Genomic DNA, 57,671 nt, shown 5'->3' with positions numbered 1-57,671 from the left:
AGAATTAAAGTGCTTGAGCTGCTGTAATTAAAGCTAACTTGTACACTTCTTCTTCGTTACATCCACGAGACAGATCATTTACAGGCATATTTAAACCTTGTAAGATTGGTCCTACTGCTTCGAAGTTACCTAAGCGTTGAGCGATTTTGTAGCCGATATTACCAGCTTCTAAGCTTGGGAATACGAATACGTTAGCATCACCTTTAATTGTAGAACCTGGAGCTTTCTTCTCAGCTACAGATGGTACGAATGCAGCATCGAATTGGAATTCTCCATCTAAAGTTAATTCAGGAGCCATTTCTTTTGCAATGCGAGTTGCTTCTACAACTTTTTCTGTTTCTGGAGATTTCGCAGAACCTTTTGTAGAGAAGCTTAACATAGCAACGCGTGGGTCAATACCGAATAGTTCAGCAGTTTTCGCACTTTCGATACCAATTTCAGCTAAATCTTGGCTGTTTGGTGCAATGTTAATTGCGCAATCAGCGAATACATACTTCTCTTCTTCACGTACCATGATGAATACGCCTGAAGTTTTTGTAACGCCTGGTTTTGTTTTAATAATTTGAAGTGCTGGACGAACTGTATCAGCTGTAGAGTGAGCTGCACCACTTACTAAACCTTGTGCTTTGCCCATGTATACAAGCATCGTACCGAAGTAGTTTTCGTCTTTAAGGATTTTGCGAGCATCTTCTTCTGTTGCTTTACCTTTACGGCGTTCAACGAAAGATGCTACCATTGCATCCATTTCTTCGTATGTAGCTGGGTCATAAATATCAACGCCTGCTAATGTTAAGTTCATGCTAGCTGCTTTTGCGCTAATTTCTTCTTTATTACCAACTAAGATTGGTTTTACTAACTCTTCTTTTGCTAAACGCTCTGCAGCGCCTAAAATTCTTTCATCAGTTCCTTCAGGAAGTACGATAGAAATGCCTTTTCCTTGAACTTTTTCTTTTACTGTTGTAAATAAGTTGCTCACGAATAAACCCTCCTACATATGTTAAAAAACTCTATCTTTAAGAATACTGCTTTTCCTCTATATTTTAAACTTATAGCTCCCAAAAAATAGATAAAATGAAAATGATTATATTTTCATAAAATTCAGCATAGAAATAAAGCCCCTTTAAGCCTTATCTCCTCCTATTTTCAAGTAAATTTAAATGTGACAATTTTATGCGCTGAAACTTTATGTAGATGTTTTTAATCCTATATATGCTATAGTTAACGTGTAAAATATCATTAACTGAGGTGAATAGAATGAGTGAAGCAACAACAACGTTAGATGGCTGGTATTGTTTACATGATTTACGTTCTATTGATTGGGCAGCATGGAAAACATTATCTAGTGACGAACGCGGACAAGCAGTGTCTGAATTTTTAAATGTCGTTGAAAAATGGAACGAAGTAGCTACTTCAAAAAAAGGCAGTCATGCAATGTATACAGTTGTTGGTCAAAAAGCAGATATTATGCTTATGATCTTACGTCCAACAATGGAAGAGTTAAATGAAATCGAAACAGAATTAAATAAAACAACATTAGCTGAATATTTAGTTCCTGCATATTCTTACGTATCTGTTGTTGAACTAAGCAACTACCTTCCAGCTGATGAAGATCCATACCAAAACCCACAAATCTTAGCTCGCTTATATCCTGAGTTACCAAAAGCAAATCATATTTGCTTCTATCCAATGGACAAGCGTCGCCAAGGTGATGACAACTGGTACATGCTTCCTATGGAAGAACGTAAAAAAATGATGTACAGTCACAGTAAAATCGGTCGCCAATACGCAGGGAAAGTACGCCAAGTAATTTCCGGATCAGTCGGATTCGACGATTTCGAGTGGGGCGTAACATTATTCGCTGACGATGTTCTTCAATTTAAGAAGCTTATATATGAAATGCGCTTCGATGAAGTAAGTGCCCGTTACGGTGAATTCGGTACATTCTTCGTTGGGAACATTTTACCAGACGAAAAAGTAGAGAAATTTTTACACATATAATAATGAAAAAGGAACGAATGTCGTTCCTTTTTTTATTATCCTCTATATTTACCCACAAAAAACTTCTTTTCTCTGCAAATTTGAACAAAAATCGACAAATTCTTTTCAATTTCCTTACAAAATTGTAACCTTTCTATATCCAAATTTATGCTAAAATGGTACGAGCTATATGCTAATAACGATGCGAAGGTGATAATGTATATGAAGAAAATCTTGTCTATTTTACTAGTGTCTCTATTGTCAATTTCTTCCTTAGGAGTAACAACATCCCATGCAGAAGAAAAAATACATATAGAGGCAGCTGCTGCACTGCTATTTGATGCGGATACAGGAAAAATACTGCATGAACAAAATCCAGATGAATTACTAGCTATCGCTAGTATGTCAAAATTAATTGTTATTTATGCCGTATTAGAAGCAATTAAAGAAGGAAAAATCACTTGGGATACGAAAGTAACTATTTCTGATTACGCTTATGAAGTTTCACGTAATAATGAATTCTCTAACGTGCCGTTCGAAAAAGGACGTCAATATACTGTAAGAGAGTTATACCATTCTATCGTTATCTTCTCTGCAAATGGATCTAGTATTGCTTTAGCAGAATTACTTGCAGGAAGTGAAAAGAACTTCTTAAATCTCGCAAATGAACATGCGAAAAAACTAGGGTTAAAGAAATATAAATTTGTAAACGCTACTGGGTTAAATAACGCTGATTTAAAAGGAAAACATCCTGAAGGAACTGATCCGAATGGAGAAAACTCCATGTCAGCTCGCGATATGGGTATTCTTTCAAAAACAATTATTACAAAGTATCCAGAAATGCTAGAGGATACAAAACAAAGATTTAGAAACTTCCCAGATAATCATCCAAAACCAATTCGTATGGAAAATTGGAACTGGATGTTACCAGGTGCTGCTTTCTCTTATGAAGGAGCAGATGGTTTAAAAACAGGAAGTTCCGATACAGCTGGGTATGGTTTTACCATTACAGCAAAACGCGGTGATTTACGTCTTATATCTGTTATTATTAAAACGAAATCAATGGACGAACGTTTCACAGAATCTCGCGCATTAATTGAATATGGATTTAATAACTTCGAAAAACAGAAATTAAAAATAGATAAAAACAACAAAATTTCTGTAGTAAAAGGAAAAGAAGACTACGTAACAGTTGCACCAGAAAAAGAAGTGACAGTAGTTACTACAAAAGGTAGCAAATCACCTTACAAAATTTCTACTGAAGCAGATAAATCACTTGCTGAAGATGGGCATTTAGTTGCTCCTATTAAGAAAGATGCAAAGGTAGGTTCAATCATCTTAGAACCAACTGATAAATATGGTTTCTTAGACGGAAATAAAAGTATAAAAGTTACTGCAAAAGCGACTGAAGAAGTAGAAAAAGCAAATTGGTTCGTATTAACAATGCGTTCAATTGGCGATTTCTTCTCAAACTTATGGTCTAAAGTATTTTAATGATGAAAAGCTAGCTCACGCTAGCTTTTTTTATTTTCCCCTCTAGATGTAAAACTTCGTTTGGTTGTCATATCTGCGTCCTTTTTCTCATACGTATGAACTAGTAATTGTTCCACACTTCATCTAGAAATGAACCTCTTTCTACAAGGCATTCCAAAAAGAGAGGTGACACATAATGGGTGTTATCGCGTATAACGAAGAAGATGTTAAGTTATTAGCTAGACTGATGCGTGCTGAAGCCGAAGGAGAAGGCCAACAAGGGATGTTAATGGTCGGAAACGTTGGGGTAAATCGTGTCCGCGGAAATTGTTTAGATTTCAAAAAAATACGTAATTTACGTCAAATGGTTTATCAAAATCCTGGTGGTTTTGAAGCAACTCAAAAAGGGTATTTTTATCAACGAGCGAGAGAACAAGATATTGCCTTAGCCCGCCGGACAATTCAGGGACAACGTTTTTGGCCCGCCAACTTCGCCTTATGGTTCTTTAGACCTGAAGGTCCCTGCCCACCAACTTGGTATGACCAACAAAATTCTGGTCGCTTTAAAAAACACTGCTTCTTCCAACCATCTGGTGGAGATTGTCCAGGCGTATATTAAGGAATGAAAATGAGGAGGGATTTTTGAATGACACAGCAACAAAACCCGTACTACGGAACAGGTTTTTATCAACCATCTGGAACTTATGTGCAACCGCAACAAATGACCCCACAGCAGCAGCAACAGCAACAACAACAGCAAGCGATGCAACAACAAGCTGCTCAAGCTCAACTTGCAGTTTCTCAAGGTATGTTACCACTAGAGCAATCGTATATTGAAAACATCCTTCGTTTAAATAAGGGTAAGCCAGCTACAGTTGTAATGACTTATGAACGCGGTAGTTCGCTTGGTACACAATCTTATACAGGGATCATCGAGGCAGCTGGCCGTGATCATATCGTAATTAGTGAGCCGAAATCTGGAAAACGCTTTTTACTACTAATGATTTATTTAGATTATGTAGAATTCCCAGGAGAAATTACGTATTTACCTGGTCAACAAGCAACTTATGCTCCAAGACCATAAAAAAAAGCTGGCGAATGCCAGCTTTTGTTTTTTATAACCCTTTTACAACTGCAGTTCCGACTAAAATCCACGCCACAATAAACGCTACACCACCAAGGGGTGTAATTGGGCCAAAGAATTTAATACCTGTTGTACTTAATGCATAAAGACTGCCTGAGAACATAATAATCCCAGCTACCATAAGCCAACCCGCAGTGCTTAAAAGTGATGATTGCATTTTGTCCATTAATAGAGCAACTACGAATAAGCCACCTGCATGAAACATTTGATATGTAACGCCCGTCTTCCACACTTCTAACATTTTTGCAGAAATTTTATTTTCTAAACCATGTGCTCCAAAAGCCCCTAATGCAACAGATAGCCCCGCTGCAATACAACCTAGTAAAAAGAAAATTTTCATCTTAATTCCCCTTTTTATTTTTATCATAAGCAATTTTCACATATAATCCAAACGATTTAATCCCTAAAAATCAAATAAAGAATTACCATTTGCACCTTCTTCTTTTATATACACAGGTTCTCCAGAAACTGGCATAACTGGTTGAACTGTTGTTATAGGCTGAGATCCGATTATTTGTGATTGAACTTGTGGTTCTCTATACGTAGAAGGCTCAACTTGTTCATCTAATAATAAATCACATAATGCACGCACAACTAATAAATGCTCTTTTGATTTTTGTCCTTCACTACTTTTTGCCTTTGCAATTTCACTCGCCATTTTATTTAAAACCTTATCGCTAGATACTTGCATTCCTTGTCACCTCTTACTTTGTAGTTCTTTCTCAAATTGCCTCAGTTTCTCCACTGAACCAAATACTATTATCATATCATGTTCTTGCAGTTTTTCCTGCCCTGTTGGATTATGGATAATATCCCCATCTCTTAAAATCGCTAAAATTGTTACACCAAATTGATTTCTCACATTACTCTCTAATAACGATTTACTAGCTAAGTTAGAACCTTTACCAACTTGAATTTCTTCAATTACAAATGATTGCTCTATTCCATACAATACTGTATCAATATAATGCACTGTTAACGGATTCGCAATATCCAACCGTTAATACAGTAATCATCGTCATCCAAAATGCTTGAAACAAGCTAATCTCTTCAATTGTCATAAATCATAGCATTCCTAGAATTACAACAAAAGTCATACATATAACCGCTATCCATAATTGCTTCCGTACATTCATATTATGTTTCAACTCTTTTCTCTATCTACAATCTTTGCCAGAGGAAATGAAATACGTATATACTAGAAAACGGAATCTATGAAAGAGGTTGATATAATGAAGCTATTTCTTTCTGCCTTACAATGGGCACTATTTATTTTAGCTGGAAGTCTTATTGTACCAATTAGTGTCGCAACTAGTTACGGCCTTGATGGCACTGAAGCTATCGCGTTTGTACAAAGAACATTATTTGTTCTCGGTTTTGCCGGCCTACTGCAAGCTATATTTGGGCATAAACTTCCTATTCAAGAAGGTCCCGCAGGCCTTTGGTGGGGAATTTTCTCCCTGTATGCAAGTTTAGGCGTCGTATTATTTGGATCAAGTAATGAAACACTTAAGGTCCTTCAGTACGCTTTCCTACTAAGCGGAGTTATTTGTATTATTCTTAGTGTTTTTGGACTTATCGATAAACTAGTTCGCTACTTTACACCTACAGTAATTGGAACGTATTTATTCCTTTTGGTCGCACAACTTAGTGGCTCCTTCTTAAAAGGCATGTTTGGCCTTGATGGACAACATACAGAAGTACAGCCAAAGGTATTTATTCTTTCACTCATTGTTATTTTACTATCTTTTTTCATTATGAAGCTACCTATTATTGGACGATATTCCGTTCTTTTCAGTATCGTCTGCGGCTGGATATTATTTGCGTGCTTCGGATTATCTAATCCAGTAACACCTGTGACAGATATAATTCGTCTTCCATCTCTATTTGTTTTCGGAATGCCTCGCATTGAATGGAACATGGCAATTACGGTAGTTTTCGTCACACTACTACTTCTAACAAATATGTTAGCAAGTATTCGCGTTGTACAAAAGGTTGTTTCTAAGTATGAAGAAGGTGCTGCTCCAGATCGCTTCAAACAAGCTGGCATTATAACAGGAATAAATCAATTGCTAGGCGGTCTATTTTCAGCCATTGGTCCTGTTGCCATTTCTGGATCCGCAGGATTTATTGCAACGACAAATATTTATAAACGCCTCCCATTTATGTTAGGGTCAAGCTTTATCATTCTTGTTAGTATATTCCCAAAGATTACTTCATTCTTTGCAGCAATCCCCGTCGCAGTTGGGTATGCTGCGATTTACCCTGTATTTGCAAGCATGATTGGTCTCGCCTTTCGCGAATATGACACTGTACAAAATAAAGAAAAATTATTTAAAGTAGCAGGTCTTTCAATCTTTACGGGAATCGGAGTTATGTTCGTTCCAGCCGGAGCATTTTCTACGCTGCCGCCATTTTTAGCATCTTTTTTAAGTAACGGTCTTGTTCTTGGATCTGTAATGGCTATCTTGCTGGAAATACTATTTTCTCGTTCGCACGAAAAACAACTATCGTAAATTGGAAAACTTCCATTATTGCACTCTATCTTTAGAGTTGTTACGATAATGATAAAGTGAAACTTTAATCAGTGGGGGGGGGTTCATCCCCACTGATTATTAGTTGAACCAATCGGGCATTTACGGGCAGTGGATCCCCCATCTAACTTCGTTGCTCCAGCTAAATTTTGAGTTGGGAGTCTTACTGCCCGGCAAATAGCGGGATAAATTATCATGGGCAACACGCTCATGATAATTTATACTAACAATGCAGAACTTCTCCTAGTTTCATGTAAAGAAGTTCGATGTCTTACTATATATTCCCCACTATCTTCATAAAAATTTATTTCTATTTCAACAAAGAAAGGAATTTTCTATATGACTTATAAAATGATTGTTTTAGATTTAGATGATACTTTATTACGCGACGACCATACAATTTCACCTCGTACGAAAGAGGCTTTAATGACAGCACAAGAGCAAGGAGTTAAAGTTGTACTTGCTTCTGGGCGCCCAACGTTTGGTATGCGCAATGTTGCAAAAGAACTTCGTTTAGAGGAATACGGTAGCTTCATTCTATCTTTTAACGGCGCAAAAATTATTAACTGTAAAACAAATGAAGAAATCTTCAGTAGCACGCTATCTCCTGAAATCGTTCACAACCTATTTGAAATTAGTAAAACTGAAGACGTATGGATTCATACTTATATTGGCGATGATATCGTAACGGAAGAAAATAATCCGTATACTGAAATTGAGGGCGACATTACTGGTATGCCAATCGTTGTAGTAGATGATTTTAAAGCCGCTGTAACAGAGCCTGTAGTAAAAGTATTAATGAACAAAGAAGCTGAACGTCTTGTTGAAGTAGAAAAGAAACTACAAAAACAACTAGAAGGCCAATTAAGCGTTATGCGTTCTAAACCATTCTTCTTAGAATTTACTGAATATGGTGTTACAAAAGGAACAAGCCTAAACCAACTAATCCAAAAACTTGGTATTAAACGCGAAGAAGTTATCGCAATGGGCGATAGCTATAACGATCAAGCGATGATTGAATTTGCTGGTCTTGGCGTTGCGATGGGCAATGCACCCGATGATATTAAAGAAATCGCAAACTACGTGACAGATACAAATATGAACGATGGTGTTGCTAAAGTTGTAGAGAAATTTGTACTAAAAAGAGAAGCGCTTGTTTAATATTTTCATTCATAAAACCTATTTGAAGTCAAATACTTCAAATAGGTTTTTATTTAAATTGCAATGCTTTTGTGACTATATTTTGAACTTTGCACTATTCTCGTAGTGTAAACTTTCTTTTTGTATATAATTAAACAAAATAGACTATTTCATTTTGAAAAAGAATACAAATTTACTATATACAAGCATACATTAAAGGAGGCTACTTCATGTTATCTACACCAATCGGAAGATTAAGAGCAATCGGCTTAATTGAGGGGATTTCTTTCCTATTACTATTATTTGTAGCAATGCCATTAAAATATTTTGCAGGGTTTGCAACAGCTGTTAAAATTACAGGCATGGCTCATGGCGTTTTATTTATTCTATTCATCTTTGCGGTAATTCAAGTAACAATCGTACACCGTAAATCAATTTTATGGGCACTTGGGGCATTCGTTTCATCAGTTATCCCATTCGGTACTTTTGTACTAGATGCAAAACTAAAGAACGAACAACAATAATAAAAAGGTAGTTAACAACTGTTAACTACCTTTTCTATTTATAAATTTGGAATTTCCCAATTAATTTCTCTTTCGCCCATATTAACTAAAATCGTATTTACTTTAGAGTACGGCTTACTTCCAAAGAAACCTCGTCTTGCTGATAATGGACTTGGATGTACGGACTCTATAATATAATGATTCGTATTCGTAATTAACTTTTTCTTCGCCTGAGCATGGCGTCCCCATAATATGAAAATAACTGGCTTTTCACGTTCATTTAATAGCTCAATTATGCGATCTGTGAAATGCTCCCATCCTTTTCCTTTATGAGAATTTGCTTCAGCTTGACGAACCGTCAATACCGCGTTTAATAATAAGACTCCTTGCTCCGCCCATTTTACTAAATAACCGTTATTCGGAATTTCATAACCATATTCATCTCGAAGTTCTTTATACATATTTAGCAATGACGGTGGCGTTTTAATGCCAGGTTGTACAGAAAAGCTTAAACCATGCGCTTGATTCGGTCCATGATATGGGTCTTGTCCTAAAATAACGACCTTTGTACCTTCATAACTTGTATACTGAAGAGCGTTAAAGATATCTTCTTTCTTTGGATAAATCACATGCTCCTCATACTCTTCTTTTAAAAAATTAGCTAAAGCTTGATAGTATTCTTTCTCAAATTCTGACCCCAGTAATGGTCCCCAATCATTCTGCAAAATGTTTTCCATGCCTTCACTTCCTATCCAATTAATTCACCATATCCTGCCTTGTAAATACTACAAATGAAATGATAAGAGATACTACTGCCCAAACCGTTAAATTCATTAAAGAAAATCCCATTGATAATCCTTGTAATGCAGGCAGTTTTCCTGATAAATAATCCGTTAACGATAAATTGACACTAAAAATGTATTTCGCACCTTCCCAAGACGTTGCGAATGAACTTAAAATGCCACCTGCGATTAACGCAGCTAACATAACGCCCATACCAGCTGGTGTATTTCGAATTAAAACAGAAACCATGAATGATATAGTTCCAACCACAATGGCAACAAACCAAGCTAATCCGTACGCCATTAAAATGTATTGCCACTGCGGAATAAGGTGTACAAAGTTTGTATTTAACGTTTCCTTATCAATGACGAATCCTGTTAATACAGGTAAATTCCATCCAGAGTATCCAAATACAAGCCCTGATAATGCGTAAGCAAACAAACCGACAAGAAGCAATATGAGCGAAATGAAAAATAACATCGTCACATATTTACTAAGGAGTATTTTCCAGCGCCGAATTGGCCTCGTCAGAAGCATTTTCATCGTACCATCGCTTCGTTCTCCTGAAACAATATCAATGGCGACAATCATAACGAGCAATGGAATAAATAACGTTATTCCTTGTTCAATAAATGCCCTCACAAATGTCGGTGCTCCTGGCGCAGTCGGATTAATATTATGATCTAAATAATATTGTTGTTGTTCCACTCTTACTTTTAACCAATCCCGCCATTCTTCTGGCAATCTAGAATTGTTCAAACGGTTTTGTGAATCAACAATTTGTTGCTGTAATGATACTTTCCAATCGGTCGTGCCCAGCCTTTTTTGTGTCGTTTCTATTTCACGATACTGAGCATACACAAAAAGTGGAATCAAGATTGCTAAAATAAGCATGACAACAACAATTCGTTTCTTACGATAAATCTTTTCTGATTCATTTAAAACTAGATTCGCAAATTCACGCATGTTGCTCACCCCTCGTGAGTTCAATAAATAAATCTTCTAGCGTAAATACAAGCTCTTTGACGCTATGTACATCTATCCCGTTTTCTACAAAATGCTTATTCCAAACATTAATAGACGCAACATCCATACGACATAATAAACGCTCATCTTCTACACTAACTTCCTCTATCTCTTCAGCAGCTTCTAACATGTCTTTCGCTTTGGAAATCGGTGTAACGGCCCATTCCACACGATCACTCGCTGTTTTGATCAACTCTTCAATAGGTGCAACTGTTATCATTTTTCCTTTATGAATAATAGCAACACGGTCGCATATCAGTTGCACTTCACTTAGCAAGTGACTCGAAATAAATACACTCATATTTTCTTCTTTTACAAGCTTATGTATAAATTCCCTAAGTTCTCTAATCCCAGCTGGATCTAAACCATTCGTCGGTTCATCTAATATGAGCAATTTCGGGTTTCCAAGCAACGCCTGTGCAATTCCAAGGCGCTGCTTCATACCAAGGGAATATGTTTTTACCTTATCGTGAATACGCTCATCTAAGTGAACCATTTTTGCAATTTCAATAATACGTTCATCAGATATATCACCAAGCATGCGCGCAAATTGCTTTAAGTTTTCCCATCCTGTTAAATATGTATAAAGCTCTGGGTTTTCAACGATACTTCCAATTTGACGCATCGCTTCTCTGAAATTTTCCTTAATAGAATAACCACCGATAGAAATAGTACCTTCTGTCGCTTTAATCAGTCCGACTAACATTCGAATTGTTGTCGTTTTCCCGGCTCCGTTCGGTCCTAAGAAACCAAACACTTCTCCTTGTTTTACATCAAATGAAATGTCCTCTACAAGCGTCTTCTTTCCAATTACCTTCTTCAAGTCTCGTACAGAAAGTATCGTCGTCATTTTATCCCTCCTTGCTCTAGTTTTAATTTACTTACAACATTTTGGACTAAACGCTCCGCCATATATGTGTAACCTACTTCATTCGGATGAAAATGATCTGAGTATAATAAATCTTTCCCACGATTTTGGAATAAATCAAATGTCGGTGTAATATATACGTTTTTATCATTTAATGCTAACTTCTCTAAAGAAGCGTTCCAATCAACAACAATATTTGATGAACCTCTCAAATCTTCTACATCTTCAAAAGGATTGTATAATCCTAACCAAAAAATAGGGCTATCTGTGTTTAATTTACGAATTTCTTCTATAATTTTCTTCGCTTCATTTTGAAACGTTTCCGTATCAGGACGATACGTCTCTAAATCTATCTTTCCGAGCGATTCCCATCCTGGGAACAAATCATTTCCTCCAATTGTTAAAACAATTACATCTGCTTGCTTAATTGAATATTGAGCTCCGCTGCTTTCGATTTGTTTTAATAAATCGGGCATTTTCGCACCACTAACTGCCAAATTGCTTAGTGCAACTTTTTGTTTATAATCTTTTTGTAAATTCTCTTTCATTCGTCCAATATAGCCAATTCCTTCTTTATCACCAACGCCGCGCGTTAACGAATCACCTAAACTAACTACTTGTAACGTTCCTGTTTTCTTTTTCTCTTTTTCCACTACGTCAGTCTTCGTAATTAATTTTGAAGCTTTCGGATTTAATACATCATTTACACCCGAAACAAAACCGTATGCAAATAAACAGAAAGACGCAATTGTAATGAGTAGAATTACTTTTACTAATTTTGATCTCATATCAAAACCCCTTTTAGCCCCTATAGATTGTCCATAATTATACCAAACGAATTTTCGAAAAGCGATTTTCACACCTTCTCTATTATGTCGTTTCCCTATCTACCAAATTTGGTAATAACTCTACATGTTTCACATCTGTTTCCTCATCATTAATCTTTTCATATAATAATTCAAATGCCTTTACACCAACATTTTTACTGGAATGCGAAATCGTCGTAATACCTAATATATTTGCCACCTCTTGATCATCACATCCGATAATCGTAATATCCTCTGGGATACGAATTCCTTGTTTTTTCGCCTCCGTTACCATTCCTGCAGCAATATGATTGCAAGATACAAGAAAAGCCGTCGGTTTTACAGACATACGAGCCCATTCTCTGACTACATTGCGCCCATCTTCCACCGTAAAACAGCCCTTAAACTTCCAGGCATCTAACGGTGTTACAACAATCTGTTGAAGTGAATCCTCATATGCCTTTTTTCGCCTCTGGCTATTAATACTATTACTTCTTCCAATGCAATATCCGATACGTGTATGACCAGCATCTATTAAGCTTTTCATCCCGCGCAAAAATACTTTGTAGTAATCAATATGTACACTCGAAATGAAATTCGAATCTATTTCTTCACACATCACAATTGGACCAAACTTCGTATACTCTTCAAGTTTTTCCTTACTATTTGTCCGTGAACATATAATTACTCCATCAAGCTTTTTCATTTTTAACATATGTAAAATTTCAAGCTCTTTTTCTTCGCTATAATTTGTCTGGCAAAGCATCATATTATAATTGTTCCTTGCGGTTTCCTTTGATATCCCCCCAATAATGGCACTGTAATATTGATCATTTACGTGCGGCAATAAAACGCCAATTACATTCGTTTTTCCTTTCACTAAATGAATCGCATTCACATTTTGCGTGTAATTTAATTCTTCAATAATCGCTAAAATCTCTTTTCGTTTCTGTTCATTCACATACGGATGATTATTGAGTACACGTGAAACAGTTGAAACAGATACCCCAGCAAGTTCAGCAATCTTTCTTATATTAGTCATCTCATTCTCCCCTTCCCCTCAAAAATTCTCGCTTGACCTGGTAAGCTTTCCACAGTATATCCTTTCTTAGCAAATACATTTTGAAAGGATATACAACTATGCTTCGATTCAAACTAGAATATATATTTTTCATTGGCGGTTTACTCATTCTCGCCATCGGTATTAATATGATGACGACAATTACTTCTTTTGGACTTAGCCCTTATGATTCCTTCTTTATTGCACTATATCAAAATTTTGGGATAAGTATTGGTTTTTGGATTTTCATGATTAACTTTGTTTTTACCCTGATCGTACTCTTTTGGGACAAAAAACAAATTACAATCGGCACAATTGTAACGATGATTCTTATTTCTCTTTTTGTTGATTGGGTTGGTTCTATTACGACCATTATGGACATTATCCGCTCTCTTCCAAAATATATAACACTTATTTGCGGAAACCTATTCGTCGGAGCCGGAATTGGTCTTTACGTCTCTACTAACCTTTGCGCAGCACCTCAAGAGGCTTTCGTTTTAACTGTTGCTGAGAAAAAGAAATGGACATTTAGAAGAACAGAAATTTCATTAGCTTTTTTATTTTTAACATTAAGCTTCTTATTAGATGGGCCAATCTATTTTGGAACAATTATCTTATCCTTTACAACAGGTTGGATTATTCAAGCTTTTATTCAAGTTGGTACGCAAATTTTAAATAGAAAAAAACCTATTAAGCAAGCCGCTTAATAGGTTTTTTCGTTTTATTAGAAAAGATACTACTTAGCATCTCCTTCAATTCGATAATTTGCTTTCACACAATCTATTTCTTCATACGATTGCAATGTATGTAGAATGTACTCATAATCCGCAAGAGAAGCACGATGCGTTACAATTACTATTTCTGCTTTCCCTTTCTCTTCAAGTGGCATTTGAATAATCTTTTCAAAACTAACACCGCGCTCAGAGAACAATGATGTAATTTTTGCAAACACACCAATTTCGTCTTTCACATGAAGTCTTAAAAACTTTTTCACAATAATTTCATCTGGCTCTTTTAGTACCTTTTGATATTGCGGAACTACAGCACTATTTCCTGTTACACCTAACCTAATATTTTGCATTACAGCAACTAGATCAGAAACAACAGCTGTCGCTGTCGGTAAGCTTCCTGCTCCCGGACCATAAAACATCGTTTCTCCTACCGCTTCACCATACACATACACAGCATTATATTCATTTTGCACTGCCGCAAGAGGGTGTGCATTTGGAAGTAGCGTTGGCTCAACTGTAACCTCTAATTTCTCGCCATCTCGCTTTGCAAGACCAATTAATTTAATCGTATAGCCTAAGCTCTTACTATATTCAATATCTTCTGCTGTAATAGAAGTAATCCCTTTTACCTTCACATCTCCAAGCTCTACATTTGTAGAGAAACCGAGAGTAGCCAAAATCGTCATTTTTCTTGCTGCATCCAAACCTTCTACGTCTGATGTTGGATCTGCTTCTGCAAATCCAAGCTGCTGAGCTTCTTTTAACACGTCGTTATATGCTCTCCCTTCGTCTGACATTTTCGTCAAAATAAAATTTGTCGTTCCATTTACAATTCCCATTACTTTCGTAATAAGATCTGAAGAAAGTCCTTCTACGATGCTTCGTAAAATTGGAATCCCTCCAGCTACACTTGCTTCGTAAAATAAATCAGCCTGATTATCTTTTGCTACCGCTAAGAGTTCCGCTCCGTGTAACGCCATTAAATCTTTATTTGCAGTCACAACGTGCTTCCCGCTTTTTAAAGCTTGTAAAATATATGCTTTTGCATCATCAATGCCGCCCATTACTTCAATGACAACATCAATATTAGGATTATCTAAAATTTCATTCACATCTTGTGTTAATAAAGTAGAAGGCACGTCTACTTCTCTCTCTTTCTCAATGTTTTGCACCAATACTTTCGTTACTTTCACTGGACAACCTACTTGGTGTATAAGTCGTTCTTGATGATCTGTAATAATACGAACTACACCACTACCAACTGTCCCAAGACCTAATAACCCCACTTGAATTTCTTTCATAATACTGTCCACCCCTCAAAAATTGTGTTTAGATGCCATTATATAGACAAAAAATCTGAAAAACAATGTATTTTGAATATTAAGAAAAATAAAGGTTAATCTTTACAAATAAAACGCTACCACTTGTTATACAATCATTTACAATATATAAGGGGTTTCTTGATACACGTAATAATTCAGCCAATTAGAGAATAATAAATTCCCATGACTCCTCCACCTAACAATTGGCTTCTCATTTGGATTATTATGTTTAAAATAATTTTTTGGCACATCAATATTTAATCCTTTTTGGCAGTCCCGTTCGTATTCTTGCTTTAACGTATCACAACTGTATTCACTATGTCCGAGTGCGAAAACTTGTCTTCCCTCTTGCCCAATAGCAAGATGAACGCCTGCTTCTTCAGAATTGGCTAATAACGTTAATTCTTTCACTTTTTCAATATCGCTCTCTCGTACTTCTGTATGACGAGAATGCGGAGCAAAAAACACTTCATCAAACCCTTGTAACAATTTCACATGTTGCTCGCGAACCTCATGTTCAAATACACCAAACATTTTTTCCGCAAGAGGATACTTCGGCACACCATAGTGGTAATACAAACCAGCTTGTGCCCCCCAGCAAATATGAAGCGTAGATGTTACATTCGTTTTTGAATACTCCATAATACGTCCAAGCTCTTCCCAATAATCTACTTCTTCAAAAGAAAGAGTTTCAACTGGTGCTCCTGTAATAATGAGTCCATCAAATTTTTCATTCTCAATATCACGGAATGTTTTATAGAAGCTCGTTAAATGGTCCTGCGCTACATTGCGAGACAGATGCGATTCCATATGAAGTAAATGAACATCTAATTGCAACGGTGTATTTCCAATTAAACGAAGTAATTGCGCCTCTGTTTCTTGTTTTGTAGGCATTAAATTTAATATAGCAATTTTCAAAGCACGTATATCTTGTGCTACTGCTCGCTCCTTCGTCATTACAAAAATATTTTCCTTCTGCAATACTTTGCGAGCTGGTAAATCTTTATCAATTATGATCGGCATGTTGTTTGCCTCCGACTAGTGCCGCTTCTAAATCTGCAATAATATCAGAAACATCTTCTATACCGACCGATAAACGGATTAAATCAGATGTAACGCCAGCTAAACGCTGATTTTCTGCGCTTAATTGTCTGTGCGTCGTACTAGCAGGATGTATTACACAAGTTCTTGCATCAGCTACATGCGTTACAAGAGTTGCAAGCTTTACATTTGCGATAAATTCTTTCGCTGCTTCTAATCCGCCCTTAATACCAAATGTTAAAACTCCACTAGCACCTTTTTTCAAATACTTTTGTGCTAACGAATAATTTTCATTACTATCTAATCCTGGATAATTCACCCATTCAATGCGATCATGATTGGCAAGCCACTTAGCAACTTCGAGAGCATTTTCACTATGACGCTCCATTCGTAAATGCAATGTTTCAAGGCCAATGTTGCTAATATATGCATTGAATGGACTCATACAGTTTCCGTAGTCTCTTAATAACTGAACGCGTGCTTTCACAATATACGCTGCTGCTCCAAAATTTTGAACATAGCTTACGCCATGATAACTCGGGTCAGGTTCGACAAGCTCAGGGTATTTTCCATTTGTCCAATCGAAGTTCCCTCCATCTATTACAATCCCACCTAGAGAACTTGCATGGCCATCAATATATTTCGTTGTAGAATGGACAATGATATTTGCCCCATGTTCAAACGCCTGGCATAAATAAGGCGTCGCCAATGTATTATCAACGATAAAAGGTACTTCTAATTCTTTTGCTGCCGCTGAAAGTTCTTTGAAATTCAAAACGTTCATTGCTGGATTTCCTAACGACTCTGCATAAACGAGTTTTGTCTTATCATTAGCAAGTGCCGCAATTTCATCTGCCGTTAAATTAGGATTAAAGAACGTAACATCTATGCCCAGCTTTCGCAAACTCACTCCAAATAAATTAAACGTTCCTCCGTAAACAGTTGAAGAACAAAGTAAATGGTCTCCACTACTGCAAATATTTAAAACCGCAAGCATAATGGCTGCCTGCCCAGAAGCTGTTGCAACAGCCCCTACACCGCCTTCTAAATCTGATAACTTCTGCTCAAATGCGGCTAGAGTAGGATTTCCAATACGCGTATATATATATCCCTCTGCCTCCAAATTAAATAGTGCTGCTAAATCATCTGACGTATCGTATTTATACGTTGTACTTTGATAAAGTGGCAAAACACGCGGCTCACCATTTTTTGGCGTATAGCCACCTTGCACACAAATCGTTCCTTTCCCCCATGATTCTCCCATCTCTCATTCTCCTTTCTTTTATCCCGCTATTTGCGGGCAGTAAGACTCCCACCTCCAAATTCGGCAAATGCGAGGAAATTAGGTGGGAGATAACTGCCCGATTGATGAAGGCTAATAATTAGCGGGGGAGGGGCAAAACCCCCACTGATTAAAGTTTCACTTTATCCAAAATAAAAAACTGCCCCTTCCCTGAAAACAAGAAAGGAGCAGTTTGAAAACACGCTCTAAGGCTCTTTCTTATCTCTCAGGATTATTACCTGCAGGATTTGGCACAATTCCGTTATACGGCTGTTGCCAAGGTTTCATCGGGCCTGTCCCTCCACCTTTTCTTGATAAGACTATGCAATTACCGTTGATTTTATAGCAATAATTTCCTGATGTCAAATGGTTTTTCTGAATGTTCTAAATTAAATGCGAGGAATTTAATATAAACAACAAAAGAAATATATTCCATATTCATTTGAAAAAGACCTTTTAAAAACTCCGATCAATATATAAAATTAAATAAGTGGTTTAACCGCGTTGGTTTCAAATTTTCATGAGATTTCAATATATTGAATAAGCCAAACCCTCAAAAAGATACTATATATATTCAATTCATTTCACACTAGCATATTTAATCCTTTCTACATGAAAATTTACATAACGGAGGTACAACATGACAAATAAAAAAGACATGCACTATATACTCGTCCTATATGGCATTCTTTTAGGCTCTATAGTAGGAGCTACAGTCTGGTTATTTTTAGTTACAATAAATATCGGAATTCACTTTATTTGGGGATACTTACCTACTATTTTCTCTTCTCCGCCTTATTACACCATTTGTGTAACAATCATCGGTGGTATCCTCGTTGGTTTAACACAAAAATACTTCGGTACATATCCACGTCTTATGCCCGAAGTGATGGCTGAATATAAAAAAACAGGTAGAATCGAATACAGTTTTGTACATAAAGCTACTTTAACTGCGATTATCGTTTTAATATTTGGAGCTAGTTTAGGCCCAGAAGCAGCACTTGTTGGAATTATCGGTGGACTTTGTACATGGGTAGGAGATCGCTTTAATTTTGCTTTAAAGGGAATGAATGAACTAACAGAGGTTGGAATTGGTGCTACTTTAAGTGTAATTTTTAATGCACCATTATTCGGTTACTTAGCTCCGAATGAAAATGAGGGTGAACAAATTAATGAATTTTCGAAAGGAAAAAAAGCAATTGTATATTTAGCTACCACTTTTGCCGGTTTTTCCGTTTACTTATTGCTTAGTAAACTCGATAATCGTGGATCCTTTATTGTTGATTTTGGGGAAGAGTCTCTTGCTCTTAATGAATGGATCGCCTTTCTACCACTTGCTAGCATTGGTGCTATAGTTGGTTTCTTTTATTTCAAATTAGAATTCACATTAGAGAAATTAATCCACCCCTTCAAAGAATACAAGGTATCACTTGGAATTATAGGCGGTATTTTATTAGGAATTACAGGAACTTTTCTTCCTTACACGTTATTCTCAGGAGAACATCAATTAAAAGATTTAGTCGTTGAATGGAGCCATTTATCCTTCTGGGTACTACTTCTTTCAGGAATTTTAAAATTATGTATTACTGCCGTTTGTTTAAATACGGGTTGGCGCGGCGGACATATTTTCCCAATTATATTTGCTGGATCAAGTATCGGATATGCTATAGCTTCTATTATCCCTATAGATCCAATAGCTTCTGTAGCCATCGTCACGACAGCTATTTCAAGCTATGCATTAAGAAAACCAATAGCTATAACATTACTATTACTCATGTTTTTCCCGCTCAATTTATTATTACCGATGCTCGGGGCAGCAGCGATTGGGAATGCATTTCCGCTTCCTAGAAACAATGAAGCTACAAACTAATACATACAGGCAGTAGGGACAAAAGTTCCACTGCCTGTTTTTATCCCGCTATTTGCGAGCAGTAAGACTCCCACCTCAAAATCCGGCAAGTGCGAGGGAGTTGGGTGGGAGATAACTGCCCGTAACTGCCCGATTGGTGAAGGCTAATAATCAGTGGGGGATGGCCAAAATCCACACTGATTAAAGTTTCACTTTATTACACATGCTGCTTTAATAGCGCGTATAACGCTTCAAAACTATGCACTTCATATGTTGGCACAATCTCGCTATTATTTGGTTTCTTTTCTGAATTAAACCAACAAGTATCAATTCCCGCTACATATCCACCTTTAATATCGGCACTTAACGAATCCCCAATAATGAGCCCTTCTTCAAAAGCGAAATTAGGAATCCTTTCAAAAACATAATCAAAATACTCTTCCATCGGCTTTTGGAATCCCGTATCTTCAGAAACAAAAATATCTTTAAACAATGAATGTAATCCTGCATTACGTAAACGTTTATCTTGCGTCTTAGAAATACCGTTTGTCACTATATATAAATCATACTCATTTTGAATTTGATTTATAAATTCAAATGCACCTTGCATGAGTTGGTTTCCTTCTTCTAAGTAGCTACGATAATTATTTTCGAATAATATCCCATCTACTTCTTCCCCGTACTCTTTAAACAAAATCGAAAATCGTGTATTTACGACTTCATCACGGTTTATTTCACCTTCTTCAAAAGCATCCCAAAGGCTTTTATTAATTTTTTTATACTGCGCTTCAACCTCGCTAGTTAAAGGAATCCCTTTCTCTTCAAAGAGCATACGTAACGCCACTTTCTCCGCCTTCTGAAAATCTAACAATGTATCATCTACATCAAATAGCAATGTTTTATATTTTTTCATAAACCCCTCACACTCTCTTTTCTACAAAAACAAATTTACATAAATCGTATCATTCTTCCTTGTAAAAATAATAGGAGATATCTCATACTACAAACAGGGGTGAAAATATGAAAATCAGTAAAAATGAGAAAGAAATTTATCAACACATGCAAATTCATCAATTCCATACTCTTTTTTCCTTTCATGTCTTACCATATGTAGAACTCCATTCTTTTCAAAAGAAAGAGATGATATGTAAGGAGGGAGTCGACCTCCCTTATCTCTATTACTTAATTTCCGGGAAAGCAAAAATATATATGAGCCATAAAAATGGGAAAGTCTCTTTAATTAATTTTATTCAAGCACCTTCATTCATTGGAGAATTAGGATTAATTGGCGTAGAATCTGTTACGAAAGCGGTTGAGGTGATTGAAGATTGTATTTGCTTAGCGCTTCCTCTTAAAGATTGTCAGCATCTTTTATTGCAAGATGCTACCTTTCTACAGAAACTATGCAAATTTATTGGAGAAAAAACAATTATCCGAACAGAAAATTACGCCAAAAACTATAGTTATCCATTTGAAAACCGATTAGCTGCGTTCATTCTATTAACGGAACAAAATAGTTGCTATACCGAAAAACATACTGAGGCCTCAGAATACTTAAACGTCAGTTACCGCCATCTTTTATATGTATTAAACCAGTTTTGCCAGCAAAACTATTTAAAAAAAGAAGGCCGAACATATTATATACAAGATCGAAATCAATTAGAAAAACTTGCTGACGAGCTAAAAATATAAAAAAACAGCATTAACATAAAAGTTAATGCTGTTTTTTCGAGTGACGATTATATTTTTAATTAAAATTTACTTGCTACTTTAGCCGCTTCTTCAAGACCTGCTGCAATGATCTCTTCTGCTTTATCTGGGAATTGGTTATGTCCTTCAATAACTACCGTTTCCATATTTGTTGCGCCGAAGAAGCCCATCATGCTCGCTACATATTTTACAGCCATTTCCATTTCAGCTGCTGGTCCTTCAGAATATACGCCGCCGCGTGCATTTAATAACGCAATCTTCTTATCTCCAATAAGCCCAACTGGACCTTCTGGTGTATATTTAAACGTTTTACCAGCACGGTTTAAATAATCAATATACGTGTGTAATACGGCTGGAATCGTTAAGTTCCATAATGGGAAACCGAAAACTACTTTATCAGCTTCTAGAAATTGATTTAAATACTTATCAGCAACTGCTACCACTTTTGCTTCTTCTTCTGTTAAATCAAATCCTCTACCTGCTTTGAATGTACCATTAATCATATCTACGCCTACATATGGCAATTCTTCTTTATATAAATCAAGTTCTACCACTGTATCATTTGGATGCGCTTCTTTATAGTTTGCTAAAAATGCCTCGTATAATTTCACACTAACTGCTTGTTCCGCTGGGCGGTTGTTTGCTTTTACGAATAAAACTGTTGCCATTGTTTTTCCTCCTACTACTCACTCTTATGTTGTTATATATCACTTACGAAAAAGGGTACTCCCTTATAATTATTGTTGCTTACAAATACATTTTATCTTTATATCAAGACAATTACGTCCTCACATAGACGTATTTTTCCATAAAAAAAGTCCACCTTCTAAAGGCGAACTAGGTCTTACGACTTTTGTCTTATACAATTCCATTTTTCACTGCATATAATGCTGCTTGTGTGCGATCGGATAAATGTAACTTACTCAAAATACTACTCATATGAGCTTTTACCGTTTTTTCTGTAATAACTAAAACAGAAGCAATTTCTTTATTACTCATCCCTTTCGCCAATAACTGCAATACTTCATTTTCTCTCGCTGTTAATACATCCACTTGAACGGAAGGTTCTTCTTCTTTCTCTTCCTGTGGTAATGTTTGAGAAAGAAGGGCATTTGCTATATCTGGATGTAATTGAATATTACCTTTATACGCGCTTCGAATAGCTTCAACAAGCTGATCTGGTTCGATATCTTTTAAAATATAACCGCTCGCCCCAGCTTTTAGTGCCGGCAATACATGAGCTTGATCAGAAAAACTAGTCAATACAATTACTTTCACGTTTGGATATTCTTTTTTAATACAATTTGTTGCCTCAATTCCATCCATCTCAGGCATATATAAATCCATTAATACGACATCTGGACTCGTTTCGCCTACTTTCACTAGCGCCTCTTTCCCATTGTTTGCTTCCCCAACTAATTCAAAATCTTCCTGTGTGCTTAGAAAAAATGCTAATCCTTTTAAAACAACTGTATGATCATCAACTAACAATACTTTTATTTTCACAAACTTCCCTCATTTTCACATCATAATGGTACATTTACTTTTACACTCGTTCGTTTCTTACTACTTACAATTTTAATTGTTCCACCAACTAATTCTACTCTTTCACGCATCGTAGTCATACCGAGTGATTTCTTCTCTTTTATATCCTTTTCTACAAACCCATTTCCTTGATCGACTATTTCTAATGATACATTTTTCTCCGTCACTTTGAAATAAATCGTCGCTTCTCCTACATTCGCATGCTTGCTTACGTTATTTAAAGCTTCTTGTCCAATTCGCCATAGCGCTTCTTCTACTACACGCGGCAAATCACGTACACCTGTAACTTGTTCCCGAATTTTCAGTCCTAAACTTTCACCATATTGCTTTAAAGCTGGTAATAACCCTTTCTCTAATCCAGCCGGACGGAGCTGCCAAATTAATGTCCTCATTTCCTTTAAGGCACCTTGTGCTAATTCACGCATCTCATACAAAGACTGATCTACCTTTTCATTTTGACCCTTTAAGACAGCTTCAGCGCCTTTCGTCATAAATGTTAATGAAAACAACTTTTGTGAAACAGAATCATGTAAATCTCTAGCTAAACGATTACGCTCTTCCATTCGTACAAGTTCGCGGCGTTTTTCATTTAATCTTAAGTTCTCTATCATTAATGAAATATGATTTGCTAACGCTTGTACTACATCTATCGTATTTATATCAAATTCTCCATTATTAGAACTTACACTTAATACTCCAAATATATGATCTTGAATATGTATCGGAATAGCGATAACTGCCCTATTGGGATGCTCTATATTCCCAACCTGACGCTTTGACAAGACAGACTCTTCTTTTTCCAACGCTTCCTGTGCTGCTGCCCTCAAATCATCTTGTAGTTCACCTTTCTTATAAGAAGCTCTCACAGCTAGTTCATTTTCTTCTCTAATAAAGAATACAACTTGCTCCCATAGAAATAAGCTCCCTATTTGCATTACAATCTCTTCTGGTAATGCATTAAATTTATGAATTGTCCTTAAAGCTTGAATAAAGCGTTCTAACTTTACATAATAATGAGCTCTTCTCTTTTCATTTTCATACAGTTTTGTACGCTTTAATGCCGTTCCAATTTGAAAGGCAACTGATTGTAATAGTACTAATTCTTCTTCCGAAAAATGCGTTTTACCTGGGCTAGCTACATTTAACACGCCAAATTCATCTTCTCCCGCTTTTAGCGGTACTGTCGCATGATGTACAATCCCTTCTGTATCTCCCCATTTGTATTCAATCGCATTATTAATTCTCTTACATTCAATAATATTAACTGCTCGCTCTAGTTTTCCTTCCACAAAGCGGTGTAAGCACCAGCAATTCCCCTCACACATCGGTCGTTTATTTTCGAATTTCAATCCCTCTGGTAATTGGTAATCAATTAATTTTGTATATCTACCATTTTCATCCGCAAGGAAAATCCATCCTGTCGTTAAACCAGTTACATTCAACAGCTTTTCCAGCACAGCTTGAAGTACGTGATATGTATCATTTGAGGTATTCAACGTTTCTGCAATCTCTTTTAATATAACTAATTCATTTGTACGATTCTCTTGAAACATAATTCGTCTCCTACATACAAGATTTTAAATAGTACTTAACATAAATCATCTACTTTTCACTTTGTACTTATTCGTAACATTGATATAATGGTGAAAACATAGTTTTCATTATATCACTTGAGGGGGCTTTCATAATGACATTGAATAAGGCACTTACTATCGCTGGTTCTGACACAAGTGGCGGTGCTGGTATACAAGCAGATTTAAAAACATTCCAAGAACTTGGTGTATACGGAATGACATCTCTTACGACAATCGTAACGATGGATCCACATAACGGTTGGGCACATAACGTATTCCCAATCCCAGCTTCTACATTAAAACCACAATTAGAAACGACAATTGAAGGCGTTGGTGTAGATGCTTTAAAAACGGGTATGCTTGGATCAGTAGAAATTATCGAAATGGTTGCGGAAACAATTGAAAAGCACAATTTCGAAAATGTAGTAGTTGATCCTGTTATGGTATGTAAGGGAGCGGATGAAGCGTTACATCCTGAAACAAATGACTGCTTACGTGACGTTCTTGTTCCAAAGGCATTAGTCGTAACGCCAAACTTATTTGAAGCATATCAATTAAGTGGTGTGAAAATTAATTCTCTTGAGGACATGAAAGAAGCGGCAAAAAAAATCCATGCTTTAGGTGCTAAATACGTACTGATTAAAGGTGGTAGCAAACTAGGCACAGAAACTGCTATTGATGTATTATATGACGGAGAAACATTCGATCTTCTAGAATCAGAAAAGATCGATACGACAAATACACACGGTGCAGGTTGTACATATTCTGCTGCAATTACAGCAGAACTTGCAAAAGGAAAAACGGTGAAAGAAGCAGTAAAAACTGCGAAAGAATTCATCACAGCTGCAATTCGTCATTCATTTAAGATTAACGAATATGTAGGACCAACACATCACGGTGCATACCGCAAATTCGTTGCACCGAAAGAACTTGTCTAACATACAGCTTTTTATTCATAAATTTAAAAATAGATTAAAACCCACAGAACATTTATTGTTCTGTGGGTTTTAATTACTTTACAGAAATCTTTTAAAGTACTCCCCGAATTCCTATGATGCTGAACTAACCTTGTTTCTACCATTTCTTTTTGAATAATATAACGCATCATCCGCTGATTGAATAAATTGCTCAGGTGATTTTTTATATTCTGAAAGCCCAACAGAAACTGTAATTTTAATTTTTTCCCCATTTTGCAGTTGAAATGAATGCTTTTCAACTGCTAGTCGAATTTGTTCCCCTATACGAGTTCCAAATGCTACTCTCTTTTTTGGTAACAACAGAGCAAACTCTTCGCCACCTTTTCGAAAGACTAAATTTGGGAATGGTGCATTTTCTAACAAAATACGCCCTAGTTGTTTTAACACTTCATCTCCAGCAGGATGACCGTACGTATCATTTACATACTTAAAGTGATCAATATCGATAAGTAATAAACAGAGTGAGTCATTTTTCATATGCGTGCTACCAATATGACGATTCATCTCGAAATCAAACTGTCTTACATTTCCTAGATTCGTTAATGCATCTATCGTTGCATAATGCTTCATCGTTTGAAATAATTCATTGGATTGCAATACATAACTTGCACTTACAAATGTGAAATATGCCGCTACAATACAACAAACTAAATATAATGCCACTACATATATATCCTTAAATAAAATATAAAGTGGTAGTATTAAAATAGATAAACTATATACATTAAACCATATCCATTTTGTAAATATAGAAATCTTCATCCGCCAAATGAGAGTAACACCAATCCCTATTGCCACGATAGTATAGCAGGCCAATTCAGAGGCTAAAGAATACTCAGTAAAAAATACCCGTGTTATTAAAGTGAACATAACTGTTATACTACTAGCTATCGGGCCACCAATTATAATCGCCAAAACAACCGCTAAATAACGTAAATCCAACATAATATCTTCAATATGTACACCAAAATGCATCAATAATATACTTAATATCCCAGTTAAAATACCGACCAAACATTTCTGCCAAAAAGAGAATCCTTCTTTTAATGGCTTATCTCTTAAAATCTGAGCACCTACAAAGATAAAGGACAGAATGATTGTCATATTTACAAATAGATCTCTAAACATAAAATAATCTCCCTACTTTTTCTTTTCCTTCTATCCCCTTCTATATGTTATTGTATTACGAAATCCCTATAATTCCCAAACTTTTTATTTTATTGTTCCACGTGGAACAGCAAAATAAAAAAGGAGACGAAATTTCGTCTCCTCCATTAACAACATCGTGATATCTTTCCGCCTTTTGCATTAAATCTAGCTTCTTGTGCCTCAGCAAAAAATTGCTTTTGACATAGAATTTTCTCTTCTGGATGATTTATTTTCATGTGATTTACATACGTTTCATAACTTGGAACTCCAACAAGTAAACTAATAAATTGCTTTCTCTTTCCCCATACGTTCCGTAAATTTTTAAGCATAGTTCCTCGACTCACTTTCATCTTTTGGAATATATGGTGCCTCTTTTAACGGCATTGGCTTATTTCTTAATACTTGAATCCAAATTCGAAGTGCAGAAATTAATACAGCAATTACAACTATCATAAAAATTCCACAAAGTGCCGCATCAATATAGTCATTAAAAATAATTTGTTTCATTTGCGCAACATTTTTAGCTGGAGCTAATACCTTACCATCATCTAATGCTCCCTGAAATACTTTCGCATGTGATAGAAATCCTATTTTAGGATTTTCATGAAATAACTTTTGATAACCAGCTGTCATCGTTACAATAAGTAATCCTATAGTCGGAATAAGCGTTACCCAAACGTATGCCTTTTTCCCCATTTTGAATAAAATTGTTGTTCCAAGTAATAATGCAATCCCCGCTAACATTTGATTTGCAATACCGAAAAGTGGCCATAGCGTATTAATTCCACCGAGAGGGTCAACCACCCCTTGATATAAGAAGTACCCCCAGCCTAATACGCATAACGTTGTAGCAACCACATTCGCTATTGTGGAATCTGTTTTCGCAAACGGCTTGTACACATGCCCTAAAATATCTTGAATCATAAATCGTCCTACACGTGTTCCAGCATCAATCGTTGTTAAAATAAATAGTGCTTCAAAAAGAATGGCAAAATGGTACCAAAATGCCATCATCGCCGTTCCACCTATTACTTGTGAAAATATATGTGCCATACCAATTGCTAATGTTGGTGCGCCACCTGTACGTGATAAAATGGTCTGTTCTCCGACGTTAACAGCAATTTCTTTTAATTCATTCGGTGTAATAGCAAATCCCCACGAAGAAATAACTTGAGCCGCTTGTGATACATCTGTTCCGATCAGTGCTGCTGGACTATTAATTGCAAAATAAGTTCCTGGTGTTAATACACAAGCTGCAATCATAGCCATCGCTGCTACAAATGATTCCATTAACATTGCCCCATAACCAATTGGCTGTGCATGACCTTCTTGCTCAATCATTTTCGGCGTCGTACCTGATGAAACGAGAGCGTGGAATCCAGAGACAGCACCGCAAGCTATTGTAATAAATAAGAACGGAAATAAATTCCCGGAGAAGACAGGGCCTGTTCCATCAATAAACTTAGATACTGCCGGCATCTTCAAATCTGGAGCTACAATTAAAATACCAATTGCTAATCCAAGTATCGTTCCTATTTTTAAAAATGTACTTAAATAATCACGTGGTGCAAGGAGCATCCAAACTGGTAATGCCGATGCAATGAATCCATATACGATAAGCATAATAGCAATTGTTTCACCACTAAAAGTAAACATACTTGCAAGTGTTGGATTTTCTGCTACATACTGTCCACCAATAAGCGATAGGACTAGTAGAACAATACCGATTACTGATCCTTCCCCTACTCGCCCTGGTCTAATGTAACGCATGTAAACTCCCATTAAAATAGCAATTGGAATTGTTGCTGCGATTGTAAACATTCCCCATGGGCTTCCAACAAGTGCCTTAACAACTACTAAAGCTAATACTGCTAATAAAATTATCATAATACCTAAAATACCAATCATCGCAATTAATCCTGTAACAGGACCAATTTCATCTTTAATCATTTCTCCTAATGATTTACCATTACGTCTCATTGAAGCAAATAAAATTACAAAATCTTGTACAGCTCCGGCAATAACTACCCCAACAATAATCCAAATAGTCCCAGGTAAATATCCCATCTGCGCCGCCAAAATTGGTCCTACTAAAGGACCTGCCCCTGCAATCGCAGCGAAGTGATGTCCGAATAAAACCCATTTATTTGTTGGAACATAATCCTTCCCATCATTTAACGTATGAGCAGGCGTTTGCCTATTATTATCTAGGCCAAAAACTTTCCTTGCTATAAATCTACTATAAAAGCGATAAGCAATCGCATACACTGATACAGCAGCAACTAATAGCCATACAGCATTAATTGTCTCACCTTGTGATAAAGCTATTACACCAAAAGCAGATGCTCCTACCGCTGCAATAACTCCCCAAAGTAAAATTGATTTCAATGTTTTCACGTACAATCCCCCCATTACTACTTCTTAGAGGAGATTGTACTAAATTTTCTGAATATTTAATTTGAATCCTCCTTATCATGAAGGATTTCTAGGCTATTATGTTAAAATTCTCTCATTACTTGTCATAGCTCAATTTTATTTCGAAGCCGTTTTACATAATTACGGCTTACTGGAATCGGTTGCTCATCGTACCTGTCTAAATGCAAATTATACGTGCCATTATAATAAGGTTTAAGTTCTTGTACATATGACATATTAATTAAATAGCTTTTATGTACACGTAAAAAATCATATGCATTTAGTTTATTTTCTAATTCCTGGAGTGTGTATGTTGAAATATACTGATTATTCGTTGTATAAATTGAAACGGTTTTGTTTTCCTTATTTTTACTAATATATACAATATCCTCCGGGAGAATATATCTAATCCCCTCATGGCCTTCTATCGGCAGTTTACGCAGATGACTCTTTGCTTTCTCACCTTGTTCTTTTCCCATTTTATATAAAATGAATTGTAAATCTTCTTCACGAAATGGTCGTAATAAATAATAAAACGCTTGGAAACGAAAAGCTGTAATTGCCTCTTCTATATCCTCACCAATAAAAATAAATTTCGTATAACAATTCACTTCTCGTAACAAACTCGAATATTCAAAACCAGTACCATCCATTAATTGCGAATTTAAAAAAACAAAATCAGGTGTATGTTTTTTCATTATTAGCAAAGATTCTGTTCCAGTTTTCGCTTCAAAACATTCTACATTTCGAATGTTTTCAGTAAAGTTCTCAACTAATTTTCTTCGCTCTTCTGTTTCTTCCATGATAAGTAAGATTTTCATTTATCCAGCCACCTAATTCCTTTGTCCATATGTCTTGTTGTATACATTCGCTTTAGTAAGAAACATTCCCTTTTTCTTACTATACCATTATTTATCTAAAAAAACAGAAAAAAGGAAACCACTTTGGTTCCCCTTTTCTTTTATCCCGATTGGTGCGGGCTAATAATCAGTGGTTGATGGACAAAACACCACTGATTAAGGTTTCTCTTTATACTAATTCCCTCTGTTTCGTTTCTTGACCAAGTATAACTACAGCAAGTGCCCCAATTAAAATTGATCCACAGAAAATCGTAAATATTAGCGATAGTGAAGCTTGTGAAGCAACTAAATACCCTACTAATAGTGGTCCAAGAATACCACCAATACGCCCAAATGCAGCTGCCATTCCTGCACCTGTACCGCGAATAGTTGTTGGATACTGTTCCGGTGTATAAGCGTATAATGCACCCCAAGCACCTAAATTAAAGAAGGATAGTAACATACCCGCCACTATTAATGCTGTTAATGAATCCGCAATTCCGAACACATAAGCACTACATGCTGTACCAATTAAATACGTAACCAATACAAATTTACGACCAAGACGTTCAATAAACCATGCAGCTGTGAAATATCCTGGAAGTTGAGCTAAAGTCATAATGAGTACGTACTGAAAACTTTTTATTAAACTAAAGCCTTTCAGTACCATTACACTAGGTAACCAAAGGAACATTCCATAATAGGAAAAGACCACACAAAACCATAGAATCCATAACATAATTGTTGCTTTACGATATTCTCCAGACCAAACCGATTTTATATTTTCAATAACAGATGGCCTTTTTGCAACCTTTTGGAACCTTGGAGAATCGGGTAAATTCCATCTTAAATATAAAGCATATAACGCTGGAACTGCACTTATTACCATAGCAACTTCCCAACCGTATTTAGGAATAACAAAATATGAGATAAGAGCTGCGATTAACCAACCACCAGCCCAAAAGCTTTCTAATAGTACAACTATTTTTCCACGTTCGTGCGCTTCAACACTTTCTGATACAAGAGTAGATGCAACTGGAAGTTCCCCGCCAAGTCCCATACCAATTAAAAAGCGTAAAACGAGGAACATCGCGAATGTCGTCGTTAAAGCAGTTAAACCACTACCGATGGAAAATAGTAATAATGTAATAATAAAGACTGATTTCCGTCCTATTTTATCTGATAGTATCCCAAAAAGGAGCGCTCCTACTGCCATACCAATTGAATTAACGCTACCTATCCAACCCATTTCTTGAGTACTTAATCCCCAATCTTTTTGGAGTGCTACGATTACAAATGAAAGCATTCCAACATCCATTGCATCAAATAGCCAGCCAAGCCCTGCTATACCAAGTAGCTTTCGCTTCGAAATTTCTTTTACCTTGCTCACAAGAAGTCCTCCTTACACAGCTGTCTTTACACATCATTTTACATGTGTGTATTGCATAAGTAAAATACTTTCTTATAAAAATTTCTCCTTCATCATTCCCAAAAAGTAAAATGTTTATCAAAAATAAACAAATAAAAAAAGTAGCGATGTTCCGCTACTTTTTTGAACGCATTACTTCTTTTAAAAATTCAGCTAATACTAACTGACGACGCCAACGTGTTGGATTACTACATAATCTGTAAAACCACTCTAAATGAATAGATTGAATCCATTTTGGCGCACGCTTTACCTCTCCAGCCCACACATCTAAACTACCGCCTACTCCAACAGCCATTTTCGTTTCTAAACGATGCTTATTGTTTTGGATAAAGTTTTCTTGTCTTGGAAAGCCAAGTGCAACAAGTAATAGATCTGGTTTTGCCTCTTGAATACGTGAAACAATATTCTCTTCTTCTTCTTGTTTAAAATATCCATCTTGTATCCCCACGATAGATGCAGCCGAATATGTCTTCGTTAAATGATCAGCCGCGGCTTGTACAACATGTGGTTTTGCACCTAATAAGAAAACAGATACTGGTTTATTCTCTTCTGATAACTTCGCAAATAAATTACACATTAAATCAAAACCTGCTACACGTTCTTTTACAGGTGTACCAAGCATACCACTTGCTTTTACAACCCCAATACCATCAGGTGTAATTAAATCGGTATTTAGTAATGTTTTATGGAACTCTTCATCCTTTTTTGCACACATAACAATTTCAGGATTTGCTGTTACTACCTGAAAAGTATGAGTTTGCTCCAATTCTAGTTGTTCCTTTAAATATTGGACCGTTTCATCCATTGTCATTGTAGAGAAAGGAACACCTAGAATATCAACCGTTTGTACTGCCATATTTAACTATCCTCTCTATCATTAAAGGTTTTTCGCTATTAATTGCTTATATGTTTCTTTCGTATCTTCATATAATTTTTGAAGTGAGAAGTTCATAGTAGCATGCTCATAAATATGCTTGCCCATTACTGATAACTCTCCAGTTTTCCACTTATCATACGCCTCTTCTAATGCCGATGCCAATGCTTTTCCATCACCAGTTGGTACAATCCACCCATAAGTTTCATCTGCAATTAACGGTTCGATTTCTCCAGCTCTAGTCACAATTGATGGTACACGTTGATTTGCCGCTTCTAATAAAACTAATGGAAATCCTTCGCTATGGGAAGTTAACAAATTGACATGTGATGAAGCAAATAATTGTTTCACATCTTGACGATGCCCTAAAAATTCAACTTTATCATTAATCCCTTTTTCAGTAGCTAACGCCTTTAGTTCTCTTTCTAACGGCCCGTCACCAACTAATAACACTTTAATTTTCTCCAATTTTGTTTGTTGTAACGCATCGAATAAAACTTCATGTCCTTTAACAGGATGCAAACGCGCTACTTGGATTGCCGTAAACACATCTTCATCAATATTAAACATTTCCTTTTTATTATAGCCATCCGCTTTTTCCTGATCATATTCAATCCCGTTATAGATAACATGCATCTTTTCATTTGAAATACCTAATGCGGCTAAGCTTTTTTTCAACCTATTCGTTACAACAAAAAATAAATCTATATTTTTTAAAGCTTTCAAATTTAATTTAGTAAAAATCCAGCCTTTTAAGCCTTGTTTAGTAAAGTCTTGAAATGGATCACTATGAATTGTCGTAACCCATTTTGCCGCGAATTTCTTCTTCATTAGAGAAACAAAGAAATTCGCCCTAGGACCGTGTGTATGAACTACATCAAATTTTTCTTTATTAATGAATTCACTTATGTTCTTTAAAATGGATAAATCATAGCGAGATTTTTGTGAAAACACATGAACTTTTATTCCTAGCTCTCTTGCTTCTTTCGCAACAATTCCATCTTCAAATACTGCTAATTCTACTTCACCATCCGGAAACTGATCGAGCAGTGAAATAATATGTGTTTTTCCTCCACCATCTTCTGCTCCTGCATTCATATGCAATATCCTCATATTTTTTCCTCCTTTAAATCCTCGCTACATTTCCATCTATCTTTATTTTACTGTACTAAAAAATAAAAGCTAACAAAAGTTAGCTTTTATTTTTATCATTCAATTTCTAAATCTACAATTAGACAAGCTAACACCACTACAAAGTAAATCCCGACTCCTGGTGCTGTCAAAATATGCCCTGCAATATACGCAATACCTAGTGCTAATACTAAGCTTGCTGAAATCATTCCATATTTCACATTGAATATTTCCTTAAATCTTGTAACAAATGCTAGTAGGATTCTTAGGCCATAATAAATAAGTGGAAGCATCAGTAACGCAAAACCAATAATCCCAAAATCATAAAACCAATCATGAAAGTCCATTTCAATTAACTTTGGATCTGGCTGCTTTTGCTCATTATATTTAAAGTTACCTGCATAACCCATTCCGAATAATTTTTGTGACATTGGTGCTTCATTAAAGGACTGCTTATGCCTTTCTTCATATACTTGACGTCCACTGAAAATAAGATTCTCTTGATTTTCTTTCTTTTGCTCTTTCTCAAGCTCTTTCTTAACTTCTTCTTCTTCTATCTTTGCTTTCTCTTCTGGCTTTTCAGCCTTATGTTGCTTTTCTTCTTTTTCTTTAACTTCTTGTTCTTTTTTTATTTTATCTTTAATTTCTTTTTCTTTTTGCCCTTGTTGTGCTACGTTTTGTTCTGCTAAATAGTTAGTATGAATACCCATATTTTGTGCTAATGGTGTCTTTTTAAACGTTCCAGCAACACCAGCTAATAGGACAATAGCGATTAATCCATTAAGTACAAGAGACCTTTTGTTTGGATTTCTTCTATCAAATAATAATTGTAGTACGATAATCCCGATTGCTGCTGCTAACGTAGCACCAATTGAGCCCATCCCTACTTTCGTACCAACTTGAATTAACGAGTAAATCATTAAAAGCGATGGAATCCAATATAAAACGTTTTTCACGCTCTTTGTTTTTTGAATAGAATATAGTACCACGATAGGGAAAATAATAGCTAAGATTGACCCTAGTTCATTACCTGCATAGAACCATCCTCGGGAACCAACTTTCATCCATTCATAACTACCGAAATCTGTACCTGTCGTAATAGAAATAACCATAACAGCACTAATAATTAATGTTGAATACATAATGTTATTTCTAACTTTATCGCTAATATTTACTGTTTTCTTTAGTGATTTTAAAGCTAAAATGTATGAACCAAGCATAATATATATATACAATGCTTTTCCAATGAATTTAACTTCTTCTGCGAGTACAATAGGACTCTTGATTAACTTGTTATTAATAAACCCTATTCCTAATGCAACTCCTAGTAATACAAGATAAATCAAAAACTTCCTATTTTCTCTTTCTTTTGCCTGAATTAAAATATAGATACCGCCCATTGCCATAATGAGGAATCTCACCATAATTCCAACTGTCGCATTTACTTTTAATAACTCAATGCTAAGAGACGTTAATAAATCTAAAACAGGCTGTAAAATAATAAAAAAGAGCAAAAAATGCTCAAATCTAACCCTAGCTTGATTTGCTAACATTCCAAGACCTCCATACAAAATCTTCACATTATCTTTTAATCATAGTTTTCTACTGTTTAAACACACCTAGCAATTATAACATAACTCATATTTAAATTGAGAACTATTTTTCATGCCGAAACTAGTCAAGTCCAGCATTATTAGTAACCGAAAACATTGACCTTTAGCTATCCTTCCCTATCCCTATAAAAACTATCTAACACATATGCACTTATTTTCGACCGTACAGAAATATTTTTTTATCATTTTATACAAATGTACAAAGCGGACTTATCTTATTGTACCATCCCTCCAACTAAGCTACATCAAAAAACTATACTATTAATCTTTCCACACTTTCTCGCTTTACTTTATTGCTACTTATCAAGCATTTTCAAACGCTTTCTTTAGCTATTTCATCCATTTTTCTACATGTAGCGAAAAGTAATTGTTATTTCCAAAACTTTAGTGTATATTTTTTCTCTGGAACATCTTTAAGAGGAAGGAATTAAAGCCATGTTATTAATCGATATATTTACGTTTCTTGGCATTATCGCCGCTGCCATTTCTGGTACATTAGTTGGTTTAAAAAAAGATCTAGATTTATTTGGTGTCCTTTGTTTAGCTGTAGCTACTGCGCTCGGCGGCGGTATTATTCGTGATATTATGATTGGTAACCTGCCTCCTGTCGCATTTGTAAAACCAATTTACTTTTTTGTAAGTGTACTATCAGCATTATTCACATGTATGTTTTTTGAGCGCATTAATAAACTTCAAGTCGTTATTATGCTTTCTGATGCTGTTGGTTTAGGGGTATTTACAGCTATTGGTGCAAATGCAGCAATGTCACATCACGTTGACGCCTCGTTTTTAGTCGTTTCAATGGGAGTTATTACAGGTATTGGGGGCGGTATTTTACGTGACATTTGCGCTCAAGATATCCCGTATGTATTCCGAAAAGAGATATATGCAATTGCTTCTATTCTAGGAGCAGTTAGTTTCTTAATTACACATGCAATGGGGGCACACATATTAGCTTTCTATGTCTGTTTATTAGTAACATTCATTATTCGTGTAGTCACCGTAATATATAATGTACATTTCCCAGTTTTCTTTAAAACACATGCAAAAATTAATAAAGGCCATTAAGAGAATTCTACATAGAATTCTCTTAATTTATATACAATTCCATATACTATAGAGTAATGGTATATAAAAATATATAATTACATTAGAATAAAAAATGAAAACGTTTTATAAACAGGGGGAAGAATGATGCTTGGGGTTTTTAAAAAAAATAAAACAAACACCAGTATAATTGAATTAAGCAAAGGCCAACAAATCATATGTAACGTGCCTGCTAATTCTGAACTAAAAACTCAAATGGATATGCTACATATTTCAAAGGAAGATTTACAAATTGTTAAAGTATTACAGCCATTTATTTATGAGGAAATAGATTGGATAACAGAAAAATTCTACACCAACATCACAAAACAACCTAATTTAATTGCTGTTATTGAACGCTACAGCTCTATTCCCAAATTAAAACAAACTTTAAAGACACATATTAAAGAATTGTTCAGCGGGAATATGAATGAAGATTTTATTGAACAACGTGTTAAAATTGCAAAAAGGCACGTACAAATTGGTTTACATAGAAAATGGTATACCGCTGCTTATCAAGAATTATTCCGCTCCGTCATAAAGATTTTGCAAACGAAAATTTCAACGATAGACGATTTTTCTTATTCTATAAACGTAATAAATAAATTATTCACATTAGAACAAGAACTTGTTATTGCAGCTTATGAATCCGAATATGAAAGAATCCAAAAAGAACATGAAAAAGAAAAAGAACTGACAACTATGACGATTACACATATTGCAACAGAACTAGCCGCAGTATCTGAAAAAACAAGTTCTTCTATTCAACAGTTAACATCTAAATCAGAAAGTATCGTAGGAATTGCAAAAACAGGTACATCATTAGCTACGACATCAGAAGAAAAGGCCAACAAAGGAAAAGAACAATTAAATCTGCAAAACAAACGGATGGAAAGCATTCAAACGAATATGGAAACTATTATTACTGATACCCGTGAACTTCTTGATATTTCTAACAAAATTAATGAAATCATTGATATTGTAAAATCAATCGCCGAGCAAACAAATTTACTAGCATTAAATGCCGCTATTGAATCTGCACGTGCTGGCGAATTCGGTAAAGGTTTTTCAGTCGTAGCGGGAGAAATCCGAAAATTATCAGAGCAAACGAAAGAATCCATTTTCAACGTTACAAAACTCGTTGAAAAAACGAATGAACAAATTATACACGTCTCTTCTTCCGTGGAACAAATAAGCTCTCTCGTATCTGAAGGGACAGATAGTATGCATGCGACAGATCAATATTTCCAAGAAATCGTAAAAGATATGTCTAACTCTAAAGAACAAAACAAAAAAATTGAAAATGAATTAGAAACTATTTCACAAGTAATGAAGAGTATTCAAGACGATTCCTCGAAAATGGCCTTAACAGCGGATAATTTACAACTAGAACTAAACCGATAGGCAAATCGATACAAAGTGGAGATTCTTCATCTCCACTTTGTATTCATCCTTATCATCCATCTACAAAAAAAGAACCCAAAATGGGTTCTTTTATTTTCTGAAAAAGATTTTTTGGCAATAAAAACAACTCATATAAACACCAAAGCTTTGTAAAATAAACAAAGCTGGCATAATAATATTATAATATGCCATATCAACTCGAAAGAGCCTTAACGATACATATCCGGTAATTAATAATACAAACAACATATATCCTTCATTTTGCTGTTTCTTAATTAGAAAATGTAATAAAGCTATGGCCATAAATAATGTCACCACTATATATATAAGCTTTTCACATTTAAAAATGATAGAATTTATTCCCTCATCTGAAAACTGGTTAATAACTGGTTTTAACAGTTTAAATCTTTCTACTTCCATTTCTTTTAACTCTTGATCAATGTGTTCTTTTACACTTTGATTTTTGGATGTTTTTTCTTCATTTTGACCTTTTCCAATTAAAACGGATTGAACATAAGTCTGATTAGAAATTGTATACTGTGACATTCCCATCATCTTGATACCATAGCTCACACCAAAATGAGTACTATAAAACAGAATAAGTATTCCTATCATTTTTAATAGTAATTTTTGTTTCGCCCTTGATTGAAATAATTCAATTAGCAGCACATATACAGCTATAAAAATAGGTAAAAATAACCCCATCGGGAAAATTATATTGCTGAGCGCAAATAAAACGGCTGAAATTACCCACATATAAGGATGATCTAATCCTTTATATAAAAGTATGTAACAAGCACAATAAAATAAAAATATTGCGAGTGATTCTGCCGTTAATACAGAACTCATAAATATATTTGGAATATATAAAGCGTAAAACATTGACGCAATACGACCACACTCTTCCCCAAAGACCATTGAAGCAATGCGATAAATGAAAAATGCAGTTCCTGTACAAAATAAAATATTAAATAGTTGTAAAGCGAATACCGTATCACCAAATATACGGATGATGATCGATTCATAAATAATAAAAGGTAACTGTGCTACATTCTCTATATTATTACCAATTGCAATCTGCTTTGCAGACTCATACATAGCTTTCATATCACCTATCATTGGACCATCTACAAATAGAACTGTGATAAGTCTTACAACTATAGATATGCTTATAAGAAAAATAAGAAATTGCTTATCTGTAAAACGATATTGCAAAATCGACGCTACTAACAAAATAAGAATAACAAAAATCACTAATACGATTGTTATACTTGTTGTACTTCCCCCAAAAAATTGCTTACTTGTTTCAAAAGCCGACCAACAACTATAAACAAAAAATGCGAGCATCGCACCAATCGTTATTTTACTGAAGAAGGACGAAAAATTTGTTCTTATATGATTCATATGTCCATTGCACCTCTACTTCCATTCATAACAAAACGATTCTATCATGAATAGGCACAAGGTTAATAGGGAATTTCTATGACAAATACATAGTCATTACTTTTTCACTTGCAATGTAAGCGAATCCTCTTTTAAACTACATTTTATATACGATAAATTTTCTTTCAGTTACATGAATACAAATACAGAAATTTCAATAAAGTGAAACTTTAATCCGCGGGGGTTTTTTTCATCTTCCACTGACTATTATCCCGCAAATAGCGGGATAATCCTCTTGGAACACTTTACTTCATTAAATATCTAATATGAGTACTCCACTTACACATGTCACTCTGATTGAAAACAGAAAATAGGGGCTGAATATATGGAAAAGAAATTCATGCGAGAATCAAAAGCAATTAAAACAACACGTGTTTTTCCTAACGATTTAAATAATCACCAAACACTTTTCGGGGGGAAATTATTAGCAGAAATTGATAGTATCGCTTCGATTGCAGCTGCAAGACATAGCCGTAAACATTGCGTAACAGCATCTATCGATTCCGTTGATTTTTTAACTCCAATTCACCAAGCAGATTCTGTTTGTTATGAAGCATTCGTATGTTATACAGGAAAATCTTCAATGGAAGTTTTTGTAAAAGTAATTGCAGAGGATCTACTAGCAGGCGAGCGTAGAATGGCCGCAACATGTTTCATTACATTTGTCGCATTAAAAGACGGAAAACCTTCATCTGTACCACAAGTAATTCCTGAAACAGAGGAAGAACATTGGCTACATACAACTGGTTCAGAGCGTGCAGAAAATAGAAAAAAAGGACGTTTGAAAAGTAAAGAAATGGCTGAAGTGTTAACTTTGAATAAACCTTGGAGTATTTAATAACTGATTTACCTTCCTTTTTTCTAATCAAAAAGGAAGGTTTTTTATATGAAGCATTTGTTTACACGCTTTTCATATAAAATACCTAGAGTTGCGTTATAAAGTTTATATGCGGTAAACTTATACAGATGTTCTTCTGGTTACTCCTATACTTTAAAAGTAACTATAGATATTTTTAATCTATTACACAAATAAAAACATATGTGGAAGGATTCTATTATGCAAAAATCAATTGCTAAAAATATTATATACAAAATTTTATTAAACGTTTTCAATGTCATACTTCCAATTCTTGTTGGTCCCTATGCTTATCGTACACTAGGTGCCTCTTCAATGGGAAAAGTGAACTTCTCTGAAACAATTTTCACTTACTTTTTTATCTTTGCTGTATTCGGCATTCATCAATATGGATTAAGAGAAATTAGTGCCATTAAAGATAATAAAAAGAAATCTGAACAATTATTTACTAGTTTATTTATATTAAGTATCTTTACGAATTTATTAACATTTGGGGCATACTTACTATTTAGTTACTTCGGATATGCAGAAAAAGGACTGTTTTATATCCTCCTTATATTCGGATTTAACTTTATTGCAAATATTTTTTATGTAGAGTGGTTAAATGAAGCCTACGAAAATTTCGATTTTATTACATTGAAAACCATCATTGTAAAATTAATTTATGTCGTAATGCTCTTTATCTTTGTACAAACTTCTCAAGATTTTTATCAATTTACAGGACTATTAGTACTTTCTAATTTCTTAAATAACATCATTAGTTACATATATATAAGGCGCACTGTGAAATTTGATTTTTCAAATATCACTATCAAAAAACATTTAAAGCCATTGTTATTAATTGCCATTTTTTCAAATGCGAATATACTTTATACTCATTTGGACCGCTTCTTCCTTGGTGAATACGTAGGTGAAAAATATATTTCTTTCTACGTAATAGCTTTCCAAATTATGTCTATTATTAACTTACTCATGTTAAGCGTTATACAAGTAACTATACCAAGGCTTTCTTATTTATCTGAAAGTAATGATGAAAAAGCATATGATAAATTATTAAATACAATATCCCAACTTTATTTCATTACCTTATTCCCAGCAGCAATCGGGCTTATCATTGTCTCAAATTTAATTGTTGTAATCTATGGTGGAGCAGAATACGCAGCTGCTGGACCTACATTGGCCGTTTTTTCTGTTTATATGGTTGTGTTAGGTATTCAATCTATTCTTGGAAACCAAATTATGTACATTAAACGTAAGGAACACATACTCGTACGTGCGTTATTAGTATTTGGTGTTATAAATATTATACTTAAAGTAATACTATTGAAGTTCGACCAATTCACACCAACGTCAGCAACTTTGACAACGACAATTTCAACACTATTGCTTGTGGCGTATATATATTTTTATATCAAGAAATCCTTAAAGATAAACTATCGTCTGTTTACGATGGCCAACTTAAAATATTTACTATATTCTCTTACATTCATACCAATTTCTTATGTAGTTCAGCTATACGTGTCAGGAACAGTCCCTTTATTTCTAACATTAGTTATCGCAAATGGACTTGCATATATTCTATTGTTATTCCTGACAAAAGATGAAATTTTATTCATGGTTCTTTCTAAGTTATCAACTAAATTTAAAAAATCTTAAAGACGTAACAAAAAGCGACGTGCCATTCATTCACTCCTGAATAGCACGTCGCTTTATTTATTTTTGATCTTATAAAAACTATTTTCACTGTAATATATCAACCTTAGGTTGTATTTCAATTACTTTTTCAGTAAACTTTTCGCGATTATACGTGTCAGAAGACCTTTATCCATCAACGAAATAGAACTGAATTTAGGAGAAAACAGCATTTTTATATTCCATAAACCATGATGCGTTCCTTTCAGAATCATATCCAGCCATAAAAATTGAAATACTTGTTTAACATTTTGATTCTCTTTGTTTGCTTTATTATATTGTTCTTCTAATCGGCGCTTTACTTCTAATAGCTCTTCTTTTGTTAATGTATTCCTTGCATATGGTACGCGATCAAATTCAATTCCGATACGAGATAGAGCCTCTGTAGAAATCTTTGCAGCCATAACCTCTTGATCGGAAGCATTAAGACTACTTACACTTGTTTCTGACCACCGATAATTCAATAATGGCTCTTCTAAGTTAATTACCTTATACTTCTCACTTAGTCTCTGAAACAGCTCATAATCTTCAGCATGTAAATAATTCAAATCATAATAAATATTATTTTCTTTTAAAAATTCCGTACGCATCATCACAGATGGATGAATCATACAACTTCGAACACATAAACAATTTCTAATTAAATCTGGAGAACCTGAAATTTGCCACGGTTTTCGATTCTGACCTATAACCTTAACGCCAGTTCCACAAACTGCAACATCAGGATGCTTCTCCATATACTGCAATTGAACTTCTAAACGTTTTGGATCTGCTATATCATCACAATCCATCCTAGCAATATACTCTCCTGTTGCTAAATCAATTCCTTTATTTAACGTCTTTATCAACCTTAAATTCTCTTCATTTGTCACTATTCTTATTCGTGAATCATTATAAGAATTCAAAATCTCCATACTACTATCTGTTGATCCATCGTTTATAATTAGTAATTCAAAATCTGTAAAAGTTTGGTTCAAAATACTATCAACAGACTCTCTTAAGTATTTCTCACCATTATATACAGGCATTAGCACCGTAATTTTAGGCATTGTTGACCTCCATAAAAAAGAATTTAAAATTGCTTCATATTATATAAATAGATACATCTATTTTCCATATATATAACAGTCTCCTGTAAAGTACTAATATGAACTTCGTTGTATTTTTTCAATGTACTTTTCATAATTCCCTTCACTTAGTATAACAGGTTCTCCTATTAAATATAGTATCCCAACAAATTCTTTCATCTACTTATCCAGTCATCTAATCAGCTTCAATATACTTATTTTTTATTTGTTTTTTTTCCAGTTAATCAATTCCTCATATACACAAAAAAACATAATAACTTAGCCAATTCCCTATATTTTATCCATAAAGATCTGGAAAATAAATAATGTACCTTTTTGAAATGATAGCATTATACGAAAGAATTTAGTATCATGATTCAAGGTACTATTTCAAGTTGGACGGAGGATACTATGAGCTTATTAACAGTAGAAAAACTAGGCCATACATTTGGCGATCGCACATTATTTAAAGATGTATCCATGCGTTTACTAGCAGGAGAACATGTCGGATTAGTCGGTGCAAACGGTGTTGGCAAATCAACATTTATGAATATTATTACTGGTCAACTTATCCATGATGAAGGCCGTGTAGAATGGACACCTGGTACAAATTACAGTTACTTAGACCAGCATACAATTTTAACACCTGGTCGCACAATTCGTGATGTATTAGCTGACGCGTTTTTACCTTTATTTGAAAAAGAAAAAGCTTTAAATGCAGTTGCAGAAAAAATGGGAACGGCAACACCGGAAGAATTAGAGGACCTTCTTGAGCAGATGGCAGAAATCCAAGATGCTCTCGAAGCAGGTGGTTTCTATTTACTAGATATGAAAATCGAAGAGGCAGCAAGAGGTCTTGGAATTGATGCAATCGGTTTAGATCGTGATGTTTCAGCACTAAGTGGTGGACAACGTACAAAAGTATTACTTGCAAAGCTATTACTTGAGCAACCAGAAGTGTTATTACTCGATGAGCCTACTAACTATTTAGACGTTGAACATATTCATTGGTTAACTAATTATTTAAAAGAATATCCACATGCATTCTTATTAATTTCTCATGATACGGAATTTATGAACAAATGCGTTGATGTTATTTTCCATCTAGAATTTACAAAAATGACGCGCTATACAGCGACATACGAAAAATTCCTAGAGTTAGCCGAAATTAATAAAAATCAACATATAAATGCTTATGAAAAACAGAAAGAGTTTATTAAAAAGCAGGAAGACTTTATTGCAAAGAACAAAGCTCGTTATTCAACGACAGGTCGTGCAAAAAGTCGTCAAAAACAACTTGATCGCATGGAGCGTATTGATCGTCCTGAAACAGCAATTAAGCCAGAATTCTCATTTAAAGAATGTCGTGCAAGTAGCCGTTTCGTCTTTGAAGGTGAAAATGTAGAAATCGGATATACACACCCATTACTACCAAAACTAACAATGACAATTGAACGCGGTGAAAAAATTGCTATCGTTGGATGTAATGGTGTCGGTAAATCAACATTACTAAAAACAATTTTAGGAAAAATTAAACCTTTAAGCGGTAAAACGAGTCTTGGTGACTTCTTAGAGCCTGCATACTTCGAGCAAGAAGTAAAAGCTGATAATATAACACCAATTGATGATGTTTGGAACACATTCCCTAGTATGGACCAACATCAAGTTCGTGCAATGTTAGCGAAATGCGGATTAAAAAATGAGCATATCTCTCGCCCGCTAAATCAATTAAGTGGTGGCGAACAAGCAAAAGTTCGTTTATGTAAGTTAATGGGTGAAGAAAGTAACTGGATCCTATTTGATGAGCCAACAAACCATCTTGATGTTACAGCAAAAGAAGAACTACAAAAGGCTCTGAAAGCATATAAAGGGACAATCCTTCTTGTATGTCACGAACCAGAATTTTATGAAGCTTGGGTAACAAAAGTTTGGAATATAGAAGAGTGGGCTCAAAGTAATTCTTAATTTTAACTTTTATAGGTGTTAGACACCTTCCTCTATTTATGTGAAGTTGTCTAATATCAAAGTAAATAAGTTTACTCTTTTCGCCCCTCAATAAATAAGAAGTGCCTCCCTATTGGAAGGCACTTCTTATTTATTCCTCTTCTAATTTACCGTTCTCTCCTTAGAAGTATGACAAATTCCTAAAGCCGCTAAAATAACCATTGTTAGCGTAGCTGAATAATGATACCTTGGTGCTACTTCTACTATCATTTGAGCCAATGTTAATCCAATGAAGTATATACAAATAAGGAACGCTGGAGATTTATCTCTACGTTTAAATGCAATTAACGCGCCAAATAATGAAGTCGCAATTAAGAAATAGTAAAACATATTACATAAAGTAATATATCGAATTTTATGATCTATTACAGTGTTTGCATATTCAACTGCTACACTGTCATCATCTAAAAATACGAGGAACTTATCAAAGAATAACTTCGGGAAATTAATATTTCCATCTTTGATCCTATCCTTCGCCTCTTCTAACATTTGCTTCTGAACCTCATTAGCAGTCCAGCCAACTTTTTCACTATAGCCTATAAGTAGCGCAGAATCTTCCTCATTCCATCTACCTAAATTTTTCTCATTAAACCCTACATGAATATTGTAACCAGGCGTAGTTGCGATTTCTTCTCCAAGCCTTATCGTCGTATAATATTGAGCTAATGAAGAAAATAGGACATAACCTGCCACAATTACTCCCATATATATACCTTTCTTAAACAAGATGTTCCTTTCTCTTATATGCTTTGTATCTATAACGAAAAGCCAAATACCTAAAGCAATAATTGGTACAGCAGCGATTGGACGCGCCATATTCATCATCGCCAGTAACATCCCTAACAATACCGCATAACAAAGTAATTTAATCATGTTAATATTTAAGAATTTATCGTGCACGATAATAATAATGGCCCATATTAATAAGAGCTCTGCACAATACAGTGGTTCTGACATTGCAAACATATTATATATAGTTTGTGAAGGCAACAAGATCCATAGCACACTTGCAATAATCGCCGCTTTAACTCCTGCAATTCTTCTGCAAATAAAATAAATTAATCCCATGCATATCGTAGTTAATACGACATTTAGAATAGGTGGAATCATATAGCTTGCCCCAAATATTTTAAAGAAAATACTTAAAAATGATGAGTAACCGAAAATATGAGGAAACAGTGCCACATACCTACTATTAATAACAAAATCTTTACTTAATGCTTCTGCAGTATAATAAAAAGTTGCATAATCAACTAATGGCTGAATTCTATACACTAGAATCCAAGATAATTTAATTCCAAGGCATAAAAGTAGTAAGACAAGAAAAACTGCTTTCTCATTATATTTCTCTAAATATGACGAGCCTTTTTGCAGTATCATTACCCCAATTGAGCATAAAAATAAAAAACCACATAATATTACTACGTAATTTTCTTTCTGAAAATCCGTAAAATAACTAACAATCAACGTTATAGCAAAAATACTATAAATCATATATATAGTTCTTGTTGAAAAACTTGATAGTCCTTTCAAAAACGCACTCAATACGTTCACTCCTTCTCATTTATTGTTAACATATAGCTTTTTTGTTTCATCCCGTGATAATACAAAATATCCGATGATTTATCCATCTATAATAATAAGACCAATTGAGTTAACTGTCTAATCGTTTCTTACACTTTGCAATCAAGTGATAATCTCTTCTATATTTATCTTTGCACCTTTCCCTTTCTCTACGTATTTTAAAATAAAAATCATATTCTTCCGTTAGACAAGCTAAGCACCTTATAAAAAAGTTAATATACAAACCAAAAATATGCTATAATTGTTAATTGTTACTTGACTCTATTAAGTAATAAAACGTTTAATTTTTTTTATATATAATTTATCTATTTTATAAAGATGAGGACATTAATATGGAGAAATTTTTAAAATTTGGCTTAGTCGGGATTGCTAATACGCTAATTACAATTATTAGCTATGTTATTTTAGTAAAGCTAGGAATGAATTACCTTGTCGCTAATACACTTTCATATTCAATCGGTGTAGCTAATAGCTATTATTGGAATAAAAATTGGGTATTTCAATCTAATGGGAAAGATTTATCAATATTCATCAAATTTTTAACCGTAAATTTAATCGTATTTGCTTTTAATACATTGAGTTTGTTTATACTAGTAGCTAAATTTTCAATCAATGAATTTATTGCACAAATTTTTGCAATCGGTATCGGTATGATGATAAACTTTTTCCTTAATAAAATGTGGACTTTTAGTCAAACTGAAAAAAGCCTATAAATAAATTTATTAAAACTATAGGAGGATTTAGCATGAAAAAACTAATCTCGGTTGTCGTTCCTATGTACTTTGAAGAAGAAGTAGCACAGGAATGCTATAATCGTTTAAAATCCGTTATGCTTCAAAATAATATTAATTATGAGTTTGTTTTCGTAAATGATGGTAGCACAGATCGTACAATGGAAATTCTATCAGAAATTGCTGCAAATGATTATCGTACAAAAATTGTTAATTTCGCACGCAACTTCGGACATCAAATAGCTGTTACTGCTGGTATTGCTGCTGCAAAAGGTGACGCTATTGTAATTATAGATGCAGACTTACAAGATCCACCGGAAGTTATTCCTGAACTTATTGCCAAATGGGAAGAAGGATATGAAGTTGTTTATGCAAAACGTAAACAACGTAAAGGTGAAACTTGGTTTAAACTGTTAACCGCTAAATATTTCTATAAAGCCTTAAACTATATGTCTGATATCGATATTCCAAAAGATACAGGTGATTTCCGAATCATCGATCGCAAAGTTGCTGATGTTTTTAATCAAATGACGGAACGAAATCGCTTTATTCGCGGCATGATGTCTTGGGTTGGCTTCCGCCAAACGTATGTTGAATATGAACGTGATGAGCGCTTTGCTGGTGAAACAAAATATCCATTAAAGAAAATGATTAAGTTTGCATCCGATGGAATCATTGCATTTTCGACAAAACCGTTACGAATCGTTATGTCTTTAGGCTTATTATCAGTTCTCATTTCCATAATTGTCTTACTGTATACAATTACTGTGAAAATCATCGGAAATGATACTCAAACAGGTTGGGCATCTATTATGGTCGCAATTACATTCTTTAGCGGCATTCAATTACTTGGCCTTGGAATTGTAGGTCAGTATATTGCTCGTATTTATGACGAAAGTAAAAACCGTCCGATTTATATCGTGAAAGAAACAATTAATGTGGATCAAGAAAATACTTTACAACAAAAAGAAAAGGCGAGTGCCATCTAAATAAAAAAGGTAACAATGATAAATATCATTGTTACCTTTTTATATTGTAATATCCCATAAGCCGCAAGCGAAATTCCTTTAAATTTGGATATACCTCTAAATTAGATAGCATTCCTTGAATAACTGGAATTCTTGGATTTTGCAATCTCATTTCTGCTTCTAAAACATCTAAAGTTACAAGTAACTCATCATTTTCTAATTGATCAGCTAATGTTCGTTTAAATACAATAATTTCACTTAGAAAATGTTCCTTCACCTGTTCCTTAATAAACTCGGAACTACAAAGAAATTCTCCTAGTCTCTCTTCATGTAGGACAGGTTCCTCCGAAGATTCTAGAAGCCCCTCTACTAAATTATCTATCCTCTGTAAAATAAAGGTCGAAACATAGGATAAATCAATTTCCGGTGCATTTAAAATAATTAATTGTAAATAACCGTGGCATATTCCTTCTACCATAATTACCAAATCTAACAAATATGGACTGACTTTGTCACCATAAATGGACAGTAAGCTATTCCGATAAAATGTATGAGACTCTAATTTCATCCTCATCATAAACTCTTCTACTTCTTTATTAAACGGAATTGCATTTTCTCTTGCATGCATAATAATAAATTCTTTATGTTTTTGCACATCAGTAAACTGACAATATAATTGTTTGTCAAATTTTTCACGTGGTAATAAAGATTCTTTTTCAATATCCAGCATTTTCTTCTGAATCTTGTCATAATAATATCGAAGTGTGGCCAATAATAACTCATCTTTTGATTTGAAATATAAATAAAAAGCTCCTTTTGATATACCACATGCGGTTACGATTTCTTGTACTGACGTTGCATTTACACCCTTAGTTGCAAATAACCTCATAGCCATCTCTATAATTAAGCGCTCTTTTTCTTTCATATTCTCTCTCCTAAATTTAATCTCGCATCTTATGTAAATTCAAACTTGATTTTATTCCACATTAACTGAAAATAAAACTCCCCATCTAAAATTTAATGGAGTAAATGGTTTATATAGAAGCCTTTCCATCTATAAAATCCGGTTAGTAAAAGCCAATGATCAGAAAAAGAATAGGAAACCGACTACTTACAGTTTGATTTTATTATACCATCTCTTTTCATTGACGACTGACCAATCGGTCAGTTATATTATGTATTAGACTGACCGATTGGTCAATATAATAAAAAGGGAGCGCAAACATGAACAAAATCATCAATTTCACGTTAAAAAATAAGTTCGCAGTTTGGCTACTAACCATTATTGTTACTATTGCGGGTATTTATTCTGGACTCAATATGAAGCTGGAGACAATTCCTGATATTACAACACCGATTGTAACAGTAACCACGGTTTATCCTGGTGCTACACCAGAAGAAGTAGCTGATAAAATTTCAAAACCAATGGAAGAGCAACTCCAAAATTTAAGTGGTGTAAACGTTGTTAGTTCATCATCTTATCAAAACGCATCTTCTATTCAGGTAGAATATGATTTTGATAAAAATATGGAAAAAGCCGAAACGGAAATTAAAGAATCGCTCGCAAACGTGAAACTGCCAGAAGGTGTGAAAGACCCGAAAGTCTCACGAGTAAACTTTAATGCCTTTCCTGTTATTTCATTAAGCGTAGCAAGTAAAAATGAATCTTTAGCTTCCTTAACAGAAAATGTAGAAAAAAATATTGTTCCTGGATTAAAAGGACTTGATGGTGTCGCATCTGTTCAAATCGCAGGTCAACAAGTAGACGAAGTACAGCTTGTCTTCAAAAAAGATAAGATGAAAGAATTAGGTTTAAGTGAAGATACTGTAAAAAATATGATTAAAGGTTCGGACGTATCGTTACCACTTGGCTTATATACATTTAAAGATACGGAAAAATCAGTTGTTGTCGATGGTAACATTACAACAATTAAAGCATTAAAAGAATTAAAAATTCCAGCTATCCCTTCATCACCGAATGGTCAAGGTAGCCAAAACGCTGGTGCTGGAACACAAGCACCACAGATGAATCCGGCCGCTATGAATGGCATACCAACGGTTACATTAGAAGAGATTGCTGATATTAAAGAAGTTGGAAAAGCAGAATCCATTTCTCGAACGAATGGAAAAGAAGCAATCGGTATTCAAATTGTGAAGGCTGCTGATGCGAATACAGTTGATGTTGTAAATGCAGTTAAAGATAAAGTAAAAGACCTTGAGAAAAAATATAAAGACTTAGAGATTATTTCAACATTCGATCAAGGTGCGCCTATTGAAAAATCAGTCGAAACAATGCTTAGCAAAGCTATTTCCGGTGCTATCTTTGCGATTGTTATTATTATGTTGTTCCTGCGAAACATTCGAACAACACTAATCTCTGTCGTTTCTATACCACTTTCTTTATTAATTGCAGTTTTAGTAATAAAACAAATGGATATTACCCTTAACATTATGACACTTGGAGCAATGACAGTTGCTATTGGACGCGTTGTTGATGACTCAATTGTTGTTATTGAAAATATTTACCGACGTATGTCTTTATCAGAAGAGAAATTACGTGGGAAAGATTTAATTCGTGAAGCTACGAAAGAAATGTTTATCCCGATTATGTCTTCTACAATTGTAACAATCGCTGTATTCTTACCTCTTGGGCTTGTAAAGGGTATGATTGGTGAAATGTTCTTACCATTTGCTTTAACAATTGTTTTTGCCCTACTTGCTTCCTTACTTGTGGCAGTTACAATTGTGCCGATGCTAGCACATTCCTTATTTAAGAAGGAAAGCATGAGAGAAAAAGAAGTACATCATGAGGAAAAACCAAGCAAATTAGCAAACGGCTATAAACGTATACTTGAATGGGCGTTAAACCATAAAATTATTACATCAAGTATCACAGTCCTCCTATTAGTAGGCAGCCTTGCACTTGTACCAATCATCGGTGTCAGCTTCTTACCATCTGAAGAAGAAAAAATGATTATCGCAACGTACAAACCTGAGCCAGGTCAAACTTTAGACGACGTTGAAAAAATTGCAACGCAAGCTGAAAAGCATTTCCAAGATAAAAAAGACGTCAAAACGATTCAATTCTCATTAGGCGGCGAAAACCCAATGAGCCCTGGTCAAACAAATCAAGCGATGTTCTTCGTTCAATATGATAACGATACGAAAAACTTTGAAAAAGAGAAAGAACAAGTCGTTAAAGATTTACAAAAGATGTCTGGAAAAGGTGAATGGAAAAACCAAGATTTCGGAGCAGGTGGCGGTAGTAACGAAATTAAGCTATACGTTTATGGAGATAGCTCTGAAGAAATTAAGCCTGTCGTGAAAGACATTCAAAATATCATGAAGAAAAATAAAGATTTAAAAGACATAGACTCTAGTGTTGCAAAAACATATGCAGAATATACTTTAGTCGCTGATCAAGAAAAGTTAAGTAAGATGGGGCTAACTGCTGCTCAAATTGGAATGGGACTTTCTAATCAACATGACCGCCCTGTTCTTACAACAATTAAAAAAGATGATAAAGATATAAATGTATATGTAGAAACTGAAAAACAAAACTATGAAACGATCGATGACTTAACAAATCGTAAAATTACAACACCACTTGGTAATGAAGTTGCTGTTAAAGATGTTATGACTGTAAAAGAAGGTGAAACTTCTAACACAGTAACACATCGTGATGGCCGTGTTTATGCGGAAGTTAGTGCAAAACTAACATCTGATGACGTTTCAAAAGCATCTGCCGCTGTTCAAAAAGAAGTAGATAAAATGGATCTTCCTTCTGGTATAGATGTTTCTATGGGTGGTGTTACACAAGATATTCAAGAATCATTCAAACAACTTGGCTTAGCGATGTTAGCTGCGATTGCCATTGTATACTTCGTTCTTGTTGTTACATTTGGCGGTGCCCTTGCACCATTCGCAATTTTATTCTCGCTACCATTCACAATCATTGGTGCACTCGTTGCCTTATTAATTTCTGGCGAAACGTTAAGCGTATCTGCGATGATTGGGGCTCTTATGCTAATTGGTATCGTTGTAACGAACGCAATCGTGCTCATTGACCGTGTTATTCATAAAGAAAATGACGGCCTATCAACACGTGAAGCATTATTAGAAGCTGGTACAACACGCCTGCGTCCTATCTTAATGACTGCAATTGCAACAATCGGGGCTCTTATCCCGCTTGCATTAGGATTTGAAGGTAGCGGCTTAATTTCTAAAGGACTTGGCGTAACAGTAATTGGTGGATTAACAAGTTCAACGTTATTAACACTCCTTATTGTTCCGATCGTTTATGAAGCATTAAGCAAATTTAAAAAGAAAAAAGTAAAATAAAAAAATAACCTCGCTGACTGCGAGGTTATTTTTTATTCCCAAACAAGATTAGGAAATCACCATATCCTTCTTTTTCTAAATCTTCTTTTTGAATAAAGCGTAGCGCTGCCGAATTAATACAATAACGAAGGCCGTTTTGTCCTGGGCCGTCTGGAAATACATGCCCAAGATGTGAATTTCCTTCTTTACTTCTCACTTCCGTACGCGTCATATTATGGCTAACGTCCATTTTTTCTTTCACACTAGCTGACATAACTGGTTTCGTAAAACTCGGCCATCCACAGCCGCTATCGAACTTATCGAAAGAAGTAAATAATGGTTCCCCCGAAACAATATCTACATAAAGCCCTTCTTCTTTATGATTCCAATACTCATTTTGAAAAGGCGGTTCTGTCCCATTTTCCTGTGTTACATAAAACTGCATCTCGTTTAATCTTTCTTTTAAATGAGCATTATTCTTTGGCCAATGTTGTTTAATAAAAGCATCTCGACCTGAGCCTTTACGATATAACTCATAGCGAAATGTATTCTTCTTATAATATCCTTGGTGATATTCTTCAGCTGGATAAAACGTAGCAGCTGGCAATATTTTTGTCGCAATTGGCTTCGAAAAATGCCCACTTTTCTCGAGCTCTTCTTTTGAAGCCTCTGCCTTTTTATGTTGTTCTTCATTATGATAAAAAATCACCGTTTCATAAGACTGCCCGCGGTCGTGGAATTGTCCCCCTATATCAGTCGGGTCAATTTGTCTCCAATATATATTTAACAACTCTTCATACGGCATTTTATTTGCATCAAATGTAATTTGTACTGCTTCATAATGCCCAGTTGTTTCCGAGCACACTTCTTTATACGTTGGATCCTCTTTATGGCCACCTGTATAGCCTGAAACAACCTGTATAATCCCTTCCATCTCTTCAAATGGCGAAACCATACACCAGAAACACCCTCCGGCAAACGTAGCTAACTCTATCTTTTCATTTACAGCCATTATTTCACCCCTATTCTATCTTCTCCTTACAGTATGGCATAAGGAACGTCATGTTATAAAAGAAAAAGCATCGAACATCGATGCTTTTTCTTTACTTCACTTTATTTTTTTCCAACGTCCTTCTCCATTTCATCACTTGTCACATCTAAGACATCTAATAAGAAAATGAAGATTGGAATACCGATAATAAGTCCCCACACACCTAAGAAATGCTCAGAGAAAATTAATATCATAAATGTGTAGAAGATTGGTAAGTTTGTTTTTTGTGACATAAACTTCGGATTTAATACATAGCTCTCAAGTGCATGAATTACTGTTACGATAACTACAATATAAACGACATACATAATACCGCCAATATTGTAAGCAATCATACAGAGTGGGAATAACGAGATAATAACACCCGCCACTGGAATTAAACCAAGCAAGAAAATCATTAACGCTAAACCTAGTAATTGCGGGAATCCTAATATCCATAATGCAATAACAGATAAAACACAGTTAACAATTGCAATTAAAAATTGTGCTTCGATTACTTTTCCAAATGAACGTGCAAATTTCTTTCCGAAATACTCTATTTCGTTATAGAAAATTGCAAGTCGGCTTTCTTTAAATTTCGAAGTAAAAGCAACGATACGTGCTTTTTCAAGTAAGAAAAATAAGCTTAAAATTACAGAAAGTAAAACTTGAAGGCCAAATTTCCCAACATTCGTAATAGATTTATACAAAATGTCTACGCCTTGCCCCACATATTTAGAAAGCTCCATATGATTAACAGCATTAACTGCATACTTAATTAATTCACTATCAGGTGGATTTCTTAAAAATACATTAAATTGATAAATCAATTGTGAAATTTGTATTGTTAATACCGGTAAATATTTAAATAGCGTAATGGCAATTCCTGCCACTAACATTACATATAAAAGCGCTATAATAATTTTTCGATTAATTGGCATGAAATGATCTAATTTACGAGAAATAAACTTTTGGAATCGATCCATTAAATACGTCAACATAAACGTAATTAAAATTAAATTTAACATACTTTGCATCCCATACAATATGAGAGCAAGTAATACTAATACGATTAACCTCTGAAATCCTTTGCTTTGAAACAGGTTTTTTATTTGCATAATCGACGAGTACTCTCTCCTGTCCTATAAAGTAAAACATTAACAAGTAGATCTCTCTCTATTCTCTACTTATAATTATCCTTTAATATTAAAGCCATTGCGAGCAATTTATATTCAACTCTAACCACCCGTTAATTGTGCTATATATTATGTTACTTCTTATTTTACAATACAATGACCTATTTCAGAACGCATTATACGTAGTATTAATGAAGATTTAAGGAAACTTTTATCCTTCAATAGGTCTTACCACTACTGTAACATAAAAAGCAAGCTATCAGTAGAAATCCGTCCTACAAATAACTTGCTTTTATATTTTTTTTAGTAAGTTTTATCATCCAATAAACGGCATGAACATTGGAATAACCACCACTGTTACGACACCAACCACTGTCACAGCGATACTGGCCATAGCTGCTTCTACTTCACCCATTTCGATACCTACTGCAACCCCTAACGCATGTCCTGCTGTTCCAAGCGCTAAACCTTTAGCAATCGGATGTTTAACTCTAAATGTTTTTAAGAATAAAGCTCCTAATGCGTATACGATAACAGCATTAAAAATAACTGCAAATGATGTAATTGCTGGAATACCACCGATACTTTCAGAGATTGGTAATGCAATTGCTGTTGTTGCTGCTTGTGGTAACATTGAGTTCATTACAGCTGTATCTAGACCAATTGCTTTTGCGACAATGAACACAACAACCACTGAACAAATAGATCCAACCACAATAGCCGATAAAATTGGCCACCAATATTTTTTTAACTTATCAACTTGTTTATATAATGGAATTGCAAACGCGATTGTTGCTGGTTCTAAGAAGAAGCTAATCATTTTTCCGCCAGTATTATATTCTTCAAAAGTAAAGTTACCTACTTTTAGAAAGACAATCCCTAATACCATCGCTACGAATAATGGTGTGAATAAGAAGAACCCTTTTGAATGCTTAAATAATAATGTTCCGATTCCGTATGCGATTAATGAAACGACGATTCCGAAATATGGAGTCATTGTGCTTGCCATGTTCATTCCCTCCTAACAATATATACTAAATTGGTTACGCAACTTTTCCGTGCCTACGTCCTTTATTTACTACTTTCAATTCTTTCGTATCTTCTATTTCTTTATCGTCTTTTCCTAAAATAAATTGTGCAAATAATCCTGTTACAGCGAGTAAAATAATTGTTGCGACAACAATTACAGTTAAAATTTGTACAAAATATTGTCCCATTACACCGAGAGAATTAATAACCGAAATACCTGATGGAACGAAAAGGAATCCGATAATACCTGTTAAAGCCGTTCCGAGTGATTCAACTTGTTCCAATTTAATAACTTTTAAACATAATAGGCTAAATAAAATAACTAATCCGATCACCGATGAAGGCATCGGAATTGGTAAATGCGTTGCAATAATATTAGAAACTAACATAATAGCTGAAAATATGAATGCTTGTGATAAGAAACTATATACTTTTTTCGTACTCATTTTGGCCACCTCTTTCGATTTGGTACCTTTATTGTATAAGATAAAAACAAAACTGTAAGCGCTCTCATAACAGAACGTCAAATATGCAAAATTAGTTACAAAAATAGGCAGACGAAATACAAAAAGCTGCTTCTTAAATACGAAGCAGCTTTTTAAGTTCTTTTGCATATGTACGGCTAACCGGGACTTTTGATCCCTCTTTCATAATTAAGTTATAAGTCGAATTAAACCACGGCTGTATCTCAGAAATATGATTAATATTAGCAACGAAACTACGATGAACACGCATAAAAATTGTTTGTGGTAATTTCTTTTCCAAAATGACAAGCGTATCATGTGTTACATATGTTTCTTTCATTGTTTTTACAGTTACTTTCCCATCTACAAGCCCTACATAAATAATATCTTCAATGTTAACAAGTACAATTGATTCCTCAATTGGTAATGCTAATTTATGCATCTCGGCCGTTACATCTACACTCTTTACATCTTGCTTTGTTTCTAACTTTATTTGCTTTTGTTTTTTATATTTCTTTAATGTCTGTACGATACGTTCTTCATCAAATGGCTTTAAAATGTAATCTAACGCATCTACTTCAAATGCTTGCAACGCATATTGATCATATGCAGTAGCAAACACAATTGAAGGTGGGTTTTTCATTTTCTTTAATATATTTGCGATTTCAAATCCATTATCATCAGATAATTGAATATCTAGAAAAACAATATCTGGTTTGTTTTTCATTAATTCTTCTAATGCATCCTCTACACAATCCGCCTCACCAATTATCTCTACTTCTTTTGTTTTCTCTAATAAATATTTCAATTCATCCCGTGCTAACATTTCATCATCAACTACTAATACTTTTAACACTCCGTTTTTCCTCCTCTACTTTTTTCGGAATCACAAAGAGGATCTTTGTCCCTTGCTCTAATTCACTTTCAATTTGAAGCATTGTCTCTTTCCCAAATAACCCGATAAGTCGTTCATTAATATTATATAAGGCTGTTCCCGTCCCTTTCTTTGATGGAACTACCATTTTTCCTAATTGCTCTAGACGTTCACTCTCAATCCCTTGTCCATTATCCTTTACTTCAAAGTGAACCATCCCTTCTTTTTCAAACACATGTACCTCGACTTGGCACACTGGCTGCTTTTTCGGAAAAGCATGGCGCAATGCATTTTCAACTAATAGCTGAAGCACAAATGGTGGAACTAAAGTCACCTTTAGTGCCTCTTCAATGTACATCTTCACTTCATACTTATTCGGAAACCTCGCTTGCTCTAACGATAAATATGCATGTACATGATTCAACTCTTGTTCTAATGGAATAAGTAATTGTCGTGCCCCTTGCAAATTACAACGAAAATAAACGCTAAGCTGCAATAATAATTTTCTCGCTTTCTCTACATCTGTTCGGCATAAAGCTGATACTGTATTAATTGCATTAAATAAAAAATGCGGATTGATTTGTGCTTGCAACGCTTTTATTTCTGCATCTTGCAATAACTTACTTTGTAACTCAGCTTCACCTAACTCAAGCTGTGTGGAGAATATTTTCGCTAGCCCTTCCGCTAACTCTTCTTCAACACGACTTAATTGATTAGGGTTTTTAAAATAAAGTTTTAATGTTCCTATCGTATTTCCATGTGAAGTTAATGGAATAACAACTGCCGCTTGTAATGGACACCCTTCATGTTGACAATTAATAATCTCACGTGATTTTGCCTTCATTATTTTCCCTGTTTTTAATACTTCTTTTGATAAACCTGTTATTAAACTGTGTGAAGGAATATGATGATCTGATGCTAATCCAACGTGAGCTAAGATTTCCTCTGTATCTGTTAAGGATACCGCATCTGTTCCCGTAAAGCGGTGAATAATTTGTGCCACATGTTTACAAGACTCTTCTGTTAACCCTTGGCGGAAATATGGTAACGTCTTATCAGCAATTCGTAATACTTTATGCGTTTGCAAAGCTTTTGCGTTTTCTTCTTGTCGTAAAATAGCTAGTATCATCGAAAGTAAAATGAAACTGCCAAAACTATTTACAAGAATCATCGGTAGCGCAATTGTTT

Annotated in this window: 54 protein-coding genes, 1 pseudogene and 1 riboswitch (1 of these 56 only partly in view); of the genes and pseudogenes, 20 read left to right on the top strand and 35 right to left on the bottom strand. The window is 34.8% G+C overall.

The window, feature by feature from the left end; genetic code table 11:
* Positions 1–4 precede the first annotated feature (4 nt).
* The gene (gene pta, locus MR066_RS20735; RefSeq protein WP_000067219.1) at positions 5–976 is read right to left on the bottom strand and encodes a phosphate acetyltransferase; all 972 of its coding nucleotides are present in this window, start codon (positions 974–976) and stop codon (positions 5–7) included.
* A gap of 278 nt (positions 977–1,254) precedes the next feature.
* On the opposite strand from pta, the gene hemQ reads away from it, so the two are divergent.
* The 4 genes from hemQ to gerQ all read left to right on the top strand — a co-directional run bounded on the left by hemQ (position 1,255) and on the right by gerQ (position 4,534).
* Positions 1,255–1,998, top strand: a complete 744-nt coding sequence (gene hemQ, locus MR066_RS20730; RefSeq protein ID WP_242248391.1) for a hydrogen peroxide-dependent heme synthase — start codon at positions 1,255–1,257, stop codon at positions 1,996–1,998.
* A 195-nt stretch (positions 1,999–2,193) separates the two neighbouring features.
* Complete coding sequence (locus tag MR066_RS20725) at positions 2,194–3,471, top strand: serine hydrolase (protein ID WP_242248389.1); 1,278 nt, start codon at positions 2,194–2,196, stop codon at positions 3,469–3,471.
* Between the two features lie 175 nt (positions 3,472–3,646).
* Entirely contained in the window at positions 3,647–4,069 is a 423-nt protein-coding gene (gene cwlJ, locus MR066_RS20720; protein WP_000538158.1) for a cell wall hydrolase CwlJ, read from the top strand.
* A gap of 27 nt (positions 4,070–4,096) precedes the next feature.
* A complete protein-coding gene (gerQ, locus tag MR066_RS20715; RefSeq protein WP_002143914.1) occupies positions 4,097–4,534 on the top strand; it encodes a spore coat protein GerQ in 438 nt (145 codons plus the stop codon).
* Between the two features lie 31 nt (positions 4,535–4,565).
* Here gerQ and MR066_RS20710 read toward each other — a convergent pair whose 3' ends face one another.
* The 4 genes from MR066_RS20710 to MR066_RS27430 form a co-directional block, all read right to left on the bottom strand.
* Complete coding sequence (locus tag MR066_RS20710; protein ID WP_002016371.1) at positions 4,566–4,934, bottom strand: DUF423 domain-containing protein; 369 nt, start codon at positions 4,932–4,934, stop codon at positions 4,566–4,568.
* Positions 4,935–4,997: 63 nt separating this feature from the next.
* Positions 4,998–5,285, bottom strand: coding sequence for a YwdI family protein (locus MR066_RS20705; RefSeq protein WP_001198367.1), 288 nt, complete (start codon positions 5,283–5,285; stop codon positions 4,998–5,000).
* 6 nt (positions 5,286–5,291) lie between these two features.
* Positions 5,292–5,591 carry a cation:proton antiporter regulatory subunit gene (locus MR066_RS20700; protein WP_396022283.1) on the bottom strand — a complete coding sequence of 100 codons (300 nt, stop codon included), beginning with the start codon at positions 5,589–5,591 and terminating at the stop codon, positions 5,292–5,294.
* Positions 5,554–5,655 (bottom strand): ion channel, encoded by a 102-nt coding sequence (locus tag MR066_RS27430; protein ID WP_002130114.1) that lies wholly within the window; start codon positions 5,653–5,655, stop codon positions 5,554–5,556. The genes MR066_RS20700 and MR066_RS27430 overlap by 38 nt, the downstream gene beginning before the upstream one ends.
* 171 nt (positions 5,656–5,826) lie before the next feature.
* Here MR066_RS27430 and MR066_RS20695 point away from each other — a divergent pair, with 171 nt between their 5' ends.
* The 3 genes from MR066_RS20695 to MR066_RS20685 all read left to right on the top strand — a co-directional run bounded on the left by MR066_RS20695 (position 5,827) and on the right by MR066_RS20685 (position 8,792).
* Positions 5,827–7,110, top strand: a complete 1,284-nt coding sequence (locus MR066_RS20695) for a purine/pyrimidine permease (protein ID WP_242248387.1) — start codon at positions 5,827–5,829, stop codon at positions 7,108–7,110.
* A gap of 357 nt (positions 7,111–7,467) precedes the next feature.
* Positions 7,468–8,289: a Cof-type HAD-IIB family hydrolase gene (locus MR066_RS20690; protein WP_242248385.1), complete on the top strand. Its 822-nt coding sequence runs from the start codon at positions 7,468–7,470 to the stop codon at positions 8,287–8,289.
* Positions 8,290–8,498: 209 nt separating this feature from the next.
* Positions 8,499–8,792, top strand: a complete 294-nt coding sequence (locus tag MR066_RS20685) for a DUF3817 domain-containing protein (RefSeq protein WP_000953390.1) — start codon at positions 8,499–8,501, stop codon at positions 8,790–8,792.
* Between the two features lie 38 nt (positions 8,793–8,830).
* Here MR066_RS20685 and MR066_RS20680 read toward each other — a convergent pair whose 3' ends face one another.
* From MR066_RS20680 to MR066_RS20660, 5 genes are read right to left on the bottom strand one after another with little or no spacing between them, the layout of a single operon-like run.
* Complete coding sequence (locus MR066_RS20680) at positions 8,831–9,508, bottom strand: uracil-DNA glycosylase (RefSeq protein WP_242248384.1); 678 nt, start codon at positions 9,506–9,508, stop codon at positions 8,831–8,833.
* Positions 9,509–9,527: 19 nt separating this feature from the next.
* Entirely contained in the window at positions 9,528–10,520 is a 993-nt protein-coding gene (locus MR066_RS20675; protein WP_002138969.1) for an ABC transporter permease, read from the bottom strand.
* Complete coding sequence (locus MR066_RS20670; protein ID WP_242248383.1) at positions 10,513–11,430, bottom strand: ABC transporter ATP-binding protein; 918 nt, start codon at positions 11,428–11,430, stop codon at positions 10,513–10,515. The genes MR066_RS20675 and MR066_RS20670 overlap by 8 nt, the downstream gene beginning before the upstream one ends.
* Positions 11,427–12,308, bottom strand: a complete 882-nt coding sequence (locus MR066_RS20665) for an SGNH/GDSL hydrolase family protein (RefSeq protein WP_002191323.1) — start codon at positions 12,306–12,308, stop codon at positions 11,427–11,429. The genes MR066_RS20670 and MR066_RS20665 overlap by 4 nt, the downstream gene beginning before the upstream one ends.
* Positions 12,309–12,318: 10 nt before the next feature.
* The gene (locus tag MR066_RS20660) at positions 12,319–13,296 is read right to left on the bottom strand and encodes a LacI family DNA-binding transcriptional regulator (RefSeq protein ID WP_242248381.1); all 978 of its coding nucleotides are present in this window, start codon (positions 13,294–13,296) and stop codon (positions 12,319–12,321) included.
* 98 nt (positions 13,297–13,394) lie between these two features.
* Here MR066_RS20660 and MR066_RS20655 point away from each other — a divergent pair, with 98 nt between their 5' ends.
* A complete protein-coding gene (locus tag MR066_RS20655) occupies positions 13,395–14,021 on the top strand; it encodes a YczE/YyaS/YitT family protein (protein ID WP_002089845.1) in 627 nt (208 codons plus the stop codon).
* Between the two features lie 29 nt (positions 14,022–14,050).
* Here MR066_RS20655 and MR066_RS20650 read toward each other — a convergent pair whose 3' ends face one another.
* The 3 genes from MR066_RS20650 to MR066_RS20640 form a co-directional block, all read right to left on the bottom strand.
* Positions 14,051–15,346 (bottom strand): homoserine dehydrogenase, encoded by a 1,296-nt coding sequence (locus MR066_RS20650; protein ID WP_002184491.1) that lies wholly within the window; start codon positions 15,344–15,346, stop codon positions 14,051–14,053.
* Between the two features lie 138 nt (positions 15,347–15,484).
* The gene (metA, locus tag MR066_RS20645; RefSeq protein WP_242248379.1) at positions 15,485–16,390 is read right to left on the bottom strand and encodes a homoserine O-acetyltransferase MetA; all 906 of its coding nucleotides are present in this window, start codon (positions 16,388–16,390) and stop codon (positions 15,485–15,487) included.
* Positions 16,374–17,672 carry a bifunctional O-acetylhomoserine aminocarboxypropyltransferase/cysteine synthase gene (locus MR066_RS20640; RefSeq protein WP_002068601.1) on the bottom strand — a complete coding sequence of 433 codons (1,299 nt, stop codon included), beginning with the start codon at positions 17,670–17,672 and terminating at the stop codon, positions 16,374–16,376. The genes metA and MR066_RS20640 overlap by 17 nt, the downstream gene beginning before the upstream one ends.
* Before the next feature lie 234 nt (positions 17,673–17,906).
* A riboswitch (SAM riboswitch) is annotated at positions 17,907–18,011 on the bottom strand.
* Between the two features lie 319 nt (positions 18,012–18,330).
* Here MR066_RS20640 and MR066_RS20635 point away from each other — a divergent pair.
* Complete coding sequence (locus tag MR066_RS20635) at positions 18,331–19,560, top strand: chloride channel protein (RefSeq protein WP_242248377.1); 1,230 nt, start codon at positions 18,331–18,333, stop codon at positions 19,558–19,560.
* Between the two features lie 196 nt (positions 19,561–19,756).
* On the opposite strand, the gene MR066_RS20630 is transcribed toward MR066_RS20635, so the two are convergent.
* A complete protein-coding gene (locus MR066_RS20630; protein WP_044438384.1) occupies positions 19,757–20,452 on the bottom strand; it encodes a YjjG family noncanonical pyrimidine nucleotidase in 696 nt (231 codons plus the stop codon).
* A gap of 107 nt (positions 20,453–20,559) precedes the next feature.
* On the opposite strand from MR066_RS20630, the gene MR066_RS20625 reads away from it, so the two are divergent.
* Entirely contained in the window at positions 20,560–21,231 is a 672-nt protein-coding gene (locus MR066_RS20625; RefSeq protein WP_061673833.1) for a transcriptional regulator YeiL, read from the top strand.
* A 59-nt stretch (positions 21,232–21,290) separates the two neighbouring features.
* On the opposite strand, the gene MR066_RS20620 is transcribed toward MR066_RS20625, so the two are convergent.
* The 3 genes from MR066_RS20620 to MR066_RS20610 form a co-directional block, all read right to left on the bottom strand.
* Positions 21,291–21,917, bottom strand: a complete 627-nt coding sequence (locus MR066_RS20620) for an FMN-dependent NADH-azoreductase (protein ID WP_002167303.1) — start codon at positions 21,915–21,917, stop codon at positions 21,291–21,293.
* 190 nt (positions 21,918–22,107) lie between these two features.
* Positions 22,108–22,755, bottom strand: coding sequence for a response regulator (locus tag MR066_RS20615; RefSeq protein ID WP_242248375.1), 648 nt, complete (start codon positions 22,753–22,755; stop codon positions 22,108–22,110).
* Between the two features lie 20 nt (positions 22,756–22,775).
* Entirely contained in the window at positions 22,776–24,347 is a 1,572-nt protein-coding gene (locus MR066_RS20610; RefSeq protein ID WP_242248374.1) for a GAF domain-containing sensor histidine kinase, read from the bottom strand.
* Between the two features lie 134 nt (positions 24,348–24,481).
* On the opposite strand from MR066_RS20610, the gene pdxK reads away from it, so the two are divergent.
* Positions 24,482–25,306 (top strand): pyridoxine/pyridoxal/pyridoxamine kinase, encoded by an 825-nt coding sequence (gene pdxK / locus MR066_RS20605; protein WP_002016397.1) that lies wholly within the window; start codon positions 24,482–24,484, stop codon positions 25,304–25,306.
* A gap of 111 nt (positions 25,307–25,417) precedes the next feature.
* Here pdxK and MR066_RS20600 read toward each other — a convergent pair whose 3' ends face one another.
* The 8 genes from MR066_RS20600 to MR066_RS20565 form a co-directional block, all read right to left on the bottom strand.
* Positions 25,418–26,473 carry a GGDEF domain-containing protein gene (locus tag MR066_RS20600; RefSeq protein ID WP_242248372.1) on the bottom strand — a complete coding sequence of 352 codons (1,056 nt, stop codon included), beginning with the start codon at positions 26,471–26,473 and terminating at the stop codon, positions 25,418–25,420.
* Positions 26,474–26,619: 146 nt separating this feature from the next.
* Positions 26,620–26,823, bottom strand: a complete 204-nt coding sequence (locus MR066_RS20595; protein WP_002130134.1) for a YbdD/YjiX family protein — start codon at positions 26,821–26,823, stop codon at positions 26,620–26,622.
* Positions 26,816–28,891, bottom strand: a complete 2,076-nt coding sequence (gene cstA, locus MR066_RS20590; RefSeq protein ID WP_242248370.1) for a carbon starvation CstA family protein — start codon at positions 28,889–28,891, stop codon at positions 26,816–26,818. The genes MR066_RS20595 and cstA overlap by 8 nt, the downstream gene beginning before the upstream one ends.
* Positions 28,892–29,013: 122 nt before the next feature.
* Positions 29,014–29,730: a LytR/AlgR family response regulator transcription factor gene (locus MR066_RS20585; protein WP_002089871.1), complete on the bottom strand. Its 717-nt coding sequence runs from the start codon at positions 29,728–29,730 to the stop codon at positions 29,014–29,016.
* Between the two features lie 208 nt (positions 29,731–29,938).
* Entirely contained in the window at positions 29,939–31,138 is a 1,200-nt protein-coding gene (locus tag MR066_RS20580) for an MFS transporter (RefSeq protein ID WP_002138953.1), read from the bottom strand.
* Positions 31,139–31,292: 154 nt separating this feature from the next.
* The gene (locus MR066_RS20575; RefSeq protein ID WP_002016406.1) at positions 31,293–32,033 is read right to left on the bottom strand and encodes a WecB/TagA/CpsF family glycosyltransferase; all 741 of its coding nucleotides are present in this window, start codon (positions 32,031–32,033) and stop codon (positions 31,293–31,295) included.
* 21 nt (positions 32,034–32,054) lie between these two features.
* Complete coding sequence (locus tag MR066_RS20570; protein ID WP_002089874.1) at positions 32,055–33,164, bottom strand: glycosyltransferase family 4 protein; 1,110 nt, start codon at positions 33,162–33,164, stop codon at positions 32,055–32,057.
* Positions 33,165–33,259: 95 nt separating this feature from the next.
* On the bottom strand, positions 33,260–34,735 hold the full coding sequence (locus MR066_RS20565) for an O-antigen ligase family protein (RefSeq protein WP_242248368.1): 1,476 nt from the start codon (positions 34,733–34,735) through the stop codon (positions 33,260–33,262).
* A gap of 495 nt (positions 34,736–35,230) precedes the next feature.
* On the opposite strand from MR066_RS20565, the gene MR066_RS20560 reads away from it, so the two are divergent.
* The 3 genes and pseudogenes from MR066_RS20560 (at position 35,231) to MR066_RS27420 (ending at position 37,285) form a co-directional block, all read left to right on the top strand.
* Positions 35,231–35,863: a trimeric intracellular cation channel family protein gene (locus MR066_RS20560; protein ID WP_113770257.1), complete on the top strand. Its 633-nt coding sequence runs from the start codon at positions 35,231–35,233 to the stop codon at positions 35,861–35,863.
* A 123-nt stretch (positions 35,864–35,986) separates the two neighbouring features.
* A pseudogene (locus MR066_RS27425) lies at positions 35,987–36,484 on the top strand (protoglobin family protein); the annotation flags it as partial.
* A 99-nt stretch (positions 36,485–36,583) separates the two neighbouring features.
* On the top strand, positions 36,584–37,285 hold the full coding sequence (locus tag MR066_RS27420) for a methyl-accepting chemotaxis protein (RefSeq protein WP_373261135.1): 702 nt from the start codon (positions 36,584–36,586) through the stop codon (positions 37,283–37,285).
* Positions 37,286–37,375: 90 nt separating this feature from the next.
* Here the strand turns inward: MR066_RS27420 and MR066_RS20550 are convergent, their stop codons facing one another.
* Complete coding sequence (locus tag MR066_RS20550; protein WP_242248364.1) at positions 37,376–38,689, bottom strand: ArnT family glycosyltransferase; 1,314 nt, start codon at positions 38,687–38,689, stop codon at positions 37,376–37,378.
* Between the two features lie 364 nt (positions 38,690–39,053).
* On the opposite strand from MR066_RS20550, the gene MR066_RS20545 reads away from it, so the two are divergent.
* Together MR066_RS20545 and MR066_RS20540 are read left to right on the top strand one after the other, a co-directional pair.
* Entirely contained in the window at positions 39,054–39,566 is a 513-nt protein-coding gene (locus tag MR066_RS20545) for an acyl-CoA thioesterase (protein ID WP_071743997.1), read from the top strand.
* Positions 39,567–39,785: 219 nt separating this feature from the next.
* Positions 39,786–41,240 carry an oligosaccharide flippase family protein gene (locus tag MR066_RS20540; RefSeq protein WP_215551322.1) on the top strand — a complete coding sequence of 485 codons (1,455 nt, stop codon included), beginning with the start codon at positions 39,786–39,788 and terminating at the stop codon, positions 41,238–41,240.
* Between the two features lie 119 nt (positions 41,241–41,359).
* Here the strand turns inward: MR066_RS20540 and MR066_RS20535 are convergent, their stop codons facing one another.
* Positions 41,360–42,325 carry a glycosyltransferase family 2 protein gene (locus MR066_RS20535; RefSeq protein ID WP_078180489.1) on the bottom strand — a complete coding sequence of 322 codons (966 nt, stop codon included), beginning with the start codon at positions 42,323–42,325 and terminating at the stop codon, positions 41,360–41,362.
* A gap of 429 nt (positions 42,326–42,754) precedes the next feature.
* Between MR066_RS20535 and MR066_RS20530 the strand changes: the two genes are divergently transcribed.
* Positions 42,755–44,308 carry an ABC-F family ATP-binding cassette domain-containing protein gene (locus MR066_RS20530; RefSeq protein WP_242248362.1) on the top strand — a complete coding sequence of 518 codons (1,554 nt, stop codon included), beginning with the start codon at positions 42,755–42,757 and terminating at the stop codon, positions 44,306–44,308.
* 141 nt (positions 44,309–44,449) lie between these two features.
* On the opposite strand, the gene MR066_RS20525 is transcribed toward MR066_RS20530, so the two are convergent.
* Positions 44,450–45,892 carry a hypothetical protein gene (locus tag MR066_RS20525; protein WP_396022282.1) on the bottom strand — a complete coding sequence of 481 codons (1,443 nt, stop codon included), beginning with the start codon at positions 45,890–45,892 and terminating at the stop codon, positions 44,450–44,452.
* A 371-nt stretch (positions 45,893–46,263) separates the two neighbouring features.
* Here MR066_RS20525 and MR066_RS20520 point away from each other — a divergent pair, with 371 nt between their 5' ends.
* Positions 46,264–46,644: a GtrA family protein gene (locus MR066_RS20520; RefSeq protein ID WP_078180484.1), complete on the top strand. Its 381-nt coding sequence runs from the start codon at positions 46,264–46,266 to the stop codon at positions 46,642–46,644.
* Positions 46,645–46,676: 32 nt separating this feature from the next.
* Complete coding sequence (locus tag MR066_RS20515) at positions 46,677–47,651, top strand: glycosyltransferase family 2 protein (RefSeq protein ID WP_113770250.1); 975 nt, start codon at positions 46,677–46,679, stop codon at positions 47,649–47,651.
* A 31-nt stretch (positions 47,652–47,682) separates the two neighbouring features.
* Here MR066_RS20515 and MR066_RS20510 read toward each other — a convergent pair whose 3' ends face one another.
* Positions 47,683–48,555 carry a TetR/AcrR family transcriptional regulator gene (locus MR066_RS20510; protein ID WP_242248360.1) on the bottom strand — a complete coding sequence of 291 codons (873 nt, stop codon included), beginning with the start codon at positions 48,553–48,555 and terminating at the stop codon, positions 47,683–47,685.
* A gap of 299 nt (positions 48,556–48,854) precedes the next feature.
* Between MR066_RS20510 and MR066_RS20505 the strand changes: the two genes are divergently transcribed.
* Positions 48,855–51,971 (top strand): efflux RND transporter permease subunit, encoded by a 3,117-nt coding sequence (locus MR066_RS20505; RefSeq protein WP_242248358.1) that lies wholly within the window; start codon positions 48,855–48,857, stop codon positions 51,969–51,971.
* A 25-nt stretch (positions 51,972–51,996) separates the two neighbouring features.
* Here the strand turns inward: MR066_RS20505 and msrB are convergent, their stop codons facing one another.
* From msrB to lytS, 6 genes are all read right to left on the bottom strand, one after another.
* Positions 51,997–52,962: a peptide-methionine (R)-S-oxide reductase MsrB gene (gene msrB / locus MR066_RS20500; protein WP_242248356.1), complete on the bottom strand. Its 966-nt coding sequence runs from the start codon at positions 52,960–52,962 to the stop codon at positions 51,997–51,999.
* 101 nt (positions 52,963–53,063) lie between these two features.
* Complete coding sequence (locus tag MR066_RS20495) at positions 53,064–54,098, bottom strand: AI-2E family transporter (protein WP_002016425.1); 1,035 nt, start codon at positions 54,096–54,098, stop codon at positions 53,064–53,066.
* Positions 54,099–54,432: 334 nt separating this feature from the next.
* Positions 54,433–55,125 carry an antiholin-like protein LrgB gene (gene lrgB / locus MR066_RS20490; RefSeq protein WP_242248355.1) on the bottom strand — a complete coding sequence of 231 codons (693 nt, stop codon included), beginning with the start codon at positions 55,123–55,125 and terminating at the stop codon, positions 54,433–54,435.
* A gap of 34 nt (positions 55,126–55,159) precedes the next feature.
* A complete protein-coding gene (gene lrgA, locus MR066_RS20485) occupies positions 55,160–55,591 on the bottom strand; it encodes an antiholin-like murein hydrolase modulator LrgA (RefSeq protein ID WP_016102341.1) in 432 nt (143 codons plus the stop codon).
* A gap of 133 nt (positions 55,592–55,724) precedes the next feature.
* Positions 55,725–56,465, bottom strand: a complete 741-nt coding sequence (locus tag MR066_RS20480) for a LytR/AlgR family response regulator transcription factor (RefSeq protein WP_002130151.1) — start codon at positions 56,463–56,465, stop codon at positions 55,725–55,727.
* Positions 56,443–57,671, bottom strand: partial view of a two-component system sensor histidine kinase LytS gene (gene lytS, locus MR066_RS20475; RefSeq protein WP_002089899.1) — the 3' portion only. Its footprint extends 541 nt past the window's final position; only the last 1,229 of its 1,770 coding nucleotides appear in the window; its start codon lies beyond the right edge, outside the window — the gene reads right to left on this strand; it ends in the stop codon at positions 56,443–56,445. Before lytS ends, MR066_RS20480 begins: the two co-directional genes overlap by 23 nt.

Origin of the sequence: Bacillus cereus group sp. BfR-BA-01523, from assembly GCF_022662615.1 — a bacterium.
Classification (GTDB): Bacteria; Bacillota; Bacilli; order Bacillales; family Bacillaceae_G; genus Bacillus_A; species Bacillus_A mycoides.
This window is presented reverse-complemented; position numbering and strand designations above follow the sequence as displayed.

What these genes read in the sequence shown, in the direction of transcription:
- hemQ (WP_242248391.1), top strand. Translation starts at nt 1,255, where the DNA reads ATGAGTGAAGCAACAACAACGTTAGATGGCTGGTATTGTTTACATGAT.
- MR066_RS20725 (WP_242248389.1), top strand. Translation starts at nt 2,194, where the DNA reads ATGTATATGAAGAAAATCTTGTCTATTTTACTAGTGTCTCTATTGTCA.
- cwlJ (WP_000538158.1), top strand. Translation starts at nt 3,647, where the DNA reads ATGGGTGTTATCGCGTATAACGAAGAAGATGTTAAGTTATTAGCTAGA.
- gerQ (WP_002143914.1), top strand. Translation starts at nt 4,097, where the DNA reads ATGACACAGCAACAAAACCCGTACTACGGAACAGGTTTTTATCAACCA.
- MR066_RS20710 (WP_002016371.1), bottom strand. Translation starts at nt 4,934, where the DNA reads ATGAAAATTTTCTTTTTACTAGGTTGTATTGCAGCGGGGCTATCTGTT.
- MR066_RS20705 (WP_001198367.1), bottom strand. Translation starts at nt 5,285, where the DNA reads ATGCAAGTATCTAGCGATAAGGTTTTAAATAAAATGGCGAGTGAAATT.
- MR066_RS27430 (WP_002130114.1), bottom strand. Translation starts at nt 5,655, where the DNA reads ATGACAATTGAAGAGATTAGCTTGTTTCAAGCATTTTGGATGACGATG.
- MR066_RS20695 (WP_242248387.1), top strand. Translation starts at nt 5,827, where the DNA reads ATGAAGCTATTTCTTTCTGCCTTACAATGGGCACTATTTATTTTAGCT.
- MR066_RS20690 (WP_242248385.1), top strand. Translation starts at nt 7,468, where the DNA reads ATGACTTATAAAATGATTGTTTTAGATTTAGATGATACTTTATTACGC.
- MR066_RS20685 (WP_000953390.1), top strand. Translation starts at nt 8,499, where the DNA reads ATGTTATCTACACCAATCGGAAGATTAAGAGCAATCGGCTTAATTGAG.
- MR066_RS20680 (WP_242248384.1), bottom strand. Translation starts at nt 9,508, where the DNA reads ATGGAAAACATTTTGCAGAATGATTGGGGACCATTACTGGGGTCAGAA.
- MR066_RS20675 (WP_002138969.1), bottom strand. Translation starts at nt 10,520, where the DNA reads ATGCGTGAATTTGCGAATCTAGTTTTAAATGAATCAGAAAAGATTTAT.
- MR066_RS20670 (WP_242248383.1), bottom strand. Translation starts at nt 11,430, where the DNA reads ATGACGACGATACTTTCTGTACGAGACTTGAAGAAGGTAATTGGAAAG.
- MR066_RS20660 (WP_242248381.1), bottom strand. Translation starts at nt 13,296, where the DNA reads ATGACTAATATAAGAAAGATTGCTGAACTTGCTGGGGTATCTGTTTCA.
- MR066_RS20655 (WP_002089845.1), top strand. Translation starts at nt 13,395, where the DNA reads ATGCTTCGATTCAAACTAGAATATATATTTTTCATTGGCGGTTTACTC.
- MR066_RS20650 (WP_002184491.1), bottom strand. Translation starts at nt 15,346, where the DNA reads ATGAAAGAAATTCAAGTGGGGTTATTAGGTCTTGGGACAGTTGGTAGT.
- metA (WP_242248379.1), bottom strand. Translation starts at nt 16,390, where the DNA reads ATGCCGATCATAATTGATAAAGATTTACCAGCTCGCAAAGTATTGCAG.
- MR066_RS20640 (WP_002068601.1), bottom strand. Translation starts at nt 17,672, where the DNA reads ATGGGAGAATCATGGGGGAAAGGAACGATTTGTGTGCAAGGTGGCTAT.
- MR066_RS20635 (WP_242248377.1), top strand. Translation starts at nt 18,331, where the DNA reads ATGACAAATAAAAAAGACATGCACTATATACTCGTCCTATATGGCATT.
- MR066_RS20630 (WP_044438384.1), bottom strand. Translation starts at nt 20,452, where the DNA reads ATGAAAAAATATAAAACATTGCTATTTGATGTAGATGATACATTGTTA.
- MR066_RS20625 (WP_061673833.1), top strand. Translation starts at nt 20,560, where the DNA reads ATGAAAATCAGTAAAAATGAGAAAGAAATTTATCAACACATGCAAATT.
- MR066_RS20620 (WP_002167303.1), bottom strand. Translation starts at nt 21,917, where the DNA reads ATGGCAACAGTTTTATTCGTAAAAGCAAACAACCGCCCAGCGGAACAA.
- MR066_RS20610 (WP_242248374.1), bottom strand. Translation starts at nt 24,347, where the DNA reads ATGTTTCAAGAGAATCGTACAAATGAATTAGTTATATTAAAAGAGATT.
- pdxK (WP_002016397.1), top strand. Translation starts at nt 24,482, where the DNA reads ATGACATTGAATAAGGCACTTACTATCGCTGGTTCTGACACAAGTGGC.
- MR066_RS20600 (WP_242248372.1), bottom strand. Translation starts at nt 26,473, where the DNA reads ATGTTTAGAGATCTATTTGTAAATATGACAATCATTCTGTCCTTTATC.
- MR066_RS20595 (WP_002130134.1), bottom strand. Translation starts at nt 26,823, where the DNA reads ATGCTTAAAAATTTACGGAACGTATGGGGAAAGAGAAAGCAATTTATT.
- MR066_RS20585 (WP_002089871.1), bottom strand. Translation starts at nt 29,730, where the DNA reads ATGAAAATCTTACTTATCATGGAAGAAACAGAAGAGCGAAGAAAATTA.
- MR066_RS20575 (WP_002016406.1), bottom strand. Translation starts at nt 32,033, where the DNA reads ATGGCAGTACAAACGGTTGATATTCTAGGTGTTCCTTTCTCTACAATG.
- MR066_RS20570 (WP_002089874.1), bottom strand. Translation starts at nt 33,164, where the DNA reads ATGAGGATATTGCATATGAATGCAGGAGCAGAAGATGGTGGAGGAAAA.
- MR066_RS20565 (WP_242248368.1), bottom strand. Translation starts at nt 34,735, where the DNA reads ATGTTAGCAAATCAAGCTAGGGTTAGATTTGAGCATTTTTTGCTCTTT.
- MR066_RS20560 (WP_113770257.1), top strand. Translation starts at nt 35,231, where the DNA reads ATGTTATTAATCGATATATTTACGTTTCTTGGCATTATCGCCGCTGCC.
- MR066_RS27420 (WP_373261135.1), top strand. Translation starts at nt 36,584, where the DNA reads ATGACGATTACACATATTGCAACAGAACTAGCCGCAGTATCTGAAAAA.
- MR066_RS20550 (WP_242248364.1), bottom strand. Translation starts at nt 38,689, where the DNA reads ATGAATCATATAAGAACAAATTTTTCGTCCTTCTTCAGTAAAATAACG.
- MR066_RS20545 (WP_071743997.1), top strand. Translation starts at nt 39,054, where the DNA reads ATGGAAAAGAAATTCATGCGAGAATCAAAAGCAATTAAAACAACACGT.
- MR066_RS20540 (WP_215551322.1), top strand. Translation starts at nt 39,786, where the DNA reads ATGCAAAAATCAATTGCTAAAAATATTATATACAAAATTTTATTAAAC.
- MR066_RS20535 (WP_078180489.1), bottom strand. Translation starts at nt 42,325, where the DNA reads ATGCCTAAAATTACGGTGCTAATGCCTGTATATAATGGTGAGAAATAC.
- MR066_RS20530 (WP_242248362.1), top strand. Translation starts at nt 42,755, where the DNA reads ATGAGCTTATTAACAGTAGAAAAACTAGGCCATACATTTGGCGATCGC.
- MR066_RS20520 (WP_078180484.1), top strand. Translation starts at nt 46,264, where the DNA reads ATGGAGAAATTTTTAAAATTTGGCTTAGTCGGGATTGCTAATACGCTA.
- MR066_RS20515 (WP_113770250.1), top strand. Translation starts at nt 46,677, where the DNA reads ATGAAAAAACTAATCTCGGTTGTCGTTCCTATGTACTTTGAAGAAGAA.
- MR066_RS20510 (WP_242248360.1), bottom strand. Translation starts at nt 48,555, where the DNA reads ATGAAAGAAAAAGAGCGCTTAATTATAGAGATGGCTATGAGGTTATTT.
- MR066_RS20505 (WP_242248358.1), top strand. Translation starts at nt 48,855, where the DNA reads ATGAACAAAATCATCAATTTCACGTTAAAAAATAAGTTCGCAGTTTGG.
- msrB (WP_242248356.1), bottom strand. Translation starts at nt 52,962, where the DNA reads ATGGCTGTAAATGAAAAGATAGAGTTAGCTACGTTTGCCGGAGGGTGT.
- MR066_RS20495 (WP_002016425.1), bottom strand. Translation starts at nt 54,098, where the DNA reads ATGCAAATAAAAAACCTGTTTCAAAGCAAAGGATTTCAGAGGTTAATC.
- lrgB (WP_242248355.1), bottom strand. Translation starts at nt 55,125, where the DNA reads ATGGCAAGCACAATGACTCCATATTTCGGAATCGTCGTTTCATTAATC.
- lrgA (WP_016102341.1), bottom strand. Translation starts at nt 55,591, where the DNA reads ATGAGTACGAAAAAAGTATATAGTTTCTTATCACAAGCATTCATATTT.